This window comes from Natronogracilivirga saccharolytica (assembly GCF_017921895.1).
GTDB lineage: Bacteria > Bacteroidota > Rhodothermia > Balneolales > Natronogracilivirgulaceae > Natronogracilivirga > Natronogracilivirga saccharolytica.
On sequence record NZ_JAFIDN010000010.1, the window covers coordinates 1 to 57,440 of the forward strand.

General features: G+C 51.3%; 57 protein-coding genes and 2 tRNA genes (1 of these 59 running past the window's edge). 15 read left to right on the top strand and 44 right to left on the bottom strand.

Annotated features, from left to right (window positions below):
• Positions 1–121 precede the first annotated feature (121 nt).
• A complete protein-coding gene (locus NATSA_RS11820; RefSeq protein ID WP_210512809.1) occupies positions 122–1,447 on the bottom strand; it encodes a sigma 54-interacting transcriptional regulator in 1,326 nt (441 codons plus the stop codon).
• Positions 1,448–1,617: 170 nt separating this feature from the next.
• On the bottom strand, positions 1,618–2,424 hold the full coding sequence (locus NATSA_RS11825) for a queuosine precursor transporter (protein ID WP_210512810.1): 807 nt from the start codon (positions 2,422–2,424) through the stop codon (positions 1,618–1,620).
• Positions 2,425–2,552: 128 nt separating this feature from the next.
• Between NATSA_RS11825 and NATSA_RS11830 the strand changes: the two genes are divergently transcribed.
• On the top strand, positions 2,553–3,284 hold the full coding sequence (locus NATSA_RS11830) for a hypothetical protein (protein WP_210512811.1): 732 nt from the start codon (positions 2,553–2,555) through the stop codon (positions 3,282–3,284).
• A 67-nt stretch (positions 3,285–3,351) separates the two neighbouring features.
• Positions 3,352–4,674 carry an ABC1 kinase family protein gene (locus NATSA_RS11835; RefSeq protein WP_210512812.1) on the top strand — a complete coding sequence of 441 codons (1,323 nt, stop codon included), beginning with the start codon at positions 3,352–3,354 and terminating at the stop codon, positions 4,672–4,674.
• A gap of 62 nt (positions 4,675–4,736) precedes the next feature.
• Here the strand turns inward: NATSA_RS11835 and NATSA_RS11840 are convergent, their stop codons facing one another.
• The gene (locus NATSA_RS11840) at positions 4,737–5,174 is read right to left on the bottom strand and encodes a BrxA/BrxB family bacilliredoxin (protein ID WP_210512813.1); all 438 of its coding nucleotides are present in this window, start codon (positions 5,172–5,174) and stop codon (positions 4,737–4,739) included.
• A 137-nt stretch (positions 5,175–5,311) separates the two neighbouring features.
• On the opposite strand from NATSA_RS11840, the gene NATSA_RS11845 reads away from it, so the two are divergent.
• Positions 5,312–6,157 (top strand): hypothetical protein, encoded by an 846-nt coding sequence (locus tag NATSA_RS11845; RefSeq protein WP_210512814.1) that lies wholly within the window; start codon positions 5,312–5,314, stop codon positions 6,155–6,157.
• Between the two features lie 142 nt (positions 6,158–6,299).
• Here the strand turns inward: NATSA_RS11845 and NATSA_RS11850 are convergent, their stop codons facing one another.
• The gene (locus tag NATSA_RS11850) at positions 6,300–6,911 is read right to left on the bottom strand and encodes a superoxide dismutase (protein WP_210512815.1); all 612 of its coding nucleotides are present in this window, start codon (positions 6,909–6,911) and stop codon (positions 6,300–6,302) included.
• A gap of 164 nt (positions 6,912–7,075) precedes the next feature.
• Here NATSA_RS11850 and sthA point away from each other — a divergent pair, with 164 nt between their 5' ends.
• Positions 7,076–8,524 carry a Si-specific NAD(P)(+) transhydrogenase gene (gene sthA / locus NATSA_RS11855; protein ID WP_210512816.1) on the top strand — a complete coding sequence of 483 codons (1,449 nt, stop codon included), beginning with the start codon at positions 7,076–7,078 and terminating at the stop codon, positions 8,522–8,524.
• A gap of 8 nt (positions 8,525–8,532) precedes the next feature.
• Here the strand turns inward: sthA and aspS are convergent, their stop codons facing one another.
• Positions 8,533–10,314 carry an aspartate--tRNA ligase gene (gene aspS, locus NATSA_RS11860; protein WP_210512817.1) on the bottom strand — a complete coding sequence of 594 codons (1,782 nt, stop codon included), beginning with the start codon at positions 10,312–10,314 and terminating at the stop codon, positions 8,533–8,535.
• Positions 10,315–10,603: 289 nt separating this feature from the next.
• Here aspS and NATSA_RS11865 point away from each other — a divergent pair, with 289 nt between their 5' ends.
• Both NATSA_RS11865 and NATSA_RS11870 read left to right on the top strand, forming a co-directional pair.
• Entirely contained in the window at positions 10,604–11,437 is an 834-nt protein-coding gene (locus tag NATSA_RS11865; RefSeq protein ID WP_210512818.1) for a sensor histidine kinase, read from the top strand.
• A gap of 55 nt (positions 11,438–11,492) precedes the next feature.
• The gene (locus NATSA_RS11870; protein WP_210512819.1) at positions 11,493–12,164 is read left to right on the top strand and encodes a response regulator transcription factor; all 672 of its coding nucleotides are present in this window, start codon (positions 11,493–11,495) and stop codon (positions 12,162–12,164) included.
• A 404-nt stretch (positions 12,165–12,568) separates the two neighbouring features.
• Here NATSA_RS11870 and NATSA_RS11875 read toward each other — a convergent pair.
• Positions 12,569–12,642 (bottom strand) — tRNA-Met (locus NATSA_RS11875).
• A 393-nt stretch (positions 12,643–13,035) separates the two neighbouring features.
• Between NATSA_RS11875 and proS the strand changes: the two genes are divergently transcribed.
• The 4 genes from proS to NATSA_RS11895 all read left to right on the top strand — a co-directional run bounded on the left by proS (position 13,036) and on the right by NATSA_RS11895 (position 17,262).
• On the top strand, positions 13,036–14,505 hold the full coding sequence (gene proS / locus NATSA_RS11880) for a proline--tRNA ligase (RefSeq protein WP_210512820.1): 1,470 nt from the start codon (positions 13,036–13,038) through the stop codon (positions 14,503–14,505).
• A gap of 19 nt (positions 14,506–14,524) precedes the next feature.
• Positions 14,525–16,063, top strand: coding sequence for an NAD(P)H-hydrate dehydratase (locus NATSA_RS11885; protein ID WP_210512821.1), 1,539 nt, complete (start codon positions 14,525–14,527; stop codon positions 16,061–16,063).
• The gene (locus NATSA_RS11890) at positions 16,060–16,461 is read left to right on the top strand and encodes a VanZ family protein (RefSeq protein WP_210512822.1); all 402 of its coding nucleotides are present in this window, start codon (positions 16,060–16,062) and stop codon (positions 16,459–16,461) included. The genes NATSA_RS11885 and NATSA_RS11890 overlap by 4 nt, the downstream gene beginning before the upstream one ends.
• A 132-nt stretch (positions 16,462–16,593) precedes the next feature.
• Positions 16,594–17,262, top strand: coding sequence for an energy transducer TonB (locus NATSA_RS11895; RefSeq protein ID WP_210512823.1), 669 nt, complete (start codon positions 16,594–16,596; stop codon positions 17,260–17,262).
• A 90-nt stretch (positions 17,263–17,352) separates the two neighbouring features.
• Here NATSA_RS11895 and NATSA_RS11900 read toward each other — a convergent pair whose 3' ends face one another.
• Both NATSA_RS11900 and NATSA_RS11905 read right to left on the bottom strand, forming a co-directional pair.
• The gene (locus NATSA_RS11900) at positions 17,353–17,805 is read right to left on the bottom strand and encodes an NUDIX hydrolase (protein WP_210512824.1); all 453 of its coding nucleotides are present in this window, start codon (positions 17,803–17,805) and stop codon (positions 17,353–17,355) included.
• A 16-nt stretch (positions 17,806–17,821) separates the two neighbouring features.
• Positions 17,822–18,127, bottom strand: a complete 306-nt coding sequence (locus tag NATSA_RS11905) for a DUF1844 domain-containing protein (protein ID WP_210512825.1) — start codon at positions 18,125–18,127, stop codon at positions 17,822–17,824.
• Positions 18,128–18,280: 153 nt separating this feature from the next.
• Here NATSA_RS11905 and NATSA_RS11910 point away from each other — a divergent pair, with 153 nt between their 5' ends.
• Together NATSA_RS11910 and serC are read left to right on the top strand one after the other, a co-directional pair.
• Complete coding sequence (locus NATSA_RS11910; RefSeq protein WP_210512826.1) at positions 18,281–19,483, top strand: DUF1015 domain-containing protein; 1,203 nt, start codon at positions 18,281–18,283, stop codon at positions 19,481–19,483.
• A gap of 73 nt (positions 19,484–19,556) precedes the next feature.
• Positions 19,557–20,639: a 3-phosphoserine/phosphohydroxythreonine transaminase gene (gene serC / locus NATSA_RS11915; protein WP_210512827.1), complete on the top strand. Its 1,083-nt coding sequence runs from the start codon at positions 19,557–19,559 to the stop codon at positions 20,637–20,639.
• A 141-nt stretch (positions 20,640–20,780) separates the two neighbouring features.
• On the opposite strand, the gene NATSA_RS11920 is transcribed toward serC, so the two are convergent.
• Positions 20,781–21,371: a rhomboid family intramembrane serine protease gene (locus NATSA_RS11920; protein WP_210512828.1), complete on the bottom strand. Its 591-nt coding sequence runs from the start codon at positions 21,369–21,371 to the stop codon at positions 20,781–20,783.
• A 98-nt stretch (positions 21,372–21,469) separates the two neighbouring features.
• Between NATSA_RS11920 and NATSA_RS11925 the strand changes: the two genes are divergently transcribed.
• A tRNA-Thr gene (locus tag NATSA_RS11925) sits at positions 21,470–21,542 on the top strand.
• Positions 21,543–21,753: 211 nt separating this feature from the next.
• Positions 21,754–22,056: a nucleotidyltransferase family protein gene (locus NATSA_RS11930; RefSeq protein WP_210512829.1), complete on the top strand. Its 303-nt coding sequence runs from the start codon at positions 21,754–21,756 to the stop codon at positions 22,054–22,056.
• A 353-nt stretch (positions 22,057–22,409) separates the two neighbouring features.
• On the opposite strand, the gene NATSA_RS11935 is transcribed toward NATSA_RS11930, so the two are convergent.
• From NATSA_RS11935 to NATSA_RS11970, 8 genes are all read right to left on the bottom strand, one after another.
• Entirely contained in the window at positions 22,410–23,330 is a 921-nt protein-coding gene (locus tag NATSA_RS11935; RefSeq protein WP_210512830.1) for a hypothetical protein, read from the bottom strand.
• A 136-nt stretch (positions 23,331–23,466) separates the two neighbouring features.
• Positions 23,467–23,784, bottom strand: a complete 318-nt coding sequence (locus NATSA_RS11940) for a hypothetical protein (RefSeq protein ID WP_210512831.1) — start codon at positions 23,782–23,784, stop codon at positions 23,467–23,469.
• Positions 23,785–23,981: 197 nt separating this feature from the next.
• Positions 23,982–24,890 carry a DUF6252 domain-containing protein gene (locus NATSA_RS11945; protein WP_210512832.1) on the bottom strand — a complete coding sequence of 303 codons (909 nt, stop codon included), beginning with the start codon at positions 24,888–24,890 and terminating at the stop codon, positions 23,982–23,984.
• A 398-nt stretch (positions 24,891–25,288) separates the two neighbouring features.
• A complete protein-coding gene (locus tag NATSA_RS11950; RefSeq protein ID WP_210512833.1) occupies positions 25,289–25,648 on the bottom strand; it encodes an addiction module protein in 360 nt (119 codons plus the stop codon).
• A gap of 97 nt (positions 25,649–25,745) precedes the next feature.
• On the bottom strand, positions 25,746–26,048 hold the full coding sequence (locus NATSA_RS11955; RefSeq protein ID WP_210512834.1) for a type II toxin-antitoxin system RelE/ParE family toxin: 303 nt from the start codon (positions 26,046–26,048) through the stop codon (positions 25,746–25,748).
• Positions 26,036–26,293, bottom strand: coding sequence for a type II toxin-antitoxin system Phd/YefM family antitoxin (locus tag NATSA_RS11960; protein WP_210512835.1), 258 nt, complete (start codon positions 26,291–26,293; stop codon positions 26,036–26,038). Before NATSA_RS11960 ends, NATSA_RS11955 begins: the two co-directional genes overlap by 13 nt.
• Positions 26,294–26,430: 137 nt before the next feature.
• Positions 26,431–26,721: a helix-turn-helix domain-containing protein gene (locus NATSA_RS11965; protein WP_210512836.1), complete on the bottom strand. Its 291-nt coding sequence runs from the start codon at positions 26,719–26,721 to the stop codon at positions 26,431–26,433.
• Complete coding sequence (locus NATSA_RS11970) at positions 26,718–27,074, bottom strand: type II toxin-antitoxin system RelE/ParE family toxin (protein WP_210512837.1); 357 nt, start codon at positions 27,072–27,074, stop codon at positions 26,718–26,720. The genes NATSA_RS11965 and NATSA_RS11970 overlap by 4 nt, the downstream gene beginning before the upstream one ends.
• 762 nt (positions 27,075–27,836) lie before the next feature.
• Between NATSA_RS11970 and NATSA_RS11975 the strand changes: the two genes are divergently transcribed.
• Complete coding sequence (locus NATSA_RS11975; protein ID WP_210512838.1) at positions 27,837–28,892, top strand: IS110 family RNA-guided transposase; 1,056 nt, start codon at positions 27,837–27,839, stop codon at positions 28,890–28,892.
• A gap of 812 nt (positions 28,893–29,704) precedes the next feature.
• Here the strand turns inward: NATSA_RS11975 and NATSA_RS11980 are convergent.
• The 27 genes from NATSA_RS11980 to metX all read right to left on the bottom strand — a co-directional run.
• Positions 29,705–30,316, bottom strand: a complete 612-nt coding sequence (locus NATSA_RS11980) for a hypothetical protein (RefSeq protein ID WP_210512839.1) — start codon at positions 30,314–30,316, stop codon at positions 29,705–29,707.
• 155 nt (positions 30,317–30,471) lie between these two features.
• A complete protein-coding gene (locus NATSA_RS11985) occupies positions 30,472–30,630 on the bottom strand; it encodes a hypothetical protein (protein ID WP_210512929.1) in 159 nt (52 codons plus the stop codon).
• The gene (locus NATSA_RS15815) at positions 30,587–30,892 is read right to left on the bottom strand and encodes a type II toxin-antitoxin system RelE/ParE family toxin (RefSeq protein ID WP_210512840.1); all 306 of its coding nucleotides are present in this window, start codon (positions 30,890–30,892) and stop codon (positions 30,587–30,589) included. The genes NATSA_RS11985 and NATSA_RS15815 overlap by 44 nt, the downstream gene beginning before the upstream one ends.
• Complete coding sequence (locus NATSA_RS11995) at positions 30,883–31,176, bottom strand: type II toxin-antitoxin system Phd/YefM family antitoxin (protein ID WP_210512841.1); 294 nt, start codon at positions 31,174–31,176, stop codon at positions 30,883–30,885. The genes NATSA_RS15815 and NATSA_RS11995 overlap by 10 nt, the downstream gene beginning before the upstream one ends.
• 199 nt (positions 31,177–31,375) lie before the next feature.
• Positions 31,376–31,780 (bottom strand): type II toxin-antitoxin system VapC family toxin, encoded by a 405-nt coding sequence (locus NATSA_RS12000; protein WP_210512842.1) that lies wholly within the window; start codon positions 31,778–31,780, stop codon positions 31,376–31,378.
• On the bottom strand, positions 31,777–32,019 hold the full coding sequence (locus NATSA_RS12005; protein ID WP_210512843.1) for a FitA-like ribbon-helix-helix domain-containing protein: 243 nt from the start codon (positions 32,017–32,019) through the stop codon (positions 31,777–31,779). Before NATSA_RS12005 ends, NATSA_RS12000 begins: the two co-directional genes overlap by 4 nt.
• Positions 32,020–32,133: 114 nt before the next feature.
• Positions 32,134–32,472 carry a hypothetical protein gene (locus tag NATSA_RS12010; RefSeq protein ID WP_210512844.1) on the bottom strand — a complete coding sequence of 113 codons (339 nt, stop codon included), beginning with the start codon at positions 32,470–32,472 and terminating at the stop codon, positions 32,134–32,136.
• 258 nt (positions 32,473–32,730) lie between these two features.
• Positions 32,731–33,351 (bottom strand): hypothetical protein, encoded by a 621-nt coding sequence (locus tag NATSA_RS12015; RefSeq protein WP_210512845.1) that lies wholly within the window; start codon positions 33,349–33,351, stop codon positions 32,731–32,733.
• A 470-nt stretch (positions 33,352–33,821) separates the two neighbouring features.
• A complete protein-coding gene (locus NATSA_RS12020; protein ID WP_210512846.1) occupies positions 33,822–34,604 on the bottom strand; it encodes an SDR family oxidoreductase in 783 nt (260 codons plus the stop codon).
• Positions 34,605–34,687: 83 nt separating this feature from the next.
• Positions 34,688–36,100 (bottom strand): FAD-binding oxidoreductase, encoded by a 1,413-nt coding sequence (locus NATSA_RS12025; RefSeq protein ID WP_210512847.1) that lies wholly within the window; start codon positions 36,098–36,100, stop codon positions 34,688–34,690.
• A gap of 16 nt (positions 36,101–36,116) precedes the next feature.
• Positions 36,117–37,724 carry a hypothetical protein gene (locus NATSA_RS12030; protein WP_210512848.1) on the bottom strand — a complete coding sequence of 536 codons (1,608 nt, stop codon included), beginning with the start codon at positions 37,722–37,724 and terminating at the stop codon, positions 36,117–36,119.
• Between the two features lie 16 nt (positions 37,725–37,740).
• A complete protein-coding gene (locus NATSA_RS12035) occupies positions 37,741–38,679 on the bottom strand; it encodes a UbiA prenyltransferase family protein (protein ID WP_210512849.1) in 939 nt (312 codons plus the stop codon).
• An 82-nt stretch (positions 38,680–38,761) separates the two neighbouring features.
• Entirely contained in the window at positions 38,762–40,120 is a 1,359-nt protein-coding gene (gene ftsZ, locus NATSA_RS12040) for a cell division protein FtsZ (RefSeq protein WP_210512850.1), read from the bottom strand.
• Positions 40,121–40,152: 32 nt separating this feature from the next.
• A complete protein-coding gene (gene ftsA, locus NATSA_RS12045; protein ID WP_210512851.1) occupies positions 40,153–41,409 on the bottom strand; it encodes a cell division protein FtsA in 1,257 nt (418 codons plus the stop codon).
• 74 nt (positions 41,410–41,483) lie between these two features.
• A complete protein-coding gene (locus tag NATSA_RS12050) occupies positions 41,484–42,209 on the bottom strand; it encodes a cell division protein FtsQ/DivIB (protein WP_210512852.1) in 726 nt (241 codons plus the stop codon).
• On the bottom strand, positions 42,206–43,630 hold the full coding sequence (murC, locus tag NATSA_RS12055; RefSeq protein ID WP_210512853.1) for a UDP-N-acetylmuramate--L-alanine ligase: 1,425 nt from the start codon (positions 43,628–43,630) through the stop codon (positions 42,206–42,208). The genes NATSA_RS12050 and murC overlap by 4 nt, the downstream gene beginning before the upstream one ends.
• Positions 43,627–44,817: an undecaprenyldiphospho-muramoylpentapeptide beta-N-acetylglucosaminyltransferase gene (gene murG, locus NATSA_RS12060; RefSeq protein ID WP_210512854.1), complete on the bottom strand. Its 1,191-nt coding sequence runs from the start codon at positions 44,815–44,817 to the stop codon at positions 43,627–43,629. Before murG ends, murC begins: the two co-directional genes overlap by 4 nt.
• Positions 44,810–45,988, bottom strand: coding sequence for an FtsW/RodA/SpoVE family cell cycle protein (locus tag NATSA_RS12065; protein WP_210512855.1), 1,179 nt, complete (start codon positions 45,986–45,988; stop codon positions 44,810–44,812). The genes murG and NATSA_RS12065 overlap by 8 nt, the downstream gene beginning before the upstream one ends.
• 35 nt (positions 45,989–46,023) lie before the next feature.
• The gene (murD, locus tag NATSA_RS12070) at positions 46,024–47,391 is read right to left on the bottom strand and encodes a UDP-N-acetylmuramoyl-L-alanine--D-glutamate ligase (protein WP_210512856.1); all 1,368 of its coding nucleotides are present in this window, start codon (positions 47,389–47,391) and stop codon (positions 46,024–46,026) included.
• Between the two features lie 94 nt (positions 47,392–47,485).
• Positions 47,486–48,622, bottom strand: coding sequence for a phospho-N-acetylmuramoyl-pentapeptide-transferase (gene mraY / locus NATSA_RS12075; RefSeq protein WP_210512857.1), 1,137 nt, complete (start codon positions 48,620–48,622; stop codon positions 47,486–47,488).
• Positions 48,622–50,217, bottom strand: coding sequence for a UDP-N-acetylmuramoyl-L-alanyl-D-glutamate--2,6-diaminopimelate ligase (locus NATSA_RS12080; RefSeq protein WP_210512858.1), 1,596 nt, complete (start codon positions 50,215–50,217; stop codon positions 48,622–48,624). Before NATSA_RS12080 ends, mraY begins: the two co-directional genes overlap by 1 nt.
• Positions 50,214–52,364, bottom strand: a complete 2,151-nt coding sequence (locus tag NATSA_RS12085; RefSeq protein WP_210512859.1) for a penicillin-binding transpeptidase domain-containing protein — start codon at positions 52,362–52,364, stop codon at positions 50,214–50,216. Before NATSA_RS12085 ends, NATSA_RS12080 begins: the two co-directional genes overlap by 4 nt.
• 2 nt (positions 52,365–52,366) lie before the next feature.
• Complete coding sequence (locus NATSA_RS12090) at positions 52,367–52,765, bottom strand: hypothetical protein (RefSeq protein WP_210512860.1); 399 nt, start codon at positions 52,763–52,765, stop codon at positions 52,367–52,369.
• On the bottom strand, positions 52,762–53,751 hold the full coding sequence (gene rsmH / locus NATSA_RS12095; RefSeq protein ID WP_210512861.1) for a 16S rRNA (cytosine(1402)-N(4))-methyltransferase RsmH: 990 nt from the start codon (positions 53,749–53,751) through the stop codon (positions 52,762–52,764). The genes NATSA_RS12090 and rsmH overlap by 4 nt, the downstream gene beginning before the upstream one ends.
• Positions 53,748–54,206 (bottom strand): division/cell wall cluster transcriptional repressor MraZ, encoded by a 459-nt coding sequence (locus NATSA_RS12100; protein ID WP_210512862.1) that lies wholly within the window; start codon positions 54,204–54,206, stop codon positions 53,748–53,750. The genes rsmH and NATSA_RS12100 overlap by 4 nt, the downstream gene beginning before the upstream one ends.
• A gap of 320 nt (positions 54,207–54,526) precedes the next feature.
• Entirely contained in the window at positions 54,527–56,962 is a 2,436-nt protein-coding gene (gene thrA / locus NATSA_RS12105; RefSeq protein WP_210512863.1) for a bifunctional aspartate kinase/homoserine dehydrogenase I, read from the bottom strand.
• Positions 56,963–56,965: 3 nt separating this feature from the next.
• A protein-coding gene (gene metX, locus NATSA_RS12110; protein WP_210512864.1) for a homoserine O-acetyltransferase MetX crosses the window boundary here: on the bottom strand, positions 56,966–57,440 show its end. 590 nt of this gene lie beyond the right edge of the window; only the last 475 of its 1,065 coding nucleotides appear in the window; its start codon lies beyond the right edge, outside the window — the gene reads right to left on this strand; it ends in the stop codon at positions 56,966–56,968.

Below are 57,440 nucleotides of genomic sequence, written 5' to 3' on the forward strand. Positions count from 1 at the left end.
CCGTTGTCAACTCCTTTCGAAAAAAAACCGACAACGCCCGCCCGCTTCCCTTCCTGCTCAGCCGGCGGAACTCACAATATACCACCACCCCGCTGACCTTGTCAATATCTATTTATACAAATCAGCGCACTCCGAGCTTCTTCAGCTTGCTCTGAAGTGTGGTGGGCTTCATACCCAATAAACGGGCGGCCCCATCCTTCCCGTATATCTTTCCTTCGGTTTTTTCGAGTACCATTTCAAGGTAACGGCGGTTCATCTCGTCGAACGATACTATTTGCTGCAGCTCATCAGGCAGCCGGCCTGTCGGCATATCTCTGCCCGCTGGTTTCGGGGTCTCCATGGACAAGCGGAGGATGCCTTTTTCCGATGCCGGCAAAGACCGGCGCATCACCCGGTAGAGTTCATGGAAGTTTTCCGGCCAGTGATGATTCAGCATTTGCTCCATGACCTCATCTGTAACGGCAGGCGGCTCCATTCCCAGGGCACGGGCTGCAGACGGAATCCAGTTGGTGACCATGTAACGGACATCCTCCGGACGCTGGGACAGGGGCGGAAGCAGTACGGTATCAAATCCCAGTAGGTAATAGAGCTCAGGCAGCAATTTGCCGCTTGTCATCCGCTCCTCCAGCGAAACCCTGCTCGTGGCCAGCACCCGTACCTTCCTGCCCGCTCCGAGACACCCCTTAAGCCACTCCAGCAGCACTTTCTGCGCATCCGTCGTCAACTTGTCCATTCCGACAATCAGCAGGGAGACCGGCTGGCCGGCATCCGTTGCGGCGCCGCTCTCCTGCCCGGCGGCAAACTCCGCAACACAGCGGCCCTGCTCTTTAACCGGCATCGCCGTCAGGTCCCACTCCTCACAATACGCTCCTGCCAGCTGTGCGGTCTGCTGGACCTGACGGGCCAGCGTCCGCTTGCCCGTACCTGCATCACCGCGAAACAGGATGTGCACATATTGATCGGCCAGCATATCCACTTTCTGCATCAATGCCTTCATCAGAGGCGATTCCGCTGCAAAGAGCGGCTCTGCCTGCGCCGGCGGTCCGGCTGCCGCACGTTCGCCGGATCCTTCGCGATGCTCGCTCTCCGGAGTCAGTGACACCGCGATGAAAGGAAGCGGACCGGACTTGACACTGAATATCCTGAAATCAAAATAGAACGAATATTCGGCGGCACGCTTTGAATGAAAGCGACATATCGGTTCGCCCTGTCCGCCGTCGTTACGGCTCAGTTCGGCAATTTTCTCGACCAGATCACCAATTTCCGACGACACGGGGGAACTACTGGACTCAGATGCCAGAACAAACTCCTCAGGCTTGTACCCGAGAATTTGCTGCACGCGGGAATTGACAAAAATGAGATGGGCATCTTCTTTATCATCCACCCTGAAAATCATGAAAAAACCGGGAAGATGATCGAGCACTTCCCTCCAGAATGCGTTGGTCATATAATATCCTTTTCTGTTTGTTACACCGAAATTTCGTCAGACCAACAATAGGGTTTTCGCTGCAATGATTCAATGCCGTTTTTGGGACAAATCCGGCCGGCTACGCGGCCCGGCTGCCTGACCCACCGTACCAGCTTGTTCCGGATCCGGCACCGCAGCCAATTGTCCGGTCACCCGTCGGCCGCAGCATCCGCCCGGCGGGGAAGTTCGTATCCTTCGGGATCTTCGTAATAATTTCTCAGCTTGTAAACAGCCGCATAGATAACAGGTGTATCAAAAAGTGCCGATAAAAACTTGAAGACATAGGAGTTGAGAATGAGTATGATCAGTGCGGCGAGGCCCGTGACCTCATCCCCCAGGTTGCCTGTAAAGTAAAGCAGGCTCAGAATGGCAGTTGAATCGACGAGCTGGCTCACCATGGTAGATCCGTTGTTCCTGAGCCACAAATGCCGGCCTTTGGTAAACCGTTTCCAGAAATGGAACAGCTGCACATCAACTGTCTGTGCAACAAGATAGGCGATCATGCTTCCGATGGTGTTGGCCACCATGAAACCGTAGACGCCGTCAAACAGAGTGGTACCTGCGCTGACACCCGGGGCATCGGGCAGGTAGTAGTTTGCCGTCATGATCCCGAGCATGAAAAGGTTCATCACGAAGCCGGTCAAAACCAGCATTTGCGCTTTTTTTCGCCCGAAAAGCTCTGAAATCAGATCGGTTGCAAAAAAGGTGAAAGGAAATGCCAGCAATCCGACGGGAATGACCATGCTGTACGTGCTGCCGTCCCGCACCTGCACCGGAACCAAAGGCAGCATCCAGCCGGGCAGGTCGAGCGAAAGCAGCTGTATAAATTTCGTGGTGCCAATGATGTTGCCCATCACCAGGGCTGTCAGAAAAATAGCGCAAAGACCCAGAAACAGGGCATCGCGCCGGTATCCCGGAACCGGATTTTTGTTTTCGATAGGACCAGACTGGTTCATATTTCGAGATTCAGTAAGATGACACCCTCAGCCGGAGCGTTACTGCTGGCGGAATCATTTGTTTGAAAACGCCGTTTTAATGTCAGGATAAACTGACAACAGAGTTAGCGGCTCAAATCATTCACCATATGATGGATTCTCCTGCTGCATCCAGATCACATTCCGGCAATGGCCCGGCTCCGCCGGCAGCCGAAGACGAACGGCTGGAATTAACCGACAAACTCATCCTGGCCGGTCCGAGAGATTACACCAGACTTGACCTGGATGAACTGGCCCGTATCACGGAAACGCCGCCTGATAAAGTTCATCGCAATTTTGATGATGTGGATGAGTGGATTGATGCGTTTTACTGCCGCATCGTCGATGAGTACCGCCTGATGGCAGCGCAGATTCCCGACCTGCATGAGTATACGGTTGGTGAAAAACTGAGCAATTTCTGCCTGGCATCGATGGATATGATGCGTGATCATGAAAACCTGATACGCAGCACCTATCATCCGTTTATACTTGAGCGGTTCACTGCAACCAGATTTGAAAAAGAGGTTGAGCTTCTTTTCCGCGAGTTTACTGAAAAAGACGGCCGCGTGGCATTGTCCAACCAGTTGCTGCTGACCGGACCGGTTTACATGTTCTGGAGCCGCGAATATCTTCACATGATTGGCTACTGGCTGGAGAATCCGGGGTCAGAAGATCAGGTGATGGCTCTTATGGAAAAAACCACTTCGCTGCTGAACGAGATACTCTACAACGGCGTTGTCGACAAGGCAGCAGATCTGGGCAAGTATATCATCAATAATGGCCTGTTTTCAGCGTTTACCCCGGCAAAGCTTGCCAGAAGAATCTTCCGGCTACCGTTTTGACGCAGACGCACATGCAGGAAGCAGTCGCGGCTCGTCCGCATCCCGAAACAATATCACCATATATATAATGAGCAAATTCCCTTCATCACGGCTTGAACGCAGTGCCCGCATTGCCCGGACCGGTTTCCGGGTGGGCAAGAACTATGCGATGCATCATTTCAAACATTCGCTTACACGCAATGGTGCGGCTGAGGAAGCCAAAAAGAAAATGCACACTGCAAATGCCACCTATCTTTATGAAGAATTCTCTCAGCTTCGGGGAACAGCTCTGAAACTTGCCCAGACACTGAGTCTCGACCACGGGATCCTGCCTGATGAGTTTGCCGATATCATGGCTCAGGCGCAATACCGGGTCCCGCCGATCAGCAAGTCAGTTGTCCGGCAGGTCATAAAAAAAGAGCTTGGTGAATACCCCGAGACTCTGTTCGCTTCCTTTGAGGCTGATGCCTCGGCGGCGGCCTCCATCGGGCAGGTTCACCGGGCGCGGCTTCACGACGGACGTGATGTCATGGTGAAGGTGCAGTATCCGGATATCAGGGCCAGTATCGGGTCAGACCTGAGTATGGCGAAAATGGTATTCAAACGTATGGTGAGCAGCAGCCGCACCGATGACTATTTTGCCGAGGTTCAGGAGCGGATGATGGAGGAAACCGACTACCGGCATGAAGGACAACAGATTGCCGCCTTCAGAGAACGTTATCACGGAAACGAATTTGAAATTCCCGAGTATGTTGAAGAATACTCTACGGCGCATGTGCTTACCATGACACGGGTAACCGGCCGGCACCTTGGCGAGTTTCTGGAAAAAAATCCGGGGCAAGAGGAAAAGGACCGGTACGGCCAGCTGCTGTGGGATTTTTTCAATATCCAGATCAATGACTCACGGACTCTGCATGCCGATGCCCATCCCGGCAATTTCATGCTTACCGGTGACGGCCGTCTCGGAGTGCTTGACTTCGGATGCGTCAAGGTTTGTCCGCCGGACTTTTTCCATGATTATGTGCGGCTTCTGCCCGCTCATCTTGAAAATGATGAGGAGACACTGTGGCCTCTGTATGCCCGGCTTGGACTGGTGCGGGAAGATTCCGCTGACCGCGAGTACGAAAAATACTTTTTTGAACTGTGCCGGTCCTTCGGTGACCTGGTTGTGATGCCCTACACCAGGGATACCTTTGACTTCGGCGATGAAGCGTTCAGCGGTAAGTACAAATCGCTGATCAAGGAAGCAACATCACAGCCCGAGCCGCGGGGAACACATCATTTTATATACGTCACCCGTGCGCATGTCGGTCTCTACCGTATGCTGATGCAGCTCGAAGCCAATGTCCGGACCCGGCCGGCAAGGGACCGGATTATGAACTGGTGGGCAGGCCGGGCAGAAGAAGCGTAAGAAACCGCGAGCAGACCGGGTGATTTGCAAAGCAAAAGACCCGCAACTCAGCTTCAGGAGTCTCAAGCTTCCTGCTTGCAGAACGAATCGAAAATCATCACCAGATCATCGGAAACCTCCTGGGCTGTTCTGCCTTCGATACGGTGTCTGGGGATCATCGCCTTGATTTCCCCGTCAACAAAAAAGGCAAAGGCAGGAGATGATGGCGGAAATTCGCTGAAGTACTCTCTGGCGCGAGCAGTGGCATCCTTGTCCTGTCCGGCAAAAACCGTGTAGACAGAATCCGGTTTTTTGGGGTGCTCCATGGCAAGTTTGAGACCGGGCCGTGCATTTCCGGCGGCACAGCCGCAGACAGAGTTAATCACAAGCAGCATGGTTCCTTCGGGCGAGCCGAATACGTTGTCAACATCCTCAGGCGCTTTCAGTTCTTGCACACCCAAATCGGTAAGTTCTTTTCGCATCCAGGACGTATCAGGTCCCATTCCATATCCAAATTGCATAATGTATTCTTTTTTTCGTTAAATGTAACCGGGTTGTATTTTTACGTAATCATATGTGAATGCCGTACCCGCAGAGAAGAACGTTTCAATACAGCAACGGCACACACCAAAGCTTTATTTTTTCACAACTTATTACGATGACACTTCAACGACTTGCCTTTACAGCCATCTTATTATTTGTCATACAGTCTTGCTCATCAACACCGAAACTGGTCAGTCAGTTCAGTGCTGATGAATCATCCGCATCACGTTCAGCCAATCTTGAGTCAAAGATGGATACTGTTGAGCGGCAGTCGCTGGATGAGATTGCCGTTTTTGCAGCTAATGATGAGGAGTATCTTTATCTGATGGTGGATTTTGTCAGCTCACGCGCTTTTGACAATGCCAGGGAGTTCGGATTCACCTTGTATATTGACGGTGAGGATGCCGTCAAACGATCTTTCGGAGTCACCTATCCTACAGGAATTTTTTATGAGCTGCGCAGCTATCCCGGCGCTCAAAAAGGATATCTGGAAGAACCCAACTGGGGTAATATGCCGCAAAATCAGAGTATTCTTGAATCAGCGGAGCGGTCCGGAAAGCGCAATGCCCTCCTGGTGCAGCGCCGGTCACGCCGTGACAATATCCAGCCATTTTCACTGCCATTGAATCAGCTGGAGGCCCAGAACCTGCTCGTTCATTTTGATGAAGAGGGCAGAAACGGCAGAATTTCATTTACCATCCCGCTTCAAACCCGGTCAACTAGCCAGTTTTCACCCGATATCAAACCCGGTCAGACCGTTGATGTCGGATTTGAGATTGACCCGGTCAGGCTTCATGATATGAGAGAAGGGAGCTCTGCACCTTTGATCAGCAGTGAAACGGCAAGCGGCCGGACCGATTCCGATTCTGAAGACCGCCAGCAGGAGCGCATCAACCAGTTGATGCGGCGCATGGGAGAACCCCTTGAAAAATGGGTGAAACTGGAACTCTCAGAACCGTGAGCCGGATACAAGAAACCCGGCGGCGGAACTGATCAATCCACCTGACCGGGTTTTTAAAAGAGTTATCCACACAGCCGAGGCTCATTGTGCTTCTGCCAATCGCATTTGCCTCATCCTGAACGGATACAGACAGTGTGAGTTATCAGGATGTTGCGTTGCGGAAATTTTCCTCAACTTTATCCCAGTTCACTACATTCCAGAACGCGGCAATGTAGTCGGGACGGCGGTTCTGATATTTCAGGTAGTATGCATGCTCCCAGACATCCAGTCCCAGTATGGGAAGCTGGCCGTCCATCAGAGGGCTGTCCTGATTCAGCGTTGATTTGACCTCAATTTTTCCGTTCCTGTTCACAACGAGCCACGCCCAGCCGGAACCGAACCGTGTGAGTCCGGCGTTGGTAAATTTCTCTTTGAAATCATCAAAAGAGCCGAATGTGCTGTTGATGGCATCGGCCACAGAGCCTTTTGGCTGGCCGCCGCCGTTGGGGCTCAGTATCTGCCAGAACAGCGAATGGTTGGCATGTCCGCCCGCGTTGTTGATCACGGCCTGTTTGATGTCAGCTCCGATACTATCAATATTTTTCAACACTTCTTCTACCGGACGGTCAGCCATGGGATGCCCCTTGAGAGCGTCATTTGCCTTGGTCACATAGGTCTGATGGTGTTTGCTGTGATGAATTTCCATGGTTTTAGCGTCTATATGCGGCTCCAGCGCATCATAGGCATAAGGAAGATCAGGAAGTGTAAAAGCCATATATTTACCTCTTTATTTTATTGGTAGTAAGTATCTTGCGTTTCTTTCACAGTTACGTATCTATGTAACAGCATCACACTCCAAATAATTTCTCTGTTGAAAACTGTTTTAACTGCTATCTTTAGTGACAGAAACAGATATCCGGAACAAACGGCTTATTACTTATGAGCAAAGATTATGATGTCATCATTCTGGGAAGCGGACCCTCCGGCTTCTCGTGTGCCATGCAGACGGCCAAGTTCGACAAGAAGGCCCTGATTGTAGAATCCAATGAGGAATACCTGGGGGGTGCATGGATAAACGCCGGCACAGTACCGAGCAAGGCTTTGCGGGAAACCGCCACCAACATTTACAAATACAATGCCCAGTTTGGCGATGCGGACGAAAAAAAGCCCTATGAGCAATTCCGCATGCGCGATGTACTGAAATACAAGGACCGCGTACTGGCTTCCGAAAACAGCGAGATCAAGGATAATCTGATAAAGAACGAGGTTGATACCGCACTGGGTTTCGGCCGGATCATTGATCCGCACACGGTAGAGATAAAAAGTGAAGACGGAACGGTAAAGACCTGCACCGCAGACTATATCCTTGTGTCGACCGGTGCCCGTTCAACACAGCCTGAAGAGTTTCATGTGGACCATTCCAGGGTTCTGGACAACCGCTCTATTCTGGATATCCACTACATCCCGAAACGGCTGGTCATTGTAGGCACCAACGTGCAGGCCATCGAGTTTGCCACCATTTTTTCCGCTTTGGGAACCAGGGTTACCATTCTCAACGGCCAGGATGACTACCTTGTATTTCTGGACCGTGAAGTGAAGAACGAATTTGCCGGCATCCTCGAAGATTTCAGGATCAATATCTTTAACCGCACGCGGGTGTTGCAGGTCGGCGAAAACCCGCTGAGAAACTGCACCGAAGTAAAGTTTGAAGAGAAGGATACCGGCAAGATGCATGTCGTAGAGACCGAGCAGGTACTCTATTTCGGTGAACGCATACCCAATTCGGCGAACATCGGGCTTGAGGATGTCGGAATTGAAACTGATGAAAAGGGCTTTGTAAATGTCGATCAGAATTACCGCACCAACGTACCCTCCATTTTTGCCGCGGGCGATGTCATCGGTTATCCCGGACTGGCTTCGGCATCCTTTTCACAGGGAAGAATAGCGTCCTGCAACATGTTTGAAGCCTCAAGCCTCGAGATCGAAAGTGTCATTCCGTATGGCATATACAGCATACCCGAAATAGCCAGTATCGGCCTGACTGAAGCGGAAGCTCGCCAGCAGGACCATGATGTTACGATCGGGCGGGCATATTACCGCAACCTAACCAAGGCGAATATTGCAAAAAACCAGCGGGGAATGTTCAAGCTCGTATTTGACACGAAAACCCTTCGTCTGCTGGGCGTTCATATCGTGGGGGAAGGGGCCTGCGACCTGATACACATCGGTCAGGCGGTCATCCGGTTCCAGGGCAGCGTCAGGTATTTTCTGGATACCGTTCACAATTACCCGACCTACTCGGAGGCATACAGGATTGCCGCATTCAACGGTATCAACCGGGTGTACAAATCCGGAGTCAAATACAAGAATATTCTCGAAAACAGGTAACCGGACTCTTACCGGTCACCTGTGCCGGGAGCAAGCCGAATGTGCAGCTCCTCAAGCTGGCCTTCGTCAACAACATCCGGACAATTGTCCATCAGGCTGACTGCCCGCTGATTTTTCGGGAATGCGATGACTTCTCTCAGGCTTTTTGCTCCGGCGAGCAGCATGGCTACCCGGTCCAGACCAAGGGCGATGCCGCCGTGCGGAGGAGCGCCGTACCGGAACGCATCCAGCAGAAAACCGAATTTTTGCTGTGCTTCTTCCGGGCCGATGCCGAGTGCCTTGAACATCCGCGACTGCACTTCCGAATTGTGGATACGAATCGATCCGCCTCCGATTTCGCTTCCGTTCATGACGAGATCGTATGCACGCGCCCGCACTTTTGAAGGGTCCGACTCGAGCTTGTCCATATCGTCCTGGTGAGGCGAGGTAAACGGATGGTGCATGGCATAATACCGTCCGTCCTCCTCATCGTATTCGAGCAGCGGGAAATCGGTCACCCAAAGAAGGCGATACCGGGATGTGTCGATCATATCATACTCCTCTGCTATCATCAGACGAAGGTCGCCAAGCTGTTTGTACACCGTCTTCGTGGGTCCGGCAAGAATAAGAATGAGATCACCCTTGTCCGCGCCGCTGTGGCTGACCATATCTGCGGTCATCTCATCGGATACAAATTTACTGACGCTGGAATAAACCTCTTCTTCATTATTTTTGATGTAGATGAGTCCGCCTGCCCCGATTTCGTCACGGGTGCGTTTGGTGAGCCGGTCCAGAACGCCCCGTCCGAGATCCCCTTTGCCCGGCACAACAAAACCGATGACAGCGCCGCCCTCGGCGACGGTTTTGGAAAAGACGCGGAACTCAGAAAAGCGGACGATTTCCGAAAAATCGACAAATTTCATGTCGAAGCGTGTATCCGGCTTGTCGGTTCCGTAGGTTTTCATTGCCTCTTCGTAGGTCATTCTGGGAAACGGTGCTTCTACGTCGGCACCCATGACTCCGCTCAGAATGCTTTGCATGAGCCCCTCGCCCATGCTGTAGATTCCCTCTTCATCCACAAACGACATTTCCACGTCGATCTGGGTGAACTCCGGCTGCCGGTCGGCTCTGAGGTCTTCATCGCGGAAACACTTGACAATCTGGAAGTAGCGATCCATTCCCGAAACCATCAGAATCTGCTTGTATGTCTGGGGACTCTGGGGAAGGGCATAGAATTTACCGGGGTTGACGCGGCTGGGCACCAGATAGTCACGCGCGCCTTCCGGAGTGCTTCTCATCAGAAACGGTGTCTCAACCTCGGCAAAATCATGTTTGTGGAAATAGTCTCTGGTCTGCCGGTAAATGGCCGAACGAAGAAGCATATTTCTCTGCATTACCGGCCGGCGAAGATCCAGATAGCGGTGCTTCAGGCGCAGATCTTCATTGGTTTTTACGTCGTCAACAATTTCAAATGGCGGTGTGTCTGCTTTGGAGTAGATCTGAAGACTGGTAACCCGGAGTTCTATCTGCCCGGTCGACATATTCGGGTTGACGTTTTCCGGATCCCTTTCTTTCACTTTGCCTTCAACCCCGATCACATACTCTGAGCGCAGCTGGTCGGCAAGCTGATGAGCCTGTTTGTCATCCTGGGGTGAAAAAACCACCTGGGTTTTTCCGTACCGGTCGCGCAAGTCGATGAAAATTACACCTCCAAGATCGCGGCGGGTGTCAACCCATCCGTTCAGAATTGCCGTTTCCCCTGTATTGTCGCGGTTCAGTTCTCCGCATGTATGTGTTCTGATCAATGTCATGTCGTTAAGTTACTGAAAATATTCCGGCGGAATCCGGTCAGCCGGAAGCCGCTCATTTCGGTCTTTTCGTTCAAAGGAGGTAAAAGGTAAGAATATTGAAAATCAATCGCTTCATTGAGTTGCTGTTTCCGGTATTAAGCTTTCTTGATAAACAGGCAGCCGGGAATAAAACTATCATGTTTTTTTTGCCATCTAACATTTTTTCATAATTTGCAATACATTACATTCAGGTAATTCTGATAATATTATGAGGAAGTACAAGGGGTGATTAGCGAGGTTGTGTTCTGCAATGAAAAATCATGATTCATCACATAAACGACTGGACAAGAAGCAAATAAAAGTTACTGAACCTGCCGGTCTTCTTTTTAAAAGCAACACCCGCAACCAGCCCGTACTTCAGAACCTGCCGGCACCTGAACTGCCTGCTGAAAAGATGAAGAATTACCATCCGGCAACCAAAACGAAAGATCAGGGCCAGGGTCTGTCATCAAAAATTGAAACTATTGAAGAAGAGCGCCGGAAAATTTCAAGGGAGTTGCATGACGGGGTCGGACAAATGCTGACAGCCGCTTTTCTGAATCTTGAAGTGCTTGAGTCTGCCATTGAAAACGGGGATGATAATGCCCTTTCAGTACTGCACAAGATCAGAAAACTTCTGGATACCACCATTCAGGAGACCCGGAATATTTCCCACAGCCTGCGTCCATCCATTCTCGACGATTTCGGACTTATTCCCGGGTTACGCATGCTGGCCGAAGAGTTCTCTGATGCCACCGGTATTAGCACCATCTTCCAGCATTTCAATTTTGATGCCCGGCTGGATCCCAAACTGGAAACCACGTTGTATCGAATTTGTCAGGAAGCACTGAACAACATAGCCAGACATTCCGGAGCAACCGAGGCAACCATTGAAATTTTCAAACGAAGCGGCAATATTCTCGTCAGCATTAACGACAATGGAAAAGGTATTCCAAAAAACTACCATAAAAGCCAGAATTTCCGGGCAGGCACCGGACTGAATAACATCAAGGAGCGTATTGAACTGCACAACGGAAAACTAAGTATTAACACCATGAACAAATCCGGTACAGAATTACTGATTGAATTTCCGGCCGGGGATTGATCATGCAAGACCCTGTACATCATATGAGAGCACTATTTTCAGACAATATTACATCATGAACTCTATTGCGGAAAAAATCAGGGTTCTGGTTGCCGATGACCACGACATCGTACGCTACGGAATTTGCAGTGTTATTGGTGCATCCGACGACATCGAAGTTGTCAGTGAGGCGGCAAGCGGCAAAGAGGCTATTGATCAATACAAAAAGGTGCAGCCGGATGTCTGCATGCTGGATATTTCCATGCCGGAACTTAACGGCATAGAGACAACCCGTTCCCTGCTTGAACTGGACAAGGACGCGCGTATACTGATACTGACCATGCATATTAATGAGGAGTATCTGAACCAGGTTCTCAACGCCGGGGCCAGCGGTTACATCCTCAAAAACAGTGACCGGGATGAGCTGCTCAGAAGCATCCGGTCGGTCTACAATGGTGATCAGGCCTTCAGCCGGTCAATATCACGGCTCATGACCGATCGATACGTAAAAAATGTCCGGAATCCGGATACCACCCCGCAGGATAAAGTCCATCAGCTTACCCGACGAGAACTTGAAGTGATCAGGCTGATTGCCGAAGGGTATACCAGCCATGAAATATCTGAAATGCTCTACATAAGTCCCAGGACGGTCGACACGCACCGGTCGAATGTCATGAACAAGCTTGAAATCAAGAACACGGCCGGACTGGTTCGCTTCGCTCTTGAAAATGACATCATTGAGGGCTGACCGGCTCCGGCTTTTCAGTCAGCCCGGGATATTGTCCCCACCTTTGTTCCTTAGCCTGTAACTCCGCTGAACTGGAGAACGCAAAATATACGTAATTATACGTATTACATATACCGGATTTTCCTGATTGCGCAGTGTCTTGATCTGCAATAATTTGTAAGCGCAAATGGGGTAATAGCCGTCTGTAGATGATAAACTAGCGCTTTGTCTTTGGTAGGACAGAGCGCTTTTTTTTTATCCCGGATGCGGGATGTTATCAGCACTTGCAATTTGCGGCGGTTCAGCGACGTCAGGAGGCATTTGTGAGATTCCGGCACGTGATCGGGCGAAAGTAAAGACGTACGTGTCCGGCACTCTGAGAGCCTTTCTTGAGGGAAGCCGGGAAACAAGAGGAAAGAAGGGAGTAGCGTGGGGCGGAATTGAACCGCCGACCTCCGGGTTATGAATCCGACGCTCTAACCATCTGAGCTACCACGCCATTTGCACCTGAAATTTACAAGACATCAAATATAATAAATTTTCTCCGCAGACAAAACGCACCGGCCGGATTTTGTCGTATATTTACAGGGTAAAAAAGAAAAAAAAGATCATTTAACGCTTAACAGCCGTTTTTGCCCGTTTGCAATATCAAAGAACAATGAGGAACTGCCGCGACCGGCCTTCCGGCTTGTGCAAACAAGCGCATGTGTACACACTCTCACGGCATCGCCCAGGCCCTGCATTACATGTGACGACATAAATCCATACATTTAAACCCATGCAACTGGAGCAGGAAACCATTATTTTCTGAAACGCATAAAAGCAGCAACAACAGCAGCAACAGTACAAATCCGTATCATTCAAAACAGTTATTATATCCGGACGCAGCACTATGGCAAAAAAAATCACGGCAAGAAGCAAGGACTATTCACAGTGGTATCTCGATGTGGTGCGCGAAGCTCAGCTGGCTTCCCACTCTCCCGTTCGCGGATGCATGGTTATCAAGCCCAACGGCTATGAACTGTGGGAAAACATGCAGCGCGGACTCGACGGGATGTTCAAAGAGACCGGCCACCGCAATGCTTACTTCCCGTTATTCATACCCAAGTCGTTTCTTTCAAAGGAAGCGCAGCATGTGGAGGGATTTGCCAAAGAATGCGCCGTTATCACCCACAGCCGCCTGGTCAATACGGATGATGGCGTCGGCGTAGACCCCGCATCCAAACTGGAAGAAGAGCTGATCGTGCGTCCCACATCGGAAACCATCATCTGGGATACCTACCGGGACTGGATCCAGTCCTACCGCGACCTGCCCGTGCTGATCAATCAGTGGGCCAATGTCGTCCGGTGGGAAATGCGCACAAGGCTGTTTCTGAGAACTATGGAATTTCTGTGGCAGGAAGGACATACCGCTCATGCTACCGAGGAAGATGCCCTCGAAGAAGCACACCGGATGCTCGAAGTCTACCGTACTTTTGCCGAAGACTACATGGCCATGCCGGTAGAAACCGGCGTCAAGACCGCTTCGGAGCGGTTCGCTGGTGCTGTCGAAACATTTTGCATCGAAGCGATGATGCAGGACGGCAAGGCGCTTCAGGCAGGAACATCCCACTTCCTGGGCCAGAACTTCGCAAAAGCGTTTGATGTCCGCTTCCAGGATCAGGACGGAAAAGAAAAATACGTATGGGCAACCAGCTGGGGGGTCTCTACCCGGCTGATCGGCGGCCTGATCATGACCCATTCCGATGACAACGGACTGGTACTGCCCCCGCGGCTTGCTCCGGTTCAGGTAGTCATTGTCCCGATCTGGCGCAACGATGATGAAAAATCCCGTGTCATGGAGTACGGAAACAGCCTGCTTGCCCCGCTGCGTGATGCCGGCATACGGGTCCGGTTCGACGACCGCGAGCAGTACAAGCCGGGGTGGAAATTTGCCCAGCACGAAGTGGAAGGCACACCCCTGAGACTGGCCGTCGGTCCGCGGGATGTCGAAAACGACAAGGTTGAAATTGCCCGGCGTGACACCATGGAAAAAGAGCTTACCGACAGGCAAAACATTGAAAAAAAAGTCCGCGAACTTCTTGACACCATTCAGTCAGACCTGCTGAGTGCCGCCAGGACACGCACCCGGGAACAGACCCGCACCGCAGAAACATACGACGAATTCAAGCAGATTCTGGACAGCGAGGGCGGTTTTATATATGCCCACTGGGACGGCACCGCCGAAACCGAAGAACAGATCAAGAACGACACAAAGGCAACTATCCGGTGCCTGCCGCTCAAACCCGAAAAAAATCCGGGGAAATGCATGGTGACCGGCAAGGATTCACCGTATCCCGTGCTATTTGCCCGGTCTTACTGATCACACACGTTACACTTCGATGCAGAATTCCGGCATAAATCATTACGACTTGCTCCTGGCAACGGCCGCGCAAAGCCGGGAAATTGACCGTCTGACCATCGAGGAGCTCGGACTGCCCGGTGAGACCCTGATGGAAATTGCAGGCAGCAGAGCTGCCGATCTGCTGAAGGAGAAACTGATCCCCGGCGATTCCGTACTGTTTGTCTGCGGCAAAGGCAATAATGCCGGTGATGCATTTGTAATTGCACGGCTGCTCACTGACTACGGAATTCACGCGGCGATATATCCGGTGATGGGAACGGACGGATTCTCCGATGACGCACAAAAAAACTACGACCGTCTTCTGAAACTGGCCGGAATCAGCGGGAAAAAGATTGCGGTTTGGCAGGACTGGCAGGATCCTTCCGGCTTCGACCTGATCGTTGACGGCATTTTCGGTACGGGGATTGACAAAGAGGTGCGGCAACCGGTTTCAGATATTATCGGCAAGATGAACCGGTCCGGTATCCCCGTATGTGCTCTTGACATCCCTTCCGGGATTCACTGCGACACCGGCCGCACACTTGGTACAGCCGTGCGGGCAGAAACCACCATTCAGTTCGGACTAAACAAGCTCGGATGCTATTTGGGGGATGGTCCCGACTGCGCAGGAACCAGGGTTCTTGCCTCCCTGCCCTTTCCGAACCGCTACAAACATTCTGTTTCGGTCAGGCTGGCAGAGATGAACCGGGAGGCAACCGAAGCCCTTCTTCACACCCCGCCCTCCCGCAGAAGCCACAAATATAATAACGGTGTGGTGCATGTCATCGGCGGGTCGCCCGGACTCACAGGGGCTCCGGCATACACGGCGCGGGCCGCCTGGACTCTGGGACTGGGCGCGGTATCCCTGATTCATCCGGCCGGATGGCAAACCGCCGCCACTCTAGAAACTCCGTCCATTATCCGGTATCCCGCCGGTGGTGATACGGATCATCACTTCACTCCGGATCACATCGAACAGGTACTGAACACTCTGAGAGAAAAACCGGGTGTAGCCGTCATAGGGCCGGGTATAGGCCGGAATGAGGGAACAATGGCGTTCTGCCGGGAAATTATCCGGCGCAGCGAGGGCCCGCTGGTCATCGATGCGGATGCCTTGAGATGTCTTGCTGGTGCGGGTGCCCTGCTGAAAGAACGGAGCGAAAAAGGACCGGTTGTTCTGACTCCACATCCGGGAGAGCTGAAAGCACTGACCGATACCGGCTCCGGCGATGATTCTGACAGGCTCCGGGCGGCTATTTCATATTCAGAGTCAACCGGCGCCACTGTGCTTGCGAAGGGCAATCCGGTGATTGTCCATTCTGCTGAGGAGAAGAAAACCATTTTGACACCTTATGATTCCACCATTTTTGCCCGTGCGGGATTCGGTGACATACTTGCAGGAAACCTCGCTGCGTTTCTGAGCAGAACGAGTCAGCCATCAAGAGGGAGCGAGGCTGCGCTTGTATACGGATATCACAAATGGAACGAGATTGTCTCGAGGGGCAAACCGTTTCCGGAACCATCAGATTTTACATGACAGACTTACTTCAGCGCTACCGGATTTTACGAATTGTCATCCCGCCTGTCTTTGTTCTCTGGACACTGACCATGCTGGCGCTGACACTGATGCCGTCGGACGCTATACCCGATGCACGTCTATTTTCCTATGACAAAGCCGGTCATTTCGGCATGTTTGGCGGCTGGACTTTTTTCCTTGGTCTATATATGATTGTTTACAAGGAAAAATTGAACATCAATCTTTTTCTGTTAATGGTAGCCGGCATTGCATTCGGTGCACTGATTGAGGGAATGCAATATCTGCTTCCGGGAGGGCGAACGGCCAGCTGGGGTGATATTGCTGCAAATTCGCTGGGATGTTTTACTGCTTATTTGCTTCTGCATCCCGTTCGGAATTACCTGAGAAGGAAAAAGTAAACAAACACCTTGATTAGTTAACCGGAAATAAGAAGGGAGTATGTTACGTTAAGCGAAAGTGTGGTTTGCATTAAACTGGCATTTTCCTTTTATTTGAACTTGCTTAAAATCGGAATGAGATTTTCATAAACCATGTCTGCCTTAGAAAGAAAAAAACCGCGCGTTGATCTTCGCAGAAGCTACATTATAAATATGCAGGTCGGCCTGATACTCACGCTCATTGTGTTCATTGTGATGTTCAAGGCCAATCTGGATTTTCGTTCTGACCTGTCTTTTACCGAGGAAGAGCAGGAGATCATCGAAATGGAGGAAATAATCCAGACGGAACAGGAAACGACTCCTCCGCCTCCGCCACGGCCGCCTTCACCAGAGCCGGTGCCTGATGATGAGATAATGGAAGACCAGTACTTTGACCTGGATACCGAAATGGATCTGGATGCGCCGATGGACATGCCTCCCCCGCCTCCGCCCGATGATGATGAAGAAGATGAAGAGCCGGAAGTATTTCAGGTTGTTGAAGACATGCCGGAACCTGCAGGAGGAATGCAGGCCATATACGATGCTCTCCAATACCCCGACGCGGCTCGCCGGGCCGGAATCGAAGGACGGGTTGTCATCCAGTTCATCGTCGATGAAGAGGGCCGGGTTACCGATCCACAAGTCGTAAGAGGTATCGGCGGCGGTGCTGATGAAGCGGCTATTGAAGCCATTCAGGCTGTTGAATGGACTCCCGGAAGGCAGCGCGGACGCCCGGTCAGGGTACAGTTTCAGTTGCCTGTCATGTTCCGTCTGCAAAACTAGTCAGAAAAATAAGCAGCAAATATTTGTCTGAATCAGTTCGGCACATGCTCAGAGAGCGGCGCGTGCTCAGGTTTTGCCGTTTCAGCCGTTTCAGACTGCTCCGTTGATTTCTGCAAGTGCAAACCGCGAAAGCACCTCTTTCAGATTATCAAAATAGAGCAGCTGAAACGCTTCGTCGAGTTCCTTCCACTCCAGCAGCTCAATCTGCTCCCCCTCTTCCGGCTGCAATTCGGGTCTGCCGGACTGCATGGCATACCACCATGTCGTTTTGGTTATATTGACCCCGTTCTCCCGGTAGCTGTGCACTGTCGGGCCCAGAGCATACGTTATCTTCAAGTCGCTGCACCCGGTCTCCTCTTCAACCTCCCTGAGGGCGGCATCTTCTACAGACTCACCGCTGTCCACTTTGCCCTTCGGCAGGTCCCACACACCCCGCCGAACCATGGCAAGTATTTCCACAGAGCTGCCATTACGCCGGTAGACAACACCTCCGCCGGCCGTTATTTCCCCGGTGACTCCTTCGTGCGGCATCTGATCCGACATCTGATCCCTCACCCGTTTATCCCTCCTGTTTTGAAGCATCTACATACTTCAGCCTGAGTTTCTTAAGTGTGTCGGAGAGATAAGCCGTCATTTCATCCGTCAGATTACCGGACGTGTACTTTTCCAGCATGGTCAGTGTATCCACGGCATATTTGACAGCTTTGATATCCTTTTCCTTTTTTCCCGTAGTGGGATTTTCCATTTCGCCCAGGCCCATCATGGCGATTTGCTCGTGCTGCTGGACCAGCATCATGAACAGGACCTGATCCTGCTGTTCCGGAGTTACTTGTTGTTCTTTGTTTTCAGCAGACTTGTCAGACATACTATTACCTCGTTGTTACGTTCAAAAAATTATTAAAAATAAAAGCGCTATCACCCGGTCAGGCCGGGTTCACATTGACAATCAAATTCGTATTTTTAACGCCAGCAACCATAAGCTTCATGCCGATTTCAATACCTCACCATTAAAACTGATATGATTCACATACACCCGTTCAAAGCCTGGCGCCCCAAACCCGAACTGGTCGAGCAGGCAGCCTGTGTTCCCTATGACGTCATCGATACCGAAGAAGCCCGTCAGCTTGCCGAAGGTCGTCCGGACAGCTTTCTGCACGTCATACGTCCCGAAATCGATCTCCCTGAAGAGACTGATCTGTATGACGATCAGGTGTATCAGACCGGAGCCGCAAATTTGAAAAAAATGCAGGACAGCGGCGTGCTGGTTCAGGAAGATACGCCACAGCTGTACCTCTATCAACAACAAATGGGCACTCATACCCAGACCGGACTGTACAGCTGCGTTTCTGTCAGAGATTATGACGAAGAACGCATCCTGAAGCACGAACTGACCCGCCCCGACAAAGAGGACGACCGTACCCGCCATATTCTCACCCAGCGCGCGCACGCTGAACCTGTCATGCTCACTTACGAACCTGATGATGACATTACCAGACTGACCAACAAGGTACTTTCGACTACCGATCCGGTCTACTCTTTTACCGCCGTTGACGGGGTCATTCACCGGGTCTGGCAGGTCCGTGATCCACGGGCATTCGTGGATGCATTCCGGAATGTGGAAAAACTGTATGTGGCCGACGGACACCATCGCTGCAAAAGCGCCTCCCGTGTTGCCGAAAAACTCCGGGACGGAGACTACGGTGATGAAGAATTCGAGTTTTTTCCGGCAGTGATCATTCCGATGGATGAAATGCGGATTCTCTCCTACAACCGCATCATACATAACATACCGCAGGATTTCCTTGAAAAACTGGGAGCGTCATTTGAGCTGACCGCGGATGTGCATCCTGCTCCGCAAGAGCCCGGAAACATCAGCCTGTACACCGGCGGACGCTGGTACGGCTTGCAGCTGCCCGGAGCTTCTGATGACGATGCTGTAGCAAAACTCGATGTTTCGAGGCTTCACAAACACATCCTGCTGCCCCTGCTTGGCATAGAAAATCAGCGCACCGACCCCAACATTTCATTTGTGGGCGGCATCCGCGGGACAGAGGAGCTGGAACGGCTTGTGGATGAAGGGAAAGCCGGCCTCGCCATCAGTATGTATCCGACCAGCATAGAAGAGTTGACGGCGGTTGCTGACAACGGGCAGCTTATGCCTCCAAAATCAACATGGTTCGAACCAAAATTGCGTTCCGGACTTCTTGTGCATACCTTTTAGGTAACGGAAAGCAGGCGGCAGCCTGCTCCGGATCGCATTCCACCATTTACTTCGACTCTAAACCATTACGATCATGAAACAGAAGAGAGCCCATAATTTCAGTGCCGGTCCGGCCGCACTTCCGCTTGAAGTATTGCAAAAAGCTCAGGAAGAACTTGTTGACTACCAGGGTGCCGGAGCTTCCATTATTGAAATGAGCCATCGCGGGCCGGAATACACCGAGGTGGACCGCCAGGCCCGGGAACGTTTATCCAGGCTTCTCGGACTGGGTGATGACTATGAGATCCTGTTTTATCAGGGCGGCGCCAGTCTGCAGTTTCTGATGGTGCCCTATAACTTCAATACCGGCAAGACTGCTGATTACATCAATACGGGTACCTGGTCAAAAAAGGCGATCAAGGAAGCCAAAGTATTTGGCGATGTTCACATAGCGTTTTCATCCGAGGACAGCAATTTCAACAGGGTTCCGGGGGATGAGGAACTGAACTTTTCCGGCAAAGGAGAATATGTCCATTTCACATCGAACAATACCATTTTCGGGACGCAGTTTCGCAACGAACCGGCCTCCGACGGGTTGCCGCTGGCTTGTGACGCCTCGTCAGACTTTCTCTCCCGTCCGGTCGATATAAATCGTTATGGCGTGCTTTATGCCGGCGCGCAGAAAAATGCGGGACCGGCGGGACTGACTATTGTCATCCTGCGCAAAGATATGCTGGAAAAAGCCCGGAGCGAGAATGTCTCCAGCATGCTCTCCTATCCGACACAGGTCGGAACGCTTTTCAACACTCCGCCGGTGTTCGGTGTCTACATCTTCAATTATGTACTGGAGTGGATTGAAAGCAAAGGAGGTCTCGAGGCAATGGACCGGCTGAATCAGCAAAAAGCGGGTATACTGTATGATGAAATCGACCGGGATGATTTTTATGCGGGTACGGCTGACAAAGCCTCGCGGTCACTGATGAACGTTACCTTCCGGCTCAAAGATGAGGCACTGGAAAAAACATTTATTGAAGAATCCAAAAAAGCCGGAATGAGCGGATTGAAAGGTCACCGAAGTGTCGGTGGCATGCGCGCCAGTATTTATAATGCGTGTCCTCAGGCCAGCGTTGAGGCCCTGGTCGAGTTCATGCAGGAGTTCCGCAGAACACACGGCTGATAATACTGCTGCCGTCAGGTGAGCTCAAAGATGACGAAGCTGCGGTTCTCCGCAGGATACTCAGCGTCCAATGATGCAGCCCTTCATTGAACACTCAGCTGACAATACTGCAGTCCTCCGCTGAACGCTCAGCTGACAAAACTACAGCCCGAAGTTTTCCAGAAATCGCGAAAATGCGCCGGGTACAAAAAGCAGTGTGTAGACAACGCCGTAGAGTGCTCCGGCAATGTGGGCGACATGATTGACATTGTCGCGGCGTTGCCGGGCTTCATAATAGCTGTAGGCCAGGAAAAGTCCGCCAAATACGATGGCCGGTATTCCGACAGGAATAAATATGAAGTAGATATTGTTGAGCGGAAACATGACGATATAGCCAAAAAGAACGGCCTCTACGGCTCCTGAGGCTCCGAGGCTGGCATATCGCGGATTGTTTCGCTCCTGGATGAGGGTAGGAAGGCTGGATGCCACAAGTGCCGTAAAATAGAGGATCAGAAACGACGACATTCCGATCTCCTGCTCCAGTACCGGTCCGAAGAAGAAGAACACAAACATGTTCAGAAGCAGGTGCGTGCCGTCGGCGTGCAGAAATCCGGAGGTTATGAGCTGATGCCACTTCCCTTCCCGCCAGGCTTCGTAGGGCTTGAGCATGCCCTGGTATTGCCACTGTGGCACAACAAACCAGGCGACCATGGTCACAATAACGGTACATACAAGAAGGGCAAGTGCAATCATAGGGAAGTTTATTTCGTTTTATTTCGTTGAAGAGATTTCAAAACAGCCGTAAGATACATTGCCTTATAGACAAATTTCTGTGTATTTTTGTCATTCAAGCCGAAGTAGCTCAGTTGGTAGAGCGACGCTCTCGTAAAGCGTAGGTCGTCGGTTCGAGTCCGATCTTCGGCTCTCATACAGAGCCATATAGTGCTGTCTATCAGTGCTATATGGCTTTTTTTGTTGGTGTGGCCAAGGTGTAACATTTTTTTAACACACTATACCTGGTTATACAACAATCCCTGACACCCATGCTGCTTTAGTCCCAACCCCGTTTACCAACTTTGAAATTTTGATGTTTTTGGCTACGTTAATACAACAAATCACCTCATACCAGTATATTATGAACATTGCTAACCTTAAAACATCAAAGCTGGAACAGGCCTGTAAAGAATTCCAGGTCAAGAAACTATATGTTTTCGGGTCAGCAGTCAGAGGTGCAATGTCTGATAAAAGCGATCTTGATTTTTTAGTTGAATTTGATCGCAAGGGGTATCAGGGTGCATTTGAGCAGTATATGGGGTTCAAGCAACGACTTGAAGAAATTTACCAGAGACCTGTTGACCTGGTTACTATTAAAAAAATCAGGAACCCAATTTTCCAGAAAGAGGTAGATTCATCCAAAACTCTGATTTATGCCGCGTGATGCTCAAAAATTTATAAAATCACCATATAATTGCAGGGCCGTTACATTGCTGCAAGATTATAGCCACTGGCCTCTCATGTGAGTTTAATCACGACAAACTCAACAGGTGGTTGGTAATACCCGGATGAACAGACTTTAGGCATCGCTTTTTTGCTGAAACCTGGATATAAATGGATCGAGTATGTGAGTTTTGAGCATGAAACAGAGAGCCGGATATCTGAGTATTACCGGGTGCTTAGAAGTTCTCAGGTGAATCGACCGGGTTACAAATCAGGTCAAACAAGAGAAAAACCCGGCTATCCGGCACCGCAGAGATCCTGGCCTGTGGCATGCCGGTTGTGGTGGAGGGGTTATCAGTCTGCATAGGCCATCAACTTGTACATCATGTGGTGGATACGGTCGCGCATCAGGTCGCTTACCAGTACCAATTCCCGCCACAGGGGATCCTCGCAGCCGACTATCTGTTGCGCATAATTCGGCCAGGCAGCACTTCGTAGCGACTCATTACCGTCAGCCGGACTGCAGTCCGGATCCGAATGTTCCTCACCATACTCAAGCCACTGGGTCAGCATGTCGTCAAGCATGTGGGCGAAAACCGCCATTTTCTGCACCGAACTGTGGAATTCCGGGGTGCCGGCATCGTAGCGCCAGGCCCACTCGCGGAACTCGTCCAGCGAGGCTGTATTAATCGAACGCTCATCCGGGTCCGGGATGCCCTCGCCGAAATCCAGGATGTCTCCGCGCAGATAGTCTTCAGGGTCGGCGTCACGGCTGTGCACATGGTGATCATACAGAAGGGATCTGGCCATGGCATGATGGACGCGGTCGTGCATGATTTCAGTGATTCTAACGAGCTCATACCATGGCGAATCATCCCCTGCATCCTCCAGAGTCTGCCGGTAGTCACTCCATTGTCCACCCGAAATCCGATTTGAAAAATCCGGAGTCTCTCCGCGCTCAAGATGCTCGTTCTCCCCGTGGCGGACCATTTGCGTCATGAGTTCGTGCATGAAATTGTGGAAGCTGCCAAAGGTCCTCATAGACAGGGCCCAGCGGTCCTTTTCGGTGATGTGGGTTGATACATAATCGCTGAAATTTCCACCGGATATGGAATCCATGATGTAATCCGATCTGTGATCAAGGCGGCCTTGCCGGTCAAGGTGTTCTTTCCGGTCCTGATGATCGAAACCGGCAGGCAGCGCGCCTATCAGGAACATCAGCATGGTCAGAATAGTGTAATGAACGATGCGGGGTAACGGCATGGTAATCTTCATTTTTTTTCGCTGTTATAATTACTGCAACAAACCCTGCCGCCCAATCATGATGGACCGGTTAATACACACTTCGCACCGAATTGAATTAAAAGGTGAAAGCATGAGAAAAAAACTGTAATATTGTCATAGCCTTGAGCTAATCACTGCCATGCCCATGGGGGGTCACTTTGCTCCGGAACAGGGGGTCAGCTTGTCCGGAATAACCTGTCCATTCATCCTCGTCTTTTTGTTCTATAATATAAGTCATATTTGATCCACAGAACTCAAGATACAACATGCTATTCGTCCTATTGTGAAGGATAAACTCGATTTTCTCTTCAATAGAGAGTTCTTGATTTTGACTTTTGATTTCAATTGATATGCCTTCTTGTTCAGGGGAAACGGTGTTTGAACAGAAGCTCAATAAGAACAAAAACAAGACCAAGAGTGGGCGAGTTGACAAGTTTGTTTTCATAGTATCCGCCTGTTTTAATATGAAGTTATCACAATAAAGTGCAAAGGGAATTAGTCATTTGGCTTATAGGTGTTTTCTTTATTAAAAGGTGCTGATTTATAACGCTCAACGCACAGCCGGCGCGGACAGCCGGCTATAATGAGGCGGAAACCTCCCAAAAACCAGATTGATGCGCATGCTTTATTGCAATCTTTGAATTAATCGAATAGCGGGAGGCCGAAGCTCCCGTTTTTCAGGGATATTGACAATTCAGAGTCTTCATTACTGTCTCCCATAAAAGCTGTGAATTCGAAATTACCGGTGACAGTGGCATTGTCCGGATCGATGTTTTCAATTGTAACATATCCGGATGAATCAGAAACTGTTACAAAGGAAGGAGAAAGTGTGTCAAAACCCCTTGGAGTCACAGATGCTTGTTCTTTTCCTAAAATATACGTGCCAGGACCGTGAAATCCTGGAATGTCAATAGCAATGTTGTTCCAGCCCATTCGGGAGATAATCCGAAAATCATTTTCGGAAAATTTGCTGATGTAAGCTGATGGCACAGTCTCAGAGATTCTCAGGTTTTCGTGCACATCGCCATTGATTGAGACCGTAAACTCAGACCCTGCCGGATCGGAAAGCTTGTTTCCAAGTGCAGTTCGATTATAAGTACCCTTGTAATAGCGGCCATCAAGGATTAGCTGCGTCTCGGTAAGTTTATATGCGACAGTATCTATTTCCAGAACAAGATCACTCACAGCATCAGGATGATCCGTTTTATGCATGCCCATCGACGAGGCAAGATTACTGTGGACTATATACTCAACTATGATTTTGTCCGAAGTGATTTCATGTATTTGCAGTTCATGAGAAGGGGTATACCGGGAGTCAATCAATGCGGCCTGTCCGGAGTTACCATTAATCCCAACAGGATGGACGGACCCGGCTGACAGCCCTTCGGTTTGACTTTCATCAGAAATGTACCAGCCGGTGATCCGCAGTTCAGGCGACGGACCTTCATGCCCGGTAGATTCAATATTGTACCAGGCACCAAATATATCAGAATCAGGTTCATCTGAGCTGTTGATGAAATCGCAAGCAGCTGCAGTTACCAAAATTGCCATAATGAGAATAGTTTTAGAACTCATGGTGTTCAGCCTGTAGTTTGTAGTACGTTACTGCAAGATAATGGTAAGGCGGTCTGGCTATGCCCTCTTTTATCGATGATCGCAATCAATGACTGGTATTTGTCGGCCGGCCCCATGATGCGCCCAGTATCCCTGCGTAGCCGGCTATCATTTTGCCCGGCGCAGCATGTGCAAAAAACGTATTTACAAAATATTACTCCGCCCCCCATCAACGTCAAATTAATTTTTACTTTTTTAAAAGTGCTGCTTTGAAATCATCAGGTTCAAGGACAGGAAGTTCTTCAAGTACTTGATCTTGTGTACGTCCTGCGGTAAGAATCATCTAAATCTACTTCTGCCTTTTCAGTAAGTATTAGCGATACAGGCACAGTAGCTTATAAATATTTTGGACGGATTTTCTCCCAGCTTGATCCCGTTTTTTTGTCCTTTTCAAGCGTTTTAAGCCGTTCTTCAATAATTGCTTTATGATGATCCGGAACTTCCACATCCGATGGGTCTGATGCAATTGAGTCCCACAAAGCTTCAACCAAAATCAGTTTTTCGCTTTTTTTGAGCTGAGAAAGCTCGCCTATTAATGCCCTATCCACCGTCATGACGTTTATTAGTTGTTTTTGTCCAAGTTGATTGAAAACGTCGTGTAAAGCAATTGATTGAGCCGAAAAATTATGGAAAGCATGAGGAAACGTAACAGCCTGGCAAAGCGGCACGGCTAAGTATTTGAAGTAAAAAAACAAAGCCCAGACGCGACAGCTTGATTTGCTGTGTTAGCCGCATGAATGATTTAAATGTTCAGCAGCGAGATTTCCTTAACTGAGTTGAAATCCTTCGTATTTAACGCTTCCTGAGAATATCAAGATGAAGTAATTGTTCATCTCTAATTATGTGGATGATGTAGATCCGGTTATTTTCTTCTCTGTAAAAAATCTGGCAAGGCGAAACCAATAACCTGCGATAAGTGGACTCTTCCAGATCTTCTACAGGTTTTCCTGATTTTGGATATTCACGTAGTTGAACGACACGTTTGAAAACACTGCGAACAAGATTCCTGGCAACTTTCGGATTGTCCAGTGAGATGTAATCAGCAATATCATCGAGTTCTTGAAGTGCCGGTTCCGTCCAGATTATTTGAGCCATCGACTCATTTTCTTTTGGGCCTCTTCATGTGTCACTACGCGATCTTCAAGGATAGCTTTTTCGCCTCTCGCAAGACCTTCCAGGAGTTTCATCCTGCGAAGTAAGTTTTCAAATGATTCCACATCAATAAGATAAGCAGAAGGCTTGCCATGCTCTGTGATCAAAACAGGCTCCTTCTCCCGTTTGAGTTCGTCCAGAAGCTTTGTGGCTTGACGTTTCAGTGTGGTGACAAGTTCTGTTTTCATAGTATCACTAAAGTATCATTTTAAGCGAATTATTACAAGCATGGACTTTAAATGCTCTAACGGCCCCGCGTTTAACCGGCGGGGAGATGGATGTTGTGGACGGGCGAAGTCCGTCCACCCGTACGGTTAACGCCTTGTTAAACCTCTGAAGAGTCCTGTAATTCAAGCTTCAAGGTTTTGCCAAAGGCCCTTGCGTATTTTTCCAGCGTAGAGAGCCTGATATCCTCGGCATGATTTTCAATTCTGGAAATTGCAGACTTCTTGGTGTTCAGTTTTTGTGCGACTTCTTCCTGTGTTAATCCGGCATCTTCTCTGGCAAGTTTGAGCATGACGCCGATTTTAAACTTTTGATAGCCGGATTCAAAATTTTTGGCAAATTCGGGATCTGCCTTTTTCCGTTCCTGGATATAAGCTTCTAAATCGCTCATAATGATTCTCCTTTCCTAAGTAAGTAATCCGATTTTCGTTGTTCAGCAATCTGGATTTCGTTCTTCGGTGTTTTCTGTGACTTTTTTTGGAATCCGTTGGTAAGTATAACTAGCCGCCCGTTGTGCATAAAACCGAGTAGACGAAAAATGTTTGATCCAGATTGAACCCGGACTTCCCAAATGCCAGAGGTACCGGTTAGTTTTTTGAAATATTCTTTAGGGACGCGTTTAGAGTTTTCAATCAGGCTAAGCACCCAGGCGACTTTTTGGGCTTGTTTGGCATTTAGCGAGTCTAAAAAATCAGCGATAGGTGATTTGCCAGATTGTGTTTTATAGAATATGACTTCTCTCATCTGCCCAAGTTAACAAAAACGTGAACACCGAAAAATAATTATTCGAAATAGAAAGGGGTGGGGCAGAGGTTTAACTATTTATTATATGTCAAAATTACTGCTGTGTCTCCTCACTGCACAAACATCATCTTCCAGGAGATCACATATGCGCCCGCCTCGAGACGATAAATGAATACACCGCTGGGCAGGCCGCTTGCGTCGAAAGTCACATCATGCCAGCCGGCTCAGCGGGTTTCATCGACCAGTGTAGCTGCCTTCTGACCGAGAACATCGTAAACCGTCTGCGTTACGTGTGCCTGTTCAGGTATGGCGAACCGGATTTAGTTGGATGGATTGAAGGGGTTCGGATAGTTCTGATCCAATGCCAGTTCACCGGGCAGGCTAATGGCCAGCATTTAACCGGCTCGGTGAGGATGTAGTGGGCGGGCGAAAGTCTGTCCAACCGTATGGTTGGTTATTCACTTAGTAATCGAAACGTTGGTGTAATACGATTTTTCTCAGATAAGAAAGAGGCCAGGTCTGGTTCACTGCACAACCCCAGATGATATCTAAACTTATTTTGACCAGACTCGTCATAACGTGCTCCTTTTGGCATGGCAGGATATTTTACAACAATCTTTTCTCCTTTTCTAACCTTTAGGTCGAATCTTGGAGGCCCGGTATCAGCAATTGGGGTATAAATTGATCTTTTAAAAAAGGACGTCCCCCTTTGTTACATTTCAGTACTCAGTATAACCGAAATGAAACATAATGGAGGACGCCATGATACACATCGGAATAGACCTACATACTCGCAATATGACGCTTGCCGCGGTAAATGACAACGGTGATTTGTTGAAACTGGAAAGCATTCGTTGCTGTTCCTTGGCATTAGATCGTTTTTTTTCAAAGATCAGTCATCCGGCACAAGCCGTTGTTGAAAGTACAAGCAGCTGGTATTGGCTTGACGACTGGTTTCGCCATAAGGGCATAACCTTGAAACTGGCCCATGCCAAAATGCTCAAGGCCATCTCTTATGCTAAGGTTAAAACCGACTCTGTGGATGCGCATATGCTCGCCGAGCTGTTGCGCACTGGACTGGTTCCGGAAAGCTGGAAATCCGAAAAGCGGCAACGAGAACTTCGTGAATTGACCCGGGCTCGACTTCGGTGGATTCTTAAACGAAATCAGTTCCAAAACTTTACTTACAGTATTGCTACACGTTACAACCTGACGGTAAAATCCTCCGACTGGCGAAATGTCAGAAATTTACGCATGTCTCTCAGGAATCATCTTCCGGATGAAGCATGGCTGGAGGCAAGTCTGAGCATCGACCAGGTCATAGAGATGCAGAATTCCATAGATCGGATTGAAAAAGCCATTGACCGGCAACTCTGGTACCGTGAAGAAGTTAAACGATTGATGGAAATTCCGGGTATCGGACCAGTAAGTGCCTGGTCCATTTTGTCTGAAGTCGGTGATATTACCCGTTTTCCTTCCGACAAGCAGTTTGCCAGTTACTGCCGTCTGGTACCGGGCAGCAATGACAGTGGAGGAAAGCAACGCCATAAAACCGGTTCCAAAGATGGCAACAAGTATCTGAAAATTGCCTTTGGCCAAGCGGCAATTGGGGCTTATACGAATTACGGTGAGGTGAAGAAGTTTTATAACAAGCTCAGGCGCCGCAAGGGTCCCAAAGTTGCCCGCACCATCGTAGCCAAAGAACTCTCGCGCATTGTGTGGTACGTTCTAGCGAAAAATCAGCCGTATAAAGGTTTTAAAGGCCAGATGACGAAGAAAAGCAAAAGTTATTCATGGCCCCATCCTGTAAGCCCGTAATGTAAAACAGGGGTAGTTCCAACCCGTCAAATTGATTGGGAAACAGGGTGGCAGGCCGTTAAAAGATCTGGGATAGTTCACACTTTAGTGAACAGTTACAGAACAGAGTTTTGTAAAAAAGCCCGAAAAGCTGTTTGGACGCCATAATCAAGCGTCTGTCAGGATGGACAGGCCTCCATTTTTAATGGATTTAGAAACTCATAAATTAAACTGCTGGTAGCAGAGGGGAATTGGAATATGTTACTTGACAATGTCCTTTCTAAAGCTGGGTATAACGCAAAAGTTTTAACCTGAAGCAGTAACGCAACCCTCAGAGAATGGGGCAAGCATTCTCTACAGAATTGCATTTGACAACAGCAAGGGCCCCGTCAGTTTGATTCAATCAGAAACTATCACTTTGTAAAACAGAGTACTCTAATCGTCTGGAAAACACTTTTCCAGCTTAACTTCTGGCAGCTTGCGGGTTTTCCGGAGAAACTTGCAAGGCGATATCGTCGGCACTGAGGCAGATTACGTTTTTATCTTCAAGGGTTTCTGAAGCAATAGTGATTTTGCTGACCCATCAGGACCAGCTACGACAATAAGGTGTCTATCATCTTTGGATTTGGACATGACTGAATATAAGAGCCTCAGTCATGATCAGGAAGCTGCAAGTTGGGATCAGATGTATTTACGGTTCCGCGTTTAACCGGCAGGGAGAAGGATGTGGTGAACAGGCGAAGTACATCCGCCCCTCTTTTTCAAACCCTTGATATAGAACATTATATAGTATTAATGATTGTCTAAACGTAGTTTAAAAAAGAGCAGAAAAATCAATCACGCAAAATGATTCTTTCATTTACCGGGTTAAGCAATACAAGATTTTGAGCATTCATTAATTCTTGAGGAATTTTAAAAGCTCTGGTATCTCTGATAATTGCACGGCAAGGTTCATCGGGTGTTTTTTTGAATAGCCATAAATCAAAAGATGAAGCCCCCCTGGCTTCATACTCCAATGAATATTCGTGGCCGGGGCCGCATCCGCCATAAGTGATCTCCACTTTAAGTGAATCATCTTCAATAATTGGAAAATTTCCGGATTCGGATGCTATAATTGAATAGGAATAGCCGAATCGATTAAGCTGCGCATTATGAATTACTTCCTCCTCTTCCAATTTTTGAACCCATCGTTTCTCCCGGGTTTCTCGAACTTGAATTACATGTCCATCAGCCAATGACCTGTTCCACTCAGCCTCGAGATTTTCTAATACTGTTCTTAAATCTTGCACATTAAATTCTTCTTCCAACGTGACTAAAACCTCACCAGGCATGTATTGATAATCCACAGAATGTCGGTTTTCATCGTTAGCCTGAAATATATCACAGCTTGCCAAGGCGAAGCTTAAAATGCTTACTAAAGTAATTTTAAACAGAAAGTTGTTCATTTTAGCCTCCTTTGGGAATGTGTCTTTGTAGAATCACATTTAGCTTGGGGTAACTGTTTTATCACGGCAAACGCATGACCAGCGTGGACAGCCGGTTATCCTGGGGCGGAAATGCCCCACACGCCCGGTTGTTTCGTATGTTAGCGCGCTTGGATTCATTGAGAAGCATTTAGTTCACCTACTCGGATTTTGTAGGCTTGTTTGATGCTCTCGATAAATTCGTCGAAAGGTTCTTTCTTCATTTCTGGAGTATCTGAGTGATATGGTAACTTATCGAAATAACTTGCCGGGTTGGGTCGGTTTTTGCCGGACATGGAGAACCGTTGTGATGTATATTACTCGCTTCGGTTTTCGAATTCGGTATATGATTCTGTAATTTCCTTCAATGATTTCTCTTAGATCGGGATGGTTGTATTCAGGTACAATTCTACCTGATTCAGGATATTCAATGAGCTGATCTGTTCTCTCAAAAATAAGCTCAGACCACTTTTTTGCCGCCTGGAAATTATACTGATCGATATAGTTTACGTTTGAATTAACTCTTTGGATCGCAAGTTTGGTCCAGATTACTTCCACTTGGCCAGATTTTCACGGATTAGTTGTTTAGCATCTTCATGAGCAATCACTTCACCACGAGCAATTTGGCCGTCTGCTTCCATGAGTTCTTCCATGAGAGTAATTTTATCAATCATTTGTTGGTATTCGGAAACATCAACAAGAACAGCGGCACTTTTACCATGCTGAGTCAGCACTATTGATCGCTTTTCACGCTTTAGACGCCCAATAAAATCAGCAGCATTTTTTCTGAAATCCGAAAGAGGTTGAATATCTTGCTCTAAAGAAAAATTGGATATAGCCATTGTTTTGCAATTAGGGGACAATATGTCGTACAATTAAAGTACTAAATAATTACTTAACGTGAAAAAATGATAAGTTGGTATTGAGAAAGAGCGTTAACGGCCCGCAATTTAACCGGCGGGGTAATCCCTCAGGGAAAGGCAAGAGACTTTCAACCCGTCCGCTTGAAATTGCCTGTTATATCGCAGAAAAAATACCAGGCTAACCAGCTACGAAATCATCAGGATGAATCGCAATTGCAGAAAATTCAGAAAGAATTTTTTTATCAAAAGTGACGAGTTGAATGTCAAAATCAGATGCAAGGGCTACAAATTCGCAATCATAGGCCGAGCAAGTGGACTCGGACATCAAAGTTAAAACCTGCTTTGAATTGATTGAACATTCTCTGGTACCCATGAGCTCTTCGGCTTCATCAATGGCCTGATAAATGGAAGATAAATCAAGGATCTTTTTGCGATAATACAGGGAAAGAACATTTCTGAACTCAGAAACCCACAGCAGAGGTGCAATCCACTCGGGATCCTTTTTGAGGCTTTGATAGGCCAATTGCTCCATATTATTGGGTACCCAAAAACTGGCAATCAGGTTTGTGTCGGCAACAATCATGGACGACCCTGATCAATCGCTTGTTGAATTTCTTCAATGGATAAAGAACCCTTAGCTCTTTTTTTTAGTTTTCGGGCTCTGTCAATAAGGATGTCCGGATCATGTATTCTACTTTGAAGAGATTTTTTCAGGGTCATAATGACCTCACTGTTCACACTGCGATGATGTTTATCCGCTTGCAGCTTAAGCTTTTGATAAACCTCGTCGGGAATTCCCTTAATGGTAATATTCGTTGGCATAATGAAATAAGTAAGTTGTGGTTTCATTATGAAACTAAAAAGGTTCTTGATTTATTGCAAGAGCTATGCGATATAACTACTTATTATGTGTCAGCATTGTTAATGTGTCCCCCCTCACTTCACAAACATCATTTTCCTGGAGATCACATAAGCGCCTGCCTCGATGCGATAAATGAATACGCCGCTGGACAGGCCGCTTGCATCGAAGGAACCACCAAAGCAGGTGGAGCAAAAATTTTCGCCGTACGTCCCAATCGGTTCAAAACCTTTGCTTTCGTTCCAGTTTCCGGTATCCGAAGCATCGATATCGGCGATATGGATGAAGTGTCTGTCCAGATTGGCGGAGTCAGCCATAGCCTGGAGCTGATCCCGTGTTTCAATTTGATACGGATCCTGCTCTGTACCCGATCCGCCGGCAAACCGGGCGATTGAGATGGCCGGCAGCAGAACCATTACAGCTATGATGATGAAGCTGTCAATTTTCGGAACTTTTCCACTCTTTGAATTAATCAGAATAAATATCCTGGTATCTTTTTATGATGTGATTGCGATTTTCCCGGGTCACGTTTTGCCCTTGAATGTGCTCGCTGTTGGAAAAAGCCATGGACGTGCTCTCTTTTTTTGCGTTTGGCGGTTTGGCTATGCTCTCATCGATCGATGATCACAATCAATGACTGGTATTTGTCGGCCAAACCCTATCGTATTATCGCACTAAAAACCCAGGCCAAAGTGGAAGCCCATTGAAAAAATAAATCTTTCATTTATCAGAAATGGGAAATCATTCTTCATCTCGGCACCCTCCTCGTCAAACAAAATGGCTCCAAAGTTCAATGAAAAACCATAGGTGATGATCTCCTCTCCATATGCCCTTCGATTCAGATGAAGGGAAACTCCTGTGTCGTAGTTCTCCATTTCAGTTCTGTCGTCTCTGTAGTTGTATCCAACTCCGTACCCTGCAAAATAGCGCCAGAAAAGCGGGTATTCGATCAAGGCAGCTATATTGATGGTTTGGTAATTATCAACAAAGGCTCCGCCTCCACTTCCAACTGTGACAGAGCTATTGCCTCCCAGAAAGGAACCCAGATACCGCTGGTACTGTATCGACATGGGAAAACTATGTCCGTAGAAGCGAATAAAAACGTGATTATTCCGGAAGTCCCGTGAACTTTCAGCATCAGACTCGGATGCGCGAACATCATGCTGAACTCTTGCGCCTGATCCCCCGGCAAACTGAGCGACGGTTACAGACGGTATCAGCAAGAGTAACACTACTAAGGCCGATCCGAAGATATTGAAGGCTTTATTACTTAGTGTAAAACGTTGCGTACTCATTTTTTTTTCCTTCCAATAAATATTGAAATCAACCGGGTAATCACGGTAGGCATCCGGAACCATAACGATATACCGAGCCTGATCAGGTTGCGTGGTAACTAGTCTGCCAATTTTTACATTATAAATAAGTATATCATTTTTCCAGTTTTAACTGCTGATTTTCTAAAAATATGCCATGAGGCGCCCTCTCTGTGGTTTGCCTCTTGCGGTTGGGCTATGCTCTCGTCAGTCGATAATCGCAGTCAATGACTGGTATTTGTCAGCCGGCCCCATGATGCGCCCTGTATCCCTGCGTGGCCGGCTATCATTTTGTCCGGCGCAACATGTGCGTGAAAACCTGTTAACAACATATTACCCCCCATGTAATGTCAAGTTATATTTTAAAATATTTTAATAATCATTGTAAAACCTTCATCTACTTAAAATAGAAGTCGTTTTTAACACAACATTTTGCACTATTATTACAATTATTAAAATCGCATTCGTTTGAAAACCGGCTCCGGAATGTGCCTGATCACACTCATGATCACCCGCCAAACCGGTCTGGTATAGATCACGTCTTTTTTTTTGCGGATTCCTTTCAGAATGGCACCGGCCACTGTCTCCGGATCAGCGGTCAAATGTTTGGGAAGAGGTTTGCCGGCAGTCATTTTGGTCGCTACAAAACCGGGTTTGACGGTGAGCACCTGCACTCCGTGCGGATGCAGACGCTGTCTCAAACCGGATAACAGCGAGGTAAATCCCGCCTTCGCGCTGCCGTATGTGTAGTTGTCGGCCCGGCCACGGTCGCCGGCCACCGAAGATATGCCGACGATAAACCGGTTTGCTGCCGCAGTTCCTGCGATTTCTTCATCGTTTTCTGCCGTCTTTTTCCTCTTTTCAAAATCGGCAGCAACGAGCTCGAGAATCCGGGCCGCACCTGTGTAGTTGGTTTCCATGACAGCACGGGCCTGACCGAAATCTTCACCGCAGGCTTTTTGATCAGCAAGCAGCCCGAATGCAAGTACCACCCCGTCGGGTGCCGGATCAAGATCCGCATAAAAATCCGGATGGCTTTCGTAATCGGTGGCATCAAACCGTATTGTCGTGACATCGGCATCATACCGGGTGCGCAAATTGGCCGCTTCTCTTTCAAGTTCGTCGATATTTCGTGATGCGAGATACAGTGAGGTCCCCAGCTGCGCCATCTGACGCGCCAGCGCCACGGCAATATCACTGTTTGCTCCTAAAATCAGAACCCGTGATTGTTTCATAATGCTGCCTCGGTAAATCAGTGTATGTTTTCTGATGGAACGGACTGCCGGCGAAGATCATCTGCTGTCCATTTTCGTCACATTCACAGCCCCAGTCTGAGTGACTGCATTGACTGAAATTTTTTGTCCAGCCCCAGCGCTTTCCTGAGCTTGCGAAACCGGTCCGCACGGGGATAGCCCCGATCAAACATCCTGCGGCTCATTCGTGCATCTTTGGCCAGGTAGACCCGTCCGTTGTATTTTATGACCAGCCGATCGAGCCGATCAAACAGATCCTGCAGGCCATTTTGTATCTTGAAATCCAGCGCCAGACTGTATCCTTCCATGGGAAAGGAGAGGTAGTGATCATTTTCAGGGCCATACAGCTTCAGCACGGCAAGGAAGCTGCCCATCCTGCTTTTTGTAATTTCAGCAAGTATTTCCTCCATCCCGTTGAAACTGGTCTCTTTGGGAAGGATAAACTGATACTGCATCATCCCGCTGCGGCCGTAAATCCGGTTCCAGTTCCGGAGACGATCCAGCGGATAAAAAAATGAATCCAGGCCGACATTGCCGGAACTTTGCCCCCGCGGCGCTTTTCGGTAGTAAAGAGCGTTAAAAAGGGATATGGTATGGCGGTTCAGCAGCGATCCGGGAAAAGCATCCGGAATGCGCACACCCTGTCCGGGCGGAGTGTAGTCAATTGTGCGTTTTCGCTGCGATGGTGCCCGGCGGGTTTCGGTTTGCCCGGATTCGCCGGCGGCGTCACCCGGACCGGCAAAATCGCCCAGCATGATAAGCGATCTTCCAAGGTTGCTTCCGCCGGAAATACAGTCGATCCATGCGACAGAATAGGGTGCATCGTGGTGGGTTTCGAAGGCTTCAAATGTCCCGGCCAGGTCCCGCGTTTTGACGGTCGTCTGCCGGATGCTCGCCGAGGGGACGGGCTGCAGGAGTATCCCGGCCTGAATGATGATGCCGGTTAGGCCCATCCCGCCGCATGTCGCATGAAAGAGTTCGGTTTCCTGTCCGGTCGAACATCTGACGACAGATCCGTCCGCAAGCATGAGATCAATCCACTTCACCCACGTGCCGAAGCAGCCGGCTTTATGATGATTTTTCCCATGGACATCCGCTGCGATGGCTCCGCCGATGGTGGTATATTTTGTGCCGGGGGTCACGCGCAGAAACCATCCGCGCGGCAGAAATGTGCCGATGACATCGGCCAGCAGCACGCCCGCTTCGCAGACAAGCAGCCCGTCGGACGCATCAAAGCTGAGCATACGATCGAGCGGACGCATATCCGCCACCCGGTCTGAGAGCGCACTGTCTCCGTAACTGCGTCCCTGACCGAAGGCAATCAGCTGTCCTTCGGCCTGAAGGCTCTGCTTCAGGGTTTGCCGGTCAAATGCCGGCTCCACCCGGGACCGGACCACAGGATGACGTCCCCATCCCGAAAGGGTTGTTTCGTACCCGCTGACAGGATGTTTGTGATCAGGGGGGCGGTCTTCACTCATACGTCAGATTTTGGGTTCACAGTTTACAGATATGATGATATTTGAGTGTGATGTGCTCGCTGCAGCTCACATCGGGGTACTCCCCGGCAATGTATCCGTCAGTAAGGTAAACAATATAATGTATCCCGTTGTTGTCAAAATCCCGCTGCCTGAACATGGTGTTGGGCTGAAAATCGCGGAACGCGGGATGCTTGTTGAGCCATCCCTGAAAATTGTTGACCTGCAGCGTGTTGTAATTGCGGAACCAGATATTGTAGTCATCGCTCATAATGCGGTTGGCATCCGTGGCTCCGAGCTGTTTGAGTGCCGGCTCGAGCTCCTGCTCCATATAGCGGTTCTGCTCCCTGAGGTGCACTTCTTCGCGGATCAGGTGAAGCAGTGAGAGTCCGCCGGCAATCAGCACTATCGCGGCAAGAGCGGCCGGCATCCGGGGATGCTTCCGGAAGGCGCAGATCAGAAAGCCAAAAGAGAGCGAGGCGGCAAGCATTGCAGGATAGAGTCCCCGCTCGAGCCCGGGAAGAATCAGCGGGATGTAGATTATGGCCGTGATACATGCGGCTGCATGGAACCAATGCCGGGTCAGAAACCATCCGCCGGCGGGTATGGCCAGCACCAGCACAAGCGGCAGCCACAACGGTCTCACCGCTGCAGCGGCGGCGCGAAACGGCCTGGCGGGATCATCGGCGAGAACGGAAAGCAGGCTGAATTCCTGATAGCCGGCGGATGCAAGCAGCAGGTCGACGCGGTACCAGTCCATTCCGTAAAGAAATTGATAGACATTGAATTTCTGCCAGCTGACGGGTCGGATTTCCGGATGGATGACGGTGATGGCCAGAAATCCCGCCAGCGGAATCAGAATCAATCCCCATGAATACGCAAGCAAGGGTGCCGCAGAGCGAACCGTTTTTGTCATCCTCCCGGGCAATCCGTCGGAAGGATGGTCAGCGGAATGTCCGGGGTCTGCTGCGGATGCGGCTGCCCGGTCCGCAAATCGGGACTGGTACGCTGAAGAAAGAACCGCGGCTGTGAGGAATATCAGCAGAAACGGCAGTGCGTGCTGCCGGAACAGCACAGAAAATCCGGCTGCGAGCAGACCTGCGGATGCGGCCGCACCAATGCGGGAGTCCGACATCACGCACCTGAGAAATAGCATAAGTCCGATCGATAAAAGAAACAGGAAAACCCCGTCCGAGTAGTTCAGTTTGAGAACGGCGAACAGCACCAGATGAATCAGGAACGCGGCGATGGCGGGAATACTTCCGGCAAGCGGTGTTTCGCCGGTGGCGGATAAAACGGTACCGGTGCCTGAAGCCTCCTCGGACAGGGCCGCCGGAAACCGTACCGTTGCAAAAAGTCCGGACATCAGCCAGAAAGAAACGGCCGTCAGCAGCAGAAATATTGCGGCCGTGAGCGCCATCGATCCCCCGGTCAGCAGATATAACAGCGTATAACCCGGACCGAAAAATCCATTCACCCAGCGATCCGGTCCCTCAAGAGAAGCAATTTTGAATATGCTTATGATGTCGTTCAATGTGGGCACGAAATCCACAGCGATCATGAATCTTCCGACGATAAGGATCATCAGAAACATGGTCAGGATTCGCACGATGAATCCCGCAGACATCCTATATAAACCTGGTTCAGACATACAAAATCCAGATCAGACTTGCCATCCATCCCGCCAGTACGATCTGCAGAAAACGGTCGCGCAGCAGAATGAGCGAGGGGTTTCCGCTTTTCTCTTCAACAAAAGTAATATACATGTACCGGAGGATGCCGAGTATCACAAAAAGGGACGTCATGTAAAGCGACTCCTGCTCCAGCCGGTCCGCAATTTCCGTGGAAAAGGTCCAGAGTATATAGGCCAGCACCACAACCGAGGCGGTCATAACCATCGAGGAGTCAATGAATTTGAGGTTGTAACCGATGGGTTTGCGGATGGGTTTGCCGGCGGTTTGGGGCGCGTCCTTTTGAACAATGATATCATCCCGGCGTTTGGCAAACGAGAGAAACAGGGCAAGCAAAAAGGTCAGCACGATAATCCACGGGGAGAGGGTTACACCGGCGGCATCCGCACCGACCAGCAGGCGGATGACAAATCCCAGTCCGATCACCGTAACATCCAGAAGCGGAATGTGTTTCAGCTGCCGGGAATACCATCCGTTCATCAGTATGTAGCCGGATATGAGCAGGGCGATAACGGAGGATAGCAATGCAGAAATGAGCAGCGCCCCTGCAATCAGAACGCCCATAAGAACAAACGCATGGCTCGCCGAAATGGCGCCGGAAGCAAACGGCCTGTGCTTTTTCCCGGGATGCCGGGCATCTTCGGCGCGATCCATCCAGTCATTGAATATGTAAACGGCACCGGCGGCCATGCAAAACGCAGCAAAGGCGATGAAGGTGCGCTCCGCAATATGGGGGTCATCCATCCGGAAATCGAAAAACGCCGGCAGAAAAATGAACAGATTTTTTGTGTACTGATAGGGCCGTATCAGCCGCATCAGATTTTGCAGCGTTCCCCGGACCGATTGTGGCGGAGCGCTTTTGCCGAGATGCTTTCTGTCGTTTTTTTCCATTCCCCCGAATATAGCACTCCCAGGAAAAATAAAAAGGGCTGCCCCGGTCAAAGAACAGCCCTTACTAGCAATCAAAAAAAGATCAATCCATGATTTTCCGGAGGAATGCCGGCTGGTCGGTGTTATTCTTGTCTATTTTTTCATCCCTGTTGTTCAGAAGCCTGCTCTGGGGACTGCGGAAAGAGTGCCCACGTTTGGGTTCTTCCTCGTTATCGTCCTTCTTGTTTTCATCTGAAACAGGTTTCATGTCCGACCTTCGCTCGATCGCGGGAGAATCGAGGTGTTTGAGATTCTTTTCCCCTTTGTAGTAATCATCCGGGGTTTTACGCCTGTACTTGTCCGGAATTTTATCGGCATCCGGAAGACTGACCGGCGTATCGGGCTGAGGCTCCGGTTTCCGGGTTTCCGTCCGGGATGTTTTTTCCTCCTCTTTCTGCATTTCGTCGGCTTTTCTCGCCTCGTCTGCAGAATCGAATCCGGTTGCAATTACCGTGATGCGCAGATCTTCGCCAAACTCTTCATCCAGTACGGTACCCCAGATGATTTCAGCATCTTCACCGGCCTCCTGCTGGATGATGCTGGTGGCCGTGGTCGCCTCGCGCATTCCGAGTGTAGAGCCGGCCGATATGTTGACAAGCACATTGCGCGCGCCGCGAATGCTGATGCCATCGAGCAGCGGTGAACTGATCGCTTCTCTGGCTGCGATTTCGGCGCGGTCTGAACCGGTGGATGAAGCCGAGCCCATGATGGCGGCACCTCCGTCGATCATCGTGGTGCGCACATCGGCAAAATCCAGGTTGATCAGACCCGGCATGAGAATCAGGTCGGAGATCCCGCGCGTGGCGTTGTAGAGCACCTCGTTGGCCATTTCAAATGCGGCCATCAGACTGGTGTCTTCATCGCAGATGTCCAGCAGCCGCTCATTGGGAATGACAATCACCGTGTCACAGTTCTTTTTGAGCTCATTGATACCGTCCACGGCATATCTCATCCGGATTTTCCCTTCGCAGACAAACGGCAGCGTAACGATGCCGACGGTGAGGATGCCCTTGCGTTTGGCAATGGCCGATATCACAGGGGCGCCGCCCGTTCCGGTGCCGCCACCCATGCCCGCGGTAACGAAAACCATATCGGCACCCTCGATGGATTCCTCGATTTCGTGGCGGTTTTCCTCCACCGCCTCACGGCCGATTTCCGGACGTGCACCGGCTCCGAGTCCGCTGGTCAGGTTTTTACCGACCTGGATGTTCACATCGGCCTGATTTTGCCTGAGCGCCTGCGCATCAGTGTTTAATGCAATATACTCCACATTGCTCAAGCCTTTTGCTATCATGTTGTTGATGGCATTTCCACCGCCACCACCCACGCCAACGACCTTGATCTTGGCGCTTTCCTGGCTTTGTTCGTCAAAGCTGAAACGTGTGTTATTGAGGTTAGACATAGTCGTCTCCTTGTTTTGATTGCTATATTATTCTAAAGTTCTTTAAACCAGCTCTTCATCCTGGCTGCAATTCCGTTCATGACTTTTTCCACGCTGGATCCCTGAGTGGAATTGGGAATCATCACCTGTCCGCCGGATTGCTTATTGTGCTGGAGCGCATGCAGAACCAGTCCGACGCCGGTAGCGTATATGGGATTTTTGACCTCGTTCACCAGGCCGCCGGTCAGTCCGCGGGGCATGCCCACTTTGGCATCCATCCCGAGCACATCGTTGGCGAGCGGGCAGATTCCGTCGAGCAGTGAGCCGCCGCCGGTAAGTACCACGCCGGCGCTCATTTCGCTTCCGTAACCGCTGCGTTTCACTTCGATGGCAACGATTTCCAGGATTTCCTCTACTCTTGCCTGGATGATTTTGGAAAGTATACTCTTTTTGATCTCTTTGGGCGGACGTCCGGCAATGCCGGGCACTGTGATAATTTCATCATCCTGGATCAGGTCCACATAGGCCAGTCCGTGCTCGCGCTTGAGCCTCTCGGCCTGATCTTCCAGCACGCTCAGCCCGATCCGGATATCATCGGTCACTTTTTGTCCGGCAATGGCCACCACGGCCGTATGGCGGATGGTGTTGTCCTGGAACACGGCAACGTCGGTCGTGCCGCCGCCGACATCCACCAGTACCACTCCGGCCTCTTTCTCTTCATGATCCAGCACGGCATAGGATGAGGCCAGGGGTTCCAGGATCAGATCCGCCACCTGATACCCGGCGCGCTCCACACAGCGGAACATGTTTTTGGCTGCCGAGACAAGTCCGGTAATGATGTGCACCTCGGCTTCCATCCGCATGCCGCTCATGCCGACAGGGTCGCCGATCCCATCCTGCCCGTCCACGATAAATTCCTGCGGGATGACGTGGATGATCTGCTGATCGGTGGGGAGCATGATCCGCTGGCAGTCTTCCAGCAGCCGCTCGACATCCTTCATGGTAATTTCATTGTCGCGGTTGTTGATGGTGATCACGCCCTTGCTGCGCATGCTGCGTATGTGGTCACCGGCAATGCCGACGTTCACCGATTTGACTTCGATGCCGGAAGCCAGCTGCGCCTGTTCGATGGCGGTGCGAATGGCGTTGACGGTTTTTTCAATATTGACCACCACTCCGCGGTTGAGACCGTCGCTCGGGGCCTTGCCCACACCCAGGATGTTGATTTTCTGCATCTCATCAATGGATGCGACCACCGCGCACACTTTGGTGGTTCCGATGTCCAATCCTACTACGATCCGATCTTCCATAGCCTTGCTCAATATGTTAAATGGTATTTTGTCATAATCTTATGCTGCACAGTATCGCATTCTTTTCTGCGGGATCATTCCCGCGCAACTATCTGCCCGCGAAACCGGAAGTCCAGGCTCCGTACGCTCTGCATTCCTTTTTCCGGGATAACCTGGGACTGAAACGCCTGCCACTTGCGGATGCGGTCGTCAAAATTGCCGGTTCCGAATGTCAGCCTGACCGTATTTTCGTCGCTCAGGGCCACCACGCCGTCGGAGTCGGTCACCATCACTTCGCTGATCATGGCATAGAGTCCGGGATACTCACGGACGCTGGTCAGGAAATCGCGTGCCTGTTCAAAGTGACTTCCCGACAGCGTGTCGGGCTGCCCGGTAACGTCAAAACCATACAAAATGGGCACATCAACCACTTTGCCGAGAATCACCGGCAGCTGCACACCCGAATCCGTCACGAGTGCATTCCGCGGGCCATCCACAAGCAGCGCAATAGGATCTTCCTCTTCTACCCGGATGCGCACGTTCCCGGAAGGGGACATATTCATGTGCGCGGATGCCACCCAGGGGATGCGCTCCACGTTTTCGATCACATCCAGAAACACGACGCTGTCCCTGTGCTCACCCTCCTGCAGGCCGCTTTCGGCAAGCACATCATCATCAGCGATCATGTAATTTCCCTGTACCGAGATACCGGTGATCACCGATGACTGCGTGAGATACCATCCTGCCACTACCGCTCCTATGACCAGAAACAGGGCAGCGAACAGGTACTCGACACCGTATGCCTTCTTTTTCTTGCTCATGAGGTTTCGGTTTTGGTGGATGTGAGGGAGCGGACGAACGCTTCGCCGTATTTGTAGATATCGCCGGCGCCCATTGTTATGATCATGTCGCCCGGCTCTGCCACGCGCCCGAGCTCGCCGGCCAGATCTGCGGTGTCGGGGACATACCGGACATCGCGGTGGCCGTATGCGCGTGCGGTATCGGCAATCAGCTTGCCGCTGACACCTTCAATGGGGGCTTCCCTTGCAGGATAAACATCCGTGAGGATCAGCTTTTCCGCATCGAAGAAGGAGGAGCCGAACTCCTTGTGCTGCTGCAGGGTGCGCGAATAGAGATGCGGCTGGAAAACGGCAATGATGCGCCGCTCGGGCCACCCTTTCCTGGCCGCAGCGAGGGTGGCTTTTACTTCGGTTGGATGATGCGCGTAGTCATCGACAACCAGGATATCGTTGCTGTCGTACTTGACCTGGAAGCGGCGGAACACGCCGGAGTACCGGGCGAGTCCCTTGCGGATATCGTCGAACGACATACCCAGCTCCAGACCGATCCCGATGGCAGACAGTGCATTCCGGATGTTGTGATCGCCCGGGGCATCGATATCAATGTGGCCGAGATGTTCGTCATCGAAAAGCACATCGAATGAACTTTTGATATGGCTCGATGTGATGCTGGCGGGACGCAGCCTGGCCTGCGGGGTGAATCCGTACGTGATAATGCGCCGTTCGATGTCGGGAATGATGCTCTGCAGTCTCTGATCGTCCAGGCAGAGTACCACAGCACCATAAAACGGCACCTTGTTGGCAAATTCGACAAACGCATTCTTGATATCATCCTCATCCTGATAGATATCCATGTGCTCTATGTCGATGTTGGTGATCACCGCCAGCGAGGGGCTCAGCCGCAGGAACGTGCGGTCAAACTCATCTGCTTCCACAATGACGATATCCCCCTTGCCGACCACCGCATTGGTCTTGTCAAAACTGTGAACACGTCCGCCGACAATAATGGTGGGATCAAAGCTGCCGGCCTGCACGACGAGTCCGGTCATGGTTGTGGCCGTCGTTTTGCCATGCGTACCGGCAATTCCGATGCCGTACTTCATTCGCATCAGCTCGGCCAGCATTTCGGCCCGTTTGATAACCGGAACTCCCTTTTCCAGGGCGGCGGCGGTTTCTTCGTTCTCTTCAGCGGTAACCGCACTTGTATAGACAACCACATCCGCGCCTTCGATATGTGCCGGATCATGCCCGATATGCACCCTGGCGCCGAGTTTTTCCAGCCGCCTGGTGGTTTCACTCTTGCTGCCATCCGACCCGGACACCGTAAAGCCGCGATGCAGCAGGATTTCCGCCATCCCGCTCATACCTATCCCGCCGATACCCACCATGTGGATATGTTTTGTGTTGCCGAAAACGGGTTGTGTCTGGACAGGTCGGGTCATGCTGTTGTGGTCCGGGTTTGGTTGTGATTGCCGGGCTTTTTTTTCCGGGCGGATGCTTTTGTGATATGATCCAGGATCTGCCGTGCTATGGATGCGGCCGCGTCGGGCCGGGCCATGGCGGCTGCTTTTTTTTCAATCTCGTTTCGCCGTGACGAATCGCCGATCAATTCCGATAAGGTATCTGCAAGCTGTTCGTCCAGGTCTTCATCTTTAATCAGTACGGCTGCCCCGCGGTCGGAGAGCGCCCTGGCGTTGTGCGTCTGGTGGTCACCGGCCACCCACGGGGACGGCACCAGTATGCCGGCCTTGCCGGTGGCCATAAGTTCCGCACAGGTTGTCGCACCGGCCCTTGAAACAACAAGGTCGGCAGCCGCCCAGGCTTTGGACACGTCATCCATAAAATCGTAAAGGCGCAAATCGGGGTAATCAGCCGGAGTATTTCCGGAGCTGTTTCGTCGTTCTTTTACATCTGCCAGGTAATGTTTGCCGCATTGCCATATAATCTGAAATCCCAGACTATCATGCAATGTCTCAAGGTGCCTGAACATGGCCTCATTGATGCTTTTGGCCCCGCCGCTGCCACCCATCACAAGCAGTACGGGCCGGCCGGGATCAAATCCGAAGTGGTTGAACGCTTCGGAGCGGACTTCCGGGTCACGGACATCCGATACCAGCGATTTTCTGACCGGATTGCCTTCATGCCGGACCTTCTGCTCCGGGAACCACTTTGCGGCATCCTCAAACGCGGTGAATATCAGCTGCGCTGATGAAGCCAGTTTGCGGTTGGTCACCCCCGGATAGCTGTTCTGTTCCTGAAGGAAAAGCGGGATGCCGTAGCGGGCGGCCACCCATCCGGCCGGACCGGAAGCAAATCCACCGCAGCTAATCATGGCATCGGGGCGGAATGAGCGCACCAGGTGCCGGCTTTGCCACATGCTGACGAGCAGCTTCAGCGGGAACAGCAGGTTTTTCAGTGTCAGCCTGCGATGAAAGCCGCTGATCCAGATGGCGGCAATTTCGTATCCGGCCTGCGGAACGGCCTTCCATTCCATGCGGTCACGGGTGCCGACGAACAAAATGGCTGCCCCCGGCTGCTCCTCCCGTATGGCATCTGCAATGGCAATTGCCGGGAAGACGTGTCCGCCGGTGCCTCCGGCTGCGATCATTATGCGAATCGGATCAGCCATATTGCTCCTCCCTGAATTTGGAAATGCGCAGCAGGATACCGATCAGCACTCCGGAAAAGAGCATGCTGGTTCCGCCGTAGCTGATGAAAGGCATCGGCAGTCCGGTCACCGGAAGCAGTCCGACCGCCACTCCGGCATTGACAAAAGCAAACATCGTCACCCCGAGGGTGCATGCCACAGCCAGAAGCATGCCGAGCGTATCGGGTGCCCGTTTGGCGATGACACCAATCCCCCGGAACAAAATGAGCACATAAAGCAGCAGAACAACTCCGGCGCCGACCAGTCCGTACTCTTCGGTGATGATGGCATATATATAGTCATTGTAAGGTGCCGGGAGGAAGTCCCGCTGTGTGCTTTTGCCTATTCCGACACCAAAAACGCCGCCCTGTGCAATGGCGATCTGCGCCTGCTGAGCCTGATAGCCGCTGGAAAGCTGAAATTCGCTGCTTTCGATATGGCGGACCTGATCGACGTAGTTGGTGAGCCGGCTTTGGCGTTCGGCGGACTGGGCCAGGATCGCTCCTGCGCCGATCAGACCGGCCAGAAGCAGCGCTGATATGTGCAGGGCACTGACGCGTCCCACAAACATCACAACCAGACACATTGCGAGCAGCAGTGCCGCACTGCTGAAATCTTCGAGGGCGATGAGCGCGCAGGTAACCAGCACCCAGATCATGATCGGTATGAAAGCCCGCTTGAAATCACGGATATACGCCTGTTTACTGCAGACCAGATGCGAAACATAGACCAGCAGTGATACGGTTGCAAGAGATGACGGCTGAAATGAAAAAGCACCGATGGACAGGGCCCGCCGTGCGCCGAAAACCTCGGTGCCGTACAAGGTTACAATGATCAGGAAGAACCAGCTCAACAGCAGGGCATACCTGCTTAACCGGGCCAGGATATCGTAATCCACCTTGGAGACAAAAATAATTACCAGCAGCGAAATCAGCATCTTCGCGGCATGTGCGCCCACCAGTGTTCCGGCGGTAGTATTTCTGGTTTCGGCAAAAAAGGCGATCGAGGAGTAGACCGCCACCAGTCCGGCCATCATGAGCATGATCACACCCACAAGCAGCCACCGGTCGCTGGGCACACCCCGCGCCGATGCCGATCCGTTCGCCGGCTGCTCGAACAGATATTGCTTTTTGAATGTATCGGATACGATCATAATGGGTATTTCAGTTGCTTCTTATCACTTTTACGTTACTCTTCCTGCAGGGTCATGACCACCTGAATAAACTTGTGCCCGCGCTCCTCATAACTTTCAAACATATCAAACGAGGCGCATGCCGGACTCAGCAGGACGATGTCGCCTTTTTCGGCTTTGAGATAGCTTTTGTACACCGCATCCTGCATTGAATCGGCCAGCCAGATGACCGGCGCCACGCCGCGGAGCTGCTCCTGAATGGCATCCCGCCCTTCACCGATGGCGATCACCGCCTTGACTTTTTCCCGGACCTCATCATACAACTCGCGGTAATCATTGCCTTTGTCCCGCCCGCCCATGATGAGAATTACCGGGCGCCTGAAACTGGTCAGAGCATACCACACCGCGTTCACATTGGTCGCCTTGCTGTCATTGTAATAGGTCACACCGCCAAGCTCGCGCACTTTCTGAAGCCTGTGCGGCACACCCTCGAATCCGGTCAGACTGTCACGGATCGGGCCTTTGTCAATTTCACACACTCTGGCCGCAAGGGCCACGGCAAGGCCGTTTCGCAGATTATGTTTGCCGGGAAGTGCCAGCTGATCCATGGGCAAAACCTCCTCGTTGTGCGTTTTGGTCTGAATGCGCATGATGCCGTCCCTCAGACAGGCGCCGGGCACCTCAATTTCCGAGGAAAACGGCAGCAGTTCGGGATGCGCCGTTTGCAATGCCATTTTTTCAACCTGCTCCCTGACCACAAGGTCATCGTATCCGTAAATCAGCGTGTCTTCTTCGGTCTGATGGCCGGGGAGCTGCATTTTGGATGCGATGTAGTGTTCGAACCTGTTCTGATACCGGTTGAGATGATCGGGTGTGATGTTCAGCAAAATGGCCACTCTTGCACGGAACCGGTCGATGTGATCCAGCTGAAAACTGCTGACCTCCAGAATGACATCGGTTTCGGCAGAAGACTTTTCCACGACCTCTGAAAATGCCGTTCCCACATTTCCGGCCAGCAGGAAGGACCGGCCCGCCCGTTTCCAGATATCGGCCAGCCAGTTGACCACCGTCGTTTTCCCGTTCGATCCGGTAACCGCCACAATGCGGCTCTCGCAGAACCAGGACGCGACCTCGATTTCGGCCAGAACCTGCTTGCCTGCATCTTCATAGGCCCTGACAATCGGAGCGTCGCCCGGCACGCCCGGACTCAGCACCAGAAAATCGCCTTCCAGCGACCTGTCGCTGTGCCCGCCCTGCTCATACGGTATGCCGGAGCTTTCGAGCCGCTCGCGGAATACTTCGCCGATGGTACCGGCGTCAGAGACAAACACACCGGCCCCCTTGCGCTGCATCAGTTCGGCAACGGCCACACCGCTTCGGGCGGCTCCGGCTACGACGATATGTTGATTATAGAGTCGGGTCATTATTTGCTTTTGCAGGTCGTTTTGTGATAAACTTCAGGCGATTTTGATTTTTGGTTTCAGGTGCCGGTTTGTCCGGAACCAGGTCATTTTGTGATTATCTGAGTTTGAGTGTGATGATGGTGAAAATGGCCAGGAGGATCGCGATGATCCAGAACCGCACCACGATCTTGGGTTCGGCCCAGCCTTTCTTTTCAAAATGGTGGTGCAGCGGAGCGATTTTGAAGAAGCGCCGCCCGACACCGTACTTCCGTTTGGTATACTTGAAATAACTGGTCTGGATGATGACCGACAGGGCCTCGACGAAGAATATCCCGCACAAAATGGGCAGCAGCAGCTCCTTGTGGATCATCAGGGCAACCGCACCGATGCCGCCGCCGAGCGCCAGCGAGCCGGTATCACCCATGAAAACTTCGGCCGGATACGTGTTGTACCATAAAAACCCGAAACAGGCGCCCACCATGGCGGCACAGTAAATGGTCAGCTCACCGGTTCCCGGCAGATAGAGAATGTCGAGAAAACCGGAGTAGTCGACGCGGCCGGATACATATGCCAGGATGCCGAGTGCCAGTCCGGCAATGGCCGATGTTCCGCTGGCAAGACCATCCAGTCCGTCGGTCAGATTCACCGAATTGCTGACCGCCGTGAGAATGAAAATGCAGACGGGAATGTAGATGGCCCATCCGAGTGCCTCACCGAGGAACGCGTAGTCGATATTGGCATCTTTGACAAAAGGAATGGTGCTCAGAGTGTTGTATTCCTGAAAATCGGGATAGAAATAGAGCACCGCCCCCACCAATGCCCCGACGGCCACCTGCCCGATGATCTTGAACTTGCCGAGCAGGCCTTCCTTGTTTTTGCGAATGATCTTTATGTAATCATCCACAAATCCCACGCCGCCCAGAACAATCGTCACAACCAGAATCAGCCAGATGTAAATATTTCCGGGATGGGCCCACATCACCGTTGAAAAAATGATGGCCAGCAGGATGATCAGTCCGCCCATGCTGGGGGTTCCGGCTTTGTCGTAGTGGTTGTCGAGCCCGACATCATCCCTGAATGTCTCTTCAATCTGCATCCGCTTGAGCAGCCGGATTATCTTCTTGCCGATGAACACGCAGATAAAGAACGAGGTCACGGCGGCAAGGGCGCTTCGGACCGTAATAAAGGTAAAAACGCCGAATCCCGGCGGACTCGCAACATCCTGTATCCAATCCAAAAGGAGATATAGCATCAGCGCACCTCCTTTTTTGATTCGTTGTCATTCCGGCCGTTCCGCTGTTTCTGCCTGCGCTTTTTGGAATCGCGTCTTTCGATCCACTCGGCGATGGCTTTGCCGGCCACCTTGCGGTCATCAAATTTTCGTCTTCTTCCGTGTACTTCCTGATAGGTCTCGTGCCCCTTGCCGGCCACCAGCACGACGGTACTGGTATCCGCATCCAGCACGGCGGAGCGGATTGCCTTGCGGCGGTCGGGCTGAATGTAGAGCCGGTCACCGCGAACGATACCCTGCCTGATGTCGCGAATGATCGCATCCGGATCTTCGGTCCTGGGATTATCCGAAGTCAGCGTTATGACATCGGCATACTGATCGGCGATCTGTCCCATTTCCGGACGTTTGGTGGTATCCCTGTCACCGCCGCATCCAAAAACCACATGCAGCGTCACCCCTTCGGTGCGGACCGCAGTAAGTGCCTGAAGTACATTCTCAAGCGCGTCCGGGGTGTGGGCGTAATCCACAAAAACAGACGGCGCCGATTCCAGCACGGCGGGAGTAAGATCGTCGTCATCATACCCTTCGGGCTTGACTCTTTCAAGCCGGCCGGCTGCTCCCCGGGCTTCACCGAGCGCCGAGGCCACACTGCCTTTGGTACAGCCGAGCGCCAGACAGATCAGATAGGCCTGCGCTACGTTGTAGGCGTTATATCTTCCGGCCAGAGGGGTGCTGACAATGGTACCGTCCAGATCAAGCACCATTCCTTCGGGACTTTCATCGAGGATGCGGAAGTCCTTATTGTTTTCAAATCCGAAATCCCAGATGCGGGCCTGGCACTCTTCGATGACCTTGTGTGCAGAGGGATCATCACGATTGATGACCGCAATGGCATCGGAGTCGAGCGAGAGGAAGAGACGCTGTTTTGCCTCAACATAGGCATCCATATCGCGATGATAATCGAGGTGGTCCCGGCTCAGATTGGTAAAGGCGCCGACATCAAACCGGATTCCGCCGACTCTCTGCTGCTCCAGGGCATGCGAAGAGACCTCCATTACGGCAAATGCCGTATCCTTGCTGACCATCTTTTTCAGTGTGCCGGCAAGGCTGACCGGATCCGGGGTGGTAAGGTGGCTTTCCATGACCCTGTCGCCTATGCGCGTCTCCACGGTTCCAAGCAGGCCAGTGTTGTACCCAAGCGTTTGCAGCACCTGATAGACCAGTGTGGAAACGGTCGTTTTGCCGTTGGTTCCGGTGATGCCGGTCATTTTCAGCCGGCGGGCAGGGTATCCGGCAAAGGCCTGGGCCAGTTCTCCAGCGATATGCCGTGTATCGGCCACCTGGATGTAGAGCGGTCCGTTTTCGGCGTCTGTGTCGTGATGCGGGGTTTTGCTGTGCTCATCGGGTATGTGCTCTGCGATGATGACGGCCGCCCCCCTGCGGATGGCTTCACTGATGAAATGATGGCCGTCTGAACGGGTACCTCTCAGTGCAATGAACACATCGTCCTTTTTCACATGCCGGGAGTCAAGCACAAGCTTGCCGGGCTTGCCGTCGAAATGTCCGTTCGTCTGGAGGGGATGGATGATATGGAGCAGATCGGCAATGTTCATCATGTCCCCTTTTGAGTTAAAATGGTTGGCAGATCCCGGGCGCGGCCGCGGATGGTAACCTGCCGGCCGGTACGATAGTTTTCCCCGGCAAGCGGAAACTGGGCGTATACGGTTCCGGAACCGATCATTTCAACTTCAAACCCGTACTTGCGGAGCCAGGCGGATGCTTTGCGCATACTCATTCCCCTGACATCCGGAACGCTTGCATGGTGTTCGCTGGTCCGCGAGCTCTCTTCGGCGATGGAATCCCCGAGGGTAACCTGCAGCGGGTCGGTGCGTATGATCTGTTCACCGGCGGCGGTGCTCTGGCCGGTCACATAACTGCCCCGGCCATCGAACCGATGCCGGATATTATAGTCTTTCAGTACGGCTTCGGCTTCACTGCGGCTCATGCCCCTCAGATCCGGCACAACAGCCCACATGCCCCTGATTTCATCTTCATCCGGGGCAAGGTGCAGCCCGTCATCCAGCCCGATCAGGCGCAGGGCGATGTTCCGGAACACCGGTCCGGCAATGAATCCGCCGTAGAAACTCAGCCGCGGTTCGTCGATCATCACCAGAGCCACGTATTTGGGATCTTCTGCGGGGAAGTATCCCGCAAATGTGGCCATGTAACGCGCCTGGTACCTGCCCTCCAGAAACTTCTGGGCCGTACCCGTCTTGCCGGCGATCCGAAGCCCGTCAATGCGCGCATAACCGGCTGTGCCGGAGTCGGTTACCACGCTTTCGAATACGGGCTCAAGCTGCTTCACCGTCTCCGGCCTTATGGCACGGCGGACCGTCTCCGGCCGTTGCTTCTTCACTACCCGGCCCGATTCATCCACCACCCTGTCCACAACATACGGCCGCATGATGACACCGTCGTTTGCAAACGCCGCGTAGGCCTGTGCCAGCTGCAGCAGATTGACCTGCACTTCGTAACCGATGGAGAGCCATGGCTTTGTGACCCCGGACCATTCATACGGCTTGCGCAGCCTTCCGGACTCTTCGCCGGGCAGATCGACAAAGGTCCGTGATCCGAATCCCAGGTTCCGGGCATATTGGTACAATGTTTCAGAGGGAATTCTTCCAGCCACTTCCGACGTCACAATGTTCGATGATTTGCGGATGGCCTCGTCAAATGTGATGGTGCCGAGCGGATCATGGTCGCGCATCACCTGTCCGCTGATCAGCCGCCGCCCGTCCCCGGTATCGAAACTTTCGTCAAGCCGCACCGCATTATTTTCCATTGCGGCCACTGCCGTCACCAGCTTGAATGTAGATCCCGGTTCCACCATATCGGAAATCACCGCATTCCTTCTGTTTTCGGATGGCGACTCCGACGGATTATTGGGATCGAAATCGGGATAGGATGCCATTGCCTTGACGGCGCCCGTTTTCGGTTCAAGGATCACGACGGCACCGCCGCTTGCCATCCCCCTTTCAATGCCGCTTTTCAGTTCCGCCTCGGCGATGGCCTGGATATGGGAATCGATGGTGGAAATGATAGTATGGCCCTGCTCGGGCTGCCTGCGCGGAGCACCGACAAAAGAGCGGATGCGCCCGCTGCGGTCCCTTCTGACCTGGCGTTCACCGTCCTTGCCCCGCAGATATTCATCGTAAGAGGCCTCAAGTCCGGACATCCCGGCCAGCTGATGATTGACATATCCCACAACATGGGAGGCAAGCCGGTTGTGGCTGTATCTGCGACGGTACTGCTCCTCGAGAATCACCGCTCTTGAACGGGATTCACGAAGCTGCTCTGCCGCTTCCGCGGAGATATTGCGCTCCAGCACGACATATCTCGAACCCGGCGAGGCCCGATTGATGCGCTGACGGTAATATTGTGCGCTGCGGGTTCCCACTGATGCCAGCTCTTCGGTAAACTCACGGATCTCATCGCTTGAAACGCCGGGAAAATGCGGGTCTACGGCAACCCGGTAGGTGACGGTGTTGCCCACCAGCTCCCGGCCCTCACTGTCAAGTATGGCCCCGCGCTGTGCAGGGATGGATATGGCATCTATGGTCTGGGCACTCCACAATGCGCGCAGCTCGCCCCCCTCCAGCCACTGCACCCGCAGTATCTGCAGCCCTATCAGAACCGGTATCAGGAGCAAAAACCCGAACACCAGAAACATACGATGCAATATGTTTTCTTTCTGATCTGCCATGTTCAGTTATCAATTACAATTACCGGGTCCGTGGCCCCGCCCGATATCATTCCGAGGGACTGGGCGCGGCTGTAGATTTCAGCCGGACCTGTCATCTGTTCGTAGTTCCGGCGGGCTTCCGTGTGGATCCGCTGGGCCCGTTCATGTTCCATACGCAGCTGCTGAACCTCCTGAAGCGTATTTTGTGTCTGAAACACATGCGTCAGATACAGTGTACCGGCAAGACCCAGCGCTACAGACCACAGGATCAGTTTACCGGGTGACAACAGCTTCTTTTTCTTGCGGCTGCCTCCGGAACTCCGCTTGCCGTTTGACCCGCTGAGCGGCCCGGTCTTTGGTGTATTTGATGCCGGACGATTTCTAAGCACCGGGGAAGGGCGGGGTGGTGATTTTACGATCATACGCTCCCTCCTTTTTTAGTCTCTGACCTTTTTCCGGATGCGGATTCTCCGGTTTCGCCGGCTGCTCCGCTTGCGGGTATCTTCCGGGCAACCCTCAGTTTGGCACTTCTTGCCCTGGGATTTTCAGCCTGCTCTTTCTCCGACGGACTTATCACTTTTTTATTCACCACACTGAGCGGACGGATATCGTTGCCGTAGAAATCCTTGACCGGCCTGCCTTCAAAATTTCCTGTACGGAAATAGTTTTTGCACAGGCGGTCCTCAAGTGAATGGTATGTAATCACCACAAAGCGGCCGTCATCCGCGAGCAGGGCCGTGCCTTTTTCAAGAACCTGCTTCAGCATGCGCAGCTCGCTGTTTACTGCAATGCGCAGGGCCTGAAATATTCTTGCCAGGGATTTGTTCAAAAACCGGTCGGGCACCACCGATGCCACAACATCACGCAATTCGGCAGTTGTCTCAAGCGGACGGGAGCGGATGACCTCTCTGGCTATGCGCCCGCTGTGACGCTCTTCACCGTATTCATAGAGCAGGTTGCGCAGATCTTCATATTCATAGGTGTTGACAATCTCCGATGCCGTGGAAGCCTGCAGCCTGCCCATCCGCATATCCAGCGGGCCGTCCTTCTGAAAACTGAAACCGCGCTCCGGCACATCTATCTGATAGGAGGATACCCCCAGGTCAAGCAGCATGCCGCTGATACGGCCATGCACACGTTTGGGAAGCAGCGTATCGATGTATCCAAAATTGCCGCGGATGATGGTCATGCGCTCTTCGTCCTGGAACCTTTCACCCGCATACGCCAGTGCATCTTCATCCTGATCACAAGCGTAGAGATGTCCGTCACCAGAAAGCTCCTGCAAAATGCGCGCACTGTGCCCTCCGCCACCAAGCGTGCCGTCTACATAGACTCCGTTCGGGTCGGTAACCAGATACTGTATCGCTTCATTGAGCAATACTGGTTTGTGATATGAAACATCGGTCATTGCTCGAGGCCATCTCCCATTACATGTTCAAAAAGTTCACGGTAGGTATCCGTATCCAGCTCCTCATCGGCTTTGTCAAGCATATCAGGCGACCACAGCTCAATGCTTTCACCCATTCCGATGAAAATGACACGATTTGAAATATTAGCCCATTCCATGAGCTTCGGCGGAATGGCAATGCGGTTGTGCTTGTCCAGAGTTATATCATCTGCAGACCGGAGAAAATTCCGGAGAACCTTCCGGCCTTTTTGCTGAAATTCGTTGATGCGGGACAGACGCTCTTCCACTCCGATCCAGTACTCCTCAGGATACAGCAGCAGACACCGGTCCAGACCTTTCAGGATGGTGAAACTGTCCTGATTTTGCGGAGGCAGATATTTACGCAACTTCGCCGGGAAGCTCACGCGACCTTTGCTGTCGATGGAATGATCGTATTCACCTTTGAAGCTTGCCACTGGTCTGCTCTTTTGGATGCGGTCTGCTTTGATTGCTTTTGGAGGAAAGTTACACTTTTTCCCACAACTTCCCACCATTTCCCACAAAGTAGGTGTTTTTATATTTAGAAGTCAAGTAAAAAGAGGATATTTCCCGGGAAAAATCGAACAGAGTTGTGGACAGTAAGAGTGATGTTACCTTTTTGAATGAATGGAAGGTCGTTTGGATCAATACAAATATATGTATAATATATGTCCATTCAGGGGTGGGAAGTTTTCCCACACAAAATCATGTGCGCTGCATACACAGATGCAGACACTGACCGGATGGCAGTCGAAAACTACTTCAACAGTCTTCGGCTGATTTTTTGGATGTCGGCAAGCACTCCGGCAGCGGTGACTTCCCTTCCGGCACCCGGACCCTGAATAATGAGTGGCTGGTCGCTGTAGCGCCTGGTTTTGAACAGAAGCAGATTGTTCGTTCCCTGCAGCGTTCCCAAAGATGACTTTTTGGGAACCGATTCGATGCCGACCCGGATGGCTCCGTTTTCCAGATGTCCCGTATACCGCAGCACTTCTCCGCGGGCGGATGCCTCGGCGACCCGGTCCGCCCAACTGGCATTTTCTTCCGGAAGTTTTTCAAAAAAAGCATCAAGCGAAAGTGATTTCATTCCGGCAGGAATCACATCTTCCACGGAAACATCCTCGCGCTCAACACGGAACCCGGAAGTCCGGGCCAGAATCAAAAATTTTCTGGCGACATCTTCCCCGGACAGATCGTCGCGCGGATCCGGCTCGGATATGCCCTCGCGCAGCACCGACCTGATGATCTGATCAAACGGTATACCCTGTTCAAGTCCGGCAAACAGATAGGTCATGGTTCCGGATACCACGCCCGAAACAGCCCTGACCTCATCGCCGCTGCGCCGCAGGTCCTTGATGGTCTGGATGACCGGCATGCCGGCCCCGACAGTGGCCTCGTACAGATAATGTGTATTTTTGTTGACCGTGTAGCTCATCAGCGTATCGAAATACTCCTGCTCAAAACTGTTGGCTCTCTTGCTGGGAGTCACAATGTGGATGCCGGCACTGAGCAGCTGCGGATATTTCCTGGCAACTTCAGCATCCCCGGTGGCATCAACAAAAACGGTCCGGTATGGATATTCCTTGATGAGATGGTCGACAATAAACCCCCAGTCCGTTTTCTGGCCTTGCCGGATCCGCTCTTTCACCTTTGCAGCCGGTATTCCGGAGGGATGCCATGCCATTTTGTCGGTGTCACAGGCTCCGATAATACTGAGATCCACTTTGGGATCCTCGAGCTCCCCGAGCAGTTCAAGAAGCTTGCTTCCGATGGCACCTGTCCCGGCAACAAACAGGCGAACACGATGGGTATGGATGCAGAAGTGGTCATTCAGCAGACGAACCGCCATTTCCGCTTCGCGATTATACAAAAGCAGGCTGAGATGCCGGTTTGCCAGGCCTTTGGCCATGGCCAGGGGTGCAATGCCGTTTTCACCCAGTACCGAAAGAACGGCTCCGCTGATACCCAGGTCGCGTTCAAGCTTCTCGCCGATCACAGTCACCATGGATACCTGATCCAGTAACTGCGGCGTGTCGATCAGACCATTTTCATGCTCGGTTTCAAACTCTTCCAGCAACGCCTCCCTGGTCGATTCGGCTTCATCGGCGGGAACCACCACCGTAATGCCGTAATCCGAGGAGGCCGCCGCCTGAAAGTGCACCTGAACTCCATGCCGGTCAAGAGCTTTCAGCGTGCGGAGACTCAGCTCATGGATGCGGTCCAGCCCGCGGCTTCGCAGCGCAATCACCATGATGTTCTTTTTGACCGATACCGACCGCAAACGGCCGGATGTCGCCTGATAATCCCGGGTAATGACGGTGCCCCTTGCCTCCGGGCTCATGGTGTTTTTAATGAGGATCGGGATGTTGCGCGCCTGCAGCGGCAGCACGGTGCGCGGGTGGAGCACCTTGGCTCCAAAATGTGACATCTCCGCGATTTCGGAGTAATGCAGCTGGGGTATGGTCACCGCAGTCGGAACAATATCGGGATCAGCTGTGAGCACGCCATTGACATCCGTCCAGATCTGGACTTCATGCGCGTCAAGCGCCTCGCCAAGAAGGCTGGCGGTATAATCGGAGCCCGAACGCCCCAGGGTGGTAATTTCATTGTCGGACGTTGACCCGATAAAACCGGTCACCACGGGCACCAGATTGTTCAGCGGATGGAGGGCCTGACGAATCTGGCGGATGGTAGTGATCGTATCCACATCGGCATCGCCGAATCTGTTGTTGGTGCGTACCAGTTTGTGCGATTCATATGCCCCGGATTCGGCGCCGGTGGCCTTCAAGGCAGCAGCAAAAATATTGGATGAAAGCCGCTCTCCGTAGGACACCACGCGGTCACTTTGTCTCGGGGAAATTTTGCCCTGACCCTGAAGAGCGGACAGTTCGGCTTCGAGCGCGGTTAAAAGGTGTGCGATGCGCTCCTTTTGTTCATCAGCGTCAACGGGCTCCAGAGCCGCAAGGGTGGACTCATGACGCTTTTTCAGAAGGTCAAAGCGCTCCTGCCAGGCAGCGTCTGCATCCGATGCCAGAGACATCAGGGCAATAAGTTCATCAGTTACGCCACCGAGAGCAGAGACCACAACGGCGACTTCAGCGTCCTTGCGCTGCTGGTTGACGATATCAACGGCATTGCGAATCCGGTTGATATCATAGAGGGATGACCCTCCGAATTTTAAAATTCGCAGCATGTTTCAGGTTACAGATAAATGATATTTTCTTGAAATTTCGGGGAAATGATGTTTTACAAGCGACTGTATAGCGTCAAATTCTATCAAAAATGCGTCATGGCCGTTATCTGATGTGAGTTCTGCATAGCGGCCGTTTCCAAGAAGCGATACAAGCTCCTTTTGTTCATGCACCGGGTACAATACATCCGAGCTGATGCCGACAACCAGTACCGGTATGGTGATGCTGCCCAGAACGTCTTCATACGAACCGCGACCCCGCGACACGTCATGGGTATCCATGGCACTGGTCAGCCGCACATAGGTAACAGCGTCAAAGCGCTCCACCAGTTTGTCTCCCTGGTAGTTCAGGTATGACTCAACCTGAAAGCACGATTTGCCCTCCTGCGGTTTTCGGCCGAACCGGCGCTCGAAGGATTCCGCACTGCGGTAGGTTATCATGCCCATCATCCGCGCAGCCGAGAGTCCGTCAGCGGGGGGA

Coding starts and splice junctions, on each gene's coding strand:
- serC (WP_210512827.1), top strand. CDS start 19,557: ATGAAACAGAAGAGAGCCCATAATTTCAGTGCCGGTCCGGCCGCACTT.
- NATSA_RS11970 (WP_210512837.1), bottom strand. CDS start 27,074: ATGAGAGAAGTCATATTCTATAAAACACAATCTGGCAAATCACCTATC.
- NATSA_RS11930 (WP_210512829.1), top strand. CDS start 21,754: ATGAACATTGCTAACCTTAAAACATCAAAGCTGGAACAGGCCTGTAAA.
- NATSA_RS11945 (WP_210512832.1), bottom strand. CDS start 24,890: ATGGCAATTTTGGTAACTGCAGCTGCTTGCGATTTCATCAACAGCTCA.
- NATSA_RS11820 (WP_210512809.1), bottom strand. CDS start 1,447: ATGACCAACGCATTCTGGAGGGAAGTGCTCGATCATCTTCCCGGTTTT.
- NATSA_RS11845 (WP_210512814.1), top strand. CDS start 5,312: ATGACACTTCAACGACTTGCCTTTACAGCCATCTTATTATTTGTCATA.
- ftsZ (WP_210512850.1), bottom strand. CDS start 40,120: ATGTCTAACCTCAATAACACACGTTTCAGCTTTGACGAACAAAGCCAG.
- NATSA_RS11985 (WP_210512929.1), bottom strand. CDS start 30,630: ATGTCCGGCAAAAACCGACCCAACCCGGCAAGTTATTTCGATAAGTTA.
- proS (WP_210512820.1), top strand. CDS start 13,036: ATGGCAAAAAAAATCACGGCAAGAAGCAAGGACTATTCACAGTGGTAT.
- NATSA_RS11980 (WP_210512839.1), bottom strand. CDS start 30,316: ATGAACAACTTTCTGTTTAAAATTACTTTAGTAAGCATTTTAAGCTTC.
- NATSA_RS11935 (WP_210512830.1), bottom strand. CDS start 23,330: ATGAAGATTACCATGCCGTTACCCCGCATCGTTCATTACACTATTCTG.
- NATSA_RS11920 (WP_210512828.1), bottom strand. CDS start 21,371: ATGATTGCACTTGCCCTTCTTGTATGTACCGTTATTGTGACCATGGTC.
- NATSA_RS11910 (WP_210512826.1), top strand. CDS start 18,281: ATGATTCACATACACCCGTTCAAAGCCTGGCGCCCCAAACCCGAACTG.
- NATSA_RS11955 (WP_210512834.1), bottom strand. CDS start 26,048: ATGGCTCAAATAATCTGGACGGAACCGGCACTTCAAGAACTCGATGAT.
- NATSA_RS11870 (WP_210512819.1), top strand. CDS start 11,493: ATGAACTCTATTGCGGAAAAAATCAGGGTTCTGGTTGCCGATGACCAC.
- NATSA_RS11940 (WP_210512831.1), bottom strand. CDS start 23,784: ATGAAAACAAACTTGTCAACTCGCCCACTCTTGGTCTTGTTTTTGTTC.
- NATSA_RS12065 (WP_210512855.1), bottom strand. CDS start 45,988: ATGATCGTATCCGATACATTCAAAAAGCAATATCTGTTCGAGCAGCCG.
- NATSA_RS11995 (WP_210512841.1), bottom strand. CDS start 31,176: ATGGCTATATCCAATTTTTCTTTAGAGCAAGATATTCAACCTCTTTCG.
- mraY (WP_210512857.1), bottom strand. CDS start 48,622: ATGCTATATCTCCTTTTGGATTGGATACAGGATGTTGCGAGTCCGCCG.
- sthA (WP_210512816.1), top strand. CDS start 7,076: ATGAGCAAAGATTATGATGTCATCATTCTGGGAAGCGGACCCTCCGGC.
- NATSA_RS11865 (WP_210512818.1), top strand. CDS start 10,604: ATGAAAAATCATGATTCATCACATAAACGACTGGACAAGAAGCAAATA.
- murD (WP_210512856.1), bottom strand. CDS start 47,391: ATGACCCGACTCTATAATCAACATATCGTCGTAGCCGGAGCCGCCCGA.
- ftsA (WP_210512851.1), bottom strand. CDS start 41,409: ATGGAAGATCGGATCGTAGTAGGATTGGACATCGGAACCACCAAAGTG.
- NATSA_RS12010 (WP_210512844.1), bottom strand. CDS start 32,472: ATGGTTCTGCTGCCGGCCATCTCAATCGCCCGGTTTGCCGGCGGATCG.
- thrA (WP_210512863.1), bottom strand. CDS start 56,962: ATGCTGCGAATTTTAAAATTCGGAGGGTCATCCCTCTATGATATCAAC.
- NATSA_RS11965 (WP_210512836.1), bottom strand. CDS start 26,721: ATGAGCGATTTAGAAGCTTATATCCAGGAACGGAAAAAGGCAGATCCC.
- NATSA_RS12080 (WP_210512858.1), bottom strand. CDS start 50,217: ATGATGAACATTGCCGATCTGCTCCATATCATCCATCCCCTCCAGACG.
- NATSA_RS12035 (WP_210512849.1), bottom strand. CDS start 38,679: ATGGAAAAAAACGACAGAAAGCATCTCGGCAAAAGCGCTCCGCCACAA.
- NATSA_RS12020 (WP_210512846.1), bottom strand. CDS start 34,604: ATGAAACAATCACGGGTTCTGATTTTAGGAGCAAACAGTGATATTGCC.
- NATSA_RS12090 (WP_210512860.1), bottom strand. CDS start 52,765: ATGATCGTAAAATCACCACCCCGCCCTTCCCCGGTGCTTAGAAATCGT.
- murG (WP_210512854.1), bottom strand. CDS start 44,817: ATGGCTGATCCGATTCGCATAATGATCGCAGCCGGAGGCACCGGCGGA.
- NATSA_RS11975 (WP_210512838.1), top strand. CDS start 27,837: ATGATACACATCGGAATAGACCTACATACTCGCAATATGACGCTTGCC.
- NATSA_RS11905 (WP_210512825.1), bottom strand. CDS start 18,127: ATGTCTGACAAGTCTGCTGAAAACAAAGAACAACAAGTAACTCCGGAA.
- NATSA_RS11960 (WP_210512835.1), bottom strand. CDS start 26,293: ATGAAAACAGAACTTGTCACCACACTGAAACGTCAAGCCACAAAGCTT.
- NATSA_RS11830 (WP_210512811.1), top strand. CDS start 2,553: ATGATGGATTCTCCTGCTGCATCCAGATCACATTCCGGCAATGGCCCG.
- NATSA_RS12085 (WP_210512859.1), bottom strand. CDS start 52,364: ATGGCAGATCAGAAAGAAAACATATTGCATCGTATGTTTCTGGTGTTC.
- NATSA_RS12050 (WP_210512852.1), bottom strand. CDS start 42,209: ATGAGCAAGAAAAAGAAGGCATACGGTGTCGAGTACCTGTTCGCTGCC.
- NATSA_RS12005 (WP_210512843.1), bottom strand. CDS start 32,019: ATGCCAACGAATATTACCATTAAGGGAATTCCCGACGAGGTTTATCAA.
- murC (WP_210512853.1), bottom strand. CDS start 43,630: ATGACCCGACCTGTCCAGACACAACCCGTTTTCGGCAACACAAAACAT.
- rsmH (WP_210512861.1), bottom strand. CDS start 53,751: ATGACCGATGTTTCATATCACAAACCAGTATTGCTCAATGAAGCGATA.
- NATSA_RS11890 (WP_210512822.1), top strand. CDS start 16,060: ATGACAGACTTACTTCAGCGCTACCGGATTTTACGAATTGTCATCCCG.
- aspS (WP_210512817.1), bottom strand. CDS start 10,314: ATGACATTGATCAGAACACATACATGCGGAGAACTGAACCGCGACAAT.
- NATSA_RS12030 (WP_210512848.1), bottom strand. CDS start 37,724: ATGTCTGCGGGATTCATCGTGCGAATCCTGACCATGTTTCTGATGATC.
- NATSA_RS12000 (WP_210512842.1), bottom strand. CDS start 31,780: ATGATTGTTGCCGACACAAACCTGATTGCCAGTTTTTGGGTACCCAAT.
- NATSA_RS11835 (WP_210512812.1), top strand. CDS start 3,352: ATGAGCAAATTCCCTTCATCACGGCTTGAACGCAGTGCCCGCATTGCC.
- NATSA_RS12015 (WP_210512845.1), bottom strand. CDS start 33,351: ATGAGTACGCAACGTTTTACACTAAGTAATAAAGCCTTCAATATCTTC.
- NATSA_RS12025 (WP_210512847.1), bottom strand. CDS start 36,100: ATGAGTGAAGACCGCCCCCCTGATCACAAACATCCTGTCAGCGGGTAC.
- NATSA_RS11840 (WP_210512813.1), bottom strand. CDS start 5,174: ATGCAATTTGGATATGGAATGGGACCTGATACGTCCTGGATGCGAAAA.
- NATSA_RS11825 (WP_210512810.1), bottom strand. CDS start 2,424: ATGAACCAGTCTGGTCCTATCGAAAACAAAAATCCGGTTCCGGGATAC.
- NATSA_RS11850 (WP_210512815.1), bottom strand. CDS start 6,911: ATGGCTTTTACACTTCCTGATCTTCCTTATGCCTATGATGCGCTGGAG.
- NATSA_RS11900 (WP_210512824.1), bottom strand. CDS start 17,805: ATGTCGGATCAGATGCCGCACGAAGGAGTCACCGGGGAAATAACGGCC.
- NATSA_RS11895 (WP_210512823.1), top strand. CDS start 16,594: ATGTCTGCCTTAGAAAGAAAAAAACCGCGCGTTGATCTTCGCAGAAGC.
- NATSA_RS11885 (WP_210512821.1), top strand. CDS start 14,525: ATGCAGAATTCCGGCATAAATCATTACGACTTGCTCCTGGCAACGGCC.